The 57671-nt window shown below is 48.1% G+C and carries 61 protein-coding genes, 1 rRNA gene, 1 other RNA gene, 1 riboswitch and 1 other annotated feature (1 of these 65 running past the window's edge); of the genes, 61 read left to right on the forward strand and 2 right to left on the reverse strand.

What is annotated here, in order from left to right:
- Positions 1–94: ribosomal RNA gene (rrf, locus tag J2S00_RS16740) — 5S ribosomal RNA — on the forward strand; the annotation flags it as partial.
- 47 nt (positions 95–141) lie between these two features.
- Here rrf and J2S00_RS16745 read toward each other — a convergent pair.
- On the reverse strand, positions 142–1218 hold the full coding sequence (locus tag J2S00_RS16745; RefSeq protein ID WP_307342480.1) for a YaaC family protein: 1077 nt from the start codon (positions 1216–1218) through the stop codon (positions 142–144).
- 194 nt (positions 1219–1412) lie between these two features.
- On the opposite strand from J2S00_RS16745, the gene guaB reads away from it, so the two are divergent.
- From guaB to rsmI, 29 genes are all read left to right on the forward strand, one after another.
- Positions 1413–2873 (forward strand): IMP dehydrogenase, encoded by a 1461-nt coding sequence (gene guaB, locus J2S00_RS16750; protein ID WP_307342483.1) that lies wholly within the window; start codon positions 1413–1415, stop codon positions 2871–2873.
- Between the two features lie 221 nt (positions 2874–3094).
- The gene (locus J2S00_RS16755) at positions 3095–4444 is read left to right on the forward strand and encodes a D-alanyl-D-alanine carboxypeptidase family protein (protein ID WP_307342486.1); all 1350 of its coding nucleotides are present in this window, start codon (positions 3095–3097) and stop codon (positions 4442–4444) included.
- Between the two features lie 13 nt (positions 4445–4457).
- The gene (locus J2S00_RS16760; RefSeq protein WP_307342489.1) at positions 4458–4607 is read left to right on the forward strand and encodes a DUF2621 family protein; all 150 of its coding nucleotides are present in this window, start codon (positions 4458–4460) and stop codon (positions 4605–4607) included.
- 106 nt (positions 4608–4713) lie between these two features.
- Entirely contained in the window at positions 4714–5598 is an 885-nt protein-coding gene (gene pdxS, locus J2S00_RS16765) for a pyridoxal 5'-phosphate synthase lyase subunit PdxS (RefSeq protein WP_307342492.1), read from the forward strand.
- An 18-nt stretch (positions 5599–5616) separates the two neighbouring features.
- A complete protein-coding gene (gene pdxT, locus J2S00_RS16770; RefSeq protein WP_307342495.1) occupies positions 5617–6213 on the forward strand; it encodes a pyridoxal 5'-phosphate synthase glutaminase subunit PdxT in 597 nt (198 codons plus the stop codon).
- Between the two features lie 68 nt (positions 6214–6281).
- Complete coding sequence (gene serS, locus J2S00_RS16775; protein WP_307342498.1) at positions 6282–7556, forward strand: serine--tRNA ligase; 1275 nt, start codon at positions 6282–6284, stop codon at positions 7554–7556.
- A 285-nt stretch (positions 7557–7841) separates the two neighbouring features.
- Positions 7842–8804 (forward strand): ABC transporter ATP-binding protein, encoded by a 963-nt coding sequence (locus tag J2S00_RS16780; protein ID WP_307342500.1) that lies wholly within the window; start codon positions 7842–7844, stop codon positions 8802–8804.
- Between the two features lie 14 nt (positions 8805–8818).
- Positions 8819–9835 (forward strand): ABC transporter ATP-binding protein, encoded by a 1017-nt coding sequence (locus J2S00_RS16785; RefSeq protein ID WP_307342503.1) that lies wholly within the window; start codon positions 8819–8821, stop codon positions 9833–9835.
- A gap of 171 nt (positions 9836–10006) precedes the next feature.
- Positions 10007–11653 (forward strand): peptide-binding protein, encoded by a 1647-nt coding sequence (locus J2S00_RS16790; protein WP_307342506.1) that lies wholly within the window; start codon positions 10007–10009, stop codon positions 11651–11653.
- Positions 11654–11736: 83 nt separating this feature from the next.
- Entirely contained in the window at positions 11737–12684 is a 948-nt protein-coding gene (locus tag J2S00_RS16795; RefSeq protein ID WP_307342509.1) for an ABC transporter permease, read from the forward strand.
- A 15-nt stretch (positions 12685–12699) separates the two neighbouring features.
- Complete coding sequence (opp4C, locus tag J2S00_RS16800) at positions 12700–13623, forward strand: oligopeptide ABC transporter permease (RefSeq protein WP_307342512.1); 924 nt, start codon at positions 12700–12702, stop codon at positions 13621–13623.
- A 49-nt stretch (positions 13624–13672) separates the two neighbouring features.
- Positions 13673–14206 (forward strand): tRNA adenosine(34) deaminase TadA, encoded by a 534-nt coding sequence (tadA, locus tag J2S00_RS16805; RefSeq protein WP_307342514.1) that lies wholly within the window; start codon positions 13673–13675, stop codon positions 14204–14206.
- A gap of 82 nt (positions 14207–14288) precedes the next feature.
- Positions 14289–14553, forward strand: an RNA gene (gene ffs, locus J2S00_RS16810) — signal recognition particle sRNA large type.
- Positions 14554–14694: 141 nt separating this feature from the next.
- Positions 14695–14780: riboswitch (cyclic di-GMP riboswitch) on the forward strand.
- Positions 14781–14951: 171 nt separating this feature from the next.
- Positions 14952–16100 carry an ATP-binding protein gene (locus J2S00_RS16815; protein WP_307342516.1) on the forward strand — a complete coding sequence of 383 codons (1149 nt, stop codon included), beginning with the start codon at positions 14952–14954 and terminating at the stop codon, positions 16098–16100.
- Positions 16101–16213: 113 nt separating this feature from the next.
- Complete coding sequence (gene dnaX / locus J2S00_RS16820) at positions 16214–17953, forward strand: DNA polymerase III subunit gamma/tau (RefSeq protein WP_307342518.1); 1740 nt, start codon at positions 16214–16216, stop codon at positions 17951–17953.
- Positions 17954–17974: 21 nt separating this feature from the next.
- The gene (locus tag J2S00_RS16825; protein ID WP_307342521.1) at positions 17975–18286 is read left to right on the forward strand and encodes a YbaB/EbfC family nucleoid-associated protein; all 312 of its coding nucleotides are present in this window, start codon (positions 17975–17977) and stop codon (positions 18284–18286) included.
- 33 nt (positions 18287–18319) lie between these two features.
- Positions 18320–18916: a recombination mediator RecR gene (recR, locus tag J2S00_RS16830; RefSeq protein ID WP_307342524.1), complete on the forward strand. Its 597-nt coding sequence runs from the start codon at positions 18320–18322 to the stop codon at positions 18914–18916.
- A gap of 72 nt (positions 18917–18988) precedes the next feature.
- Positions 18989–19210, forward strand: a complete 222-nt coding sequence (locus tag J2S00_RS16835; protein WP_307342527.1) for a hypothetical protein — start codon at positions 18989–18991, stop codon at positions 19208–19210.
- A 15-nt stretch (positions 19211–19225) separates the two neighbouring features.
- Complete coding sequence (locus tag J2S00_RS16840) at positions 19226–19492, forward strand: pro-sigmaK processing inhibitor BofA family protein (protein WP_307342529.1); 267 nt, start codon at positions 19226–19228, stop codon at positions 19490–19492.
- 71 nt (positions 19493–19563) lie between these two features.
- Positions 19564–20712 carry a DUF2515 family protein gene (locus J2S00_RS16845; protein ID WP_307342531.1) on the forward strand — a complete coding sequence of 383 codons (1149 nt, stop codon included), beginning with the start codon at positions 19564–19566 and terminating at the stop codon, positions 20710–20712.
- 73 nt (positions 20713–20785) lie between these two features.
- Complete coding sequence (locus J2S00_RS16850; RefSeq protein ID WP_307342534.1) at positions 20786–20962, forward strand: sigma factor G inhibitor Gin; 177 nt, start codon at positions 20786–20788, stop codon at positions 20960–20962.
- A gap of 104 nt (positions 20963–21066) precedes the next feature.
- Positions 21067–22524 (forward strand): aminotransferase class I/II-fold pyridoxal phosphate-dependent enzyme, encoded by a 1458-nt coding sequence (locus J2S00_RS16855; protein WP_307342537.1) that lies wholly within the window; start codon positions 21067–21069, stop codon positions 22522–22524.
- Positions 22525–22593: 69 nt separating this feature from the next.
- Positions 22594–23250 carry a dTMP kinase gene (gene tmk / locus J2S00_RS16860; RefSeq protein ID WP_307342540.1) on the forward strand — a complete coding sequence of 219 codons (657 nt, stop codon included), beginning with the start codon at positions 22594–22596 and terminating at the stop codon, positions 23248–23250.
- Positions 23251–23314: 64 nt separating this feature from the next.
- The gene (gene darA / locus J2S00_RS16865; RefSeq protein WP_307342543.1) at positions 23315–23644 is read left to right on the forward strand and encodes a cyclic di-AMP receptor DarA; all 330 of its coding nucleotides are present in this window, start codon (positions 23315–23317) and stop codon (positions 23642–23644) included.
- Positions 23645–23671: 27 nt separating this feature from the next.
- On the forward strand, positions 23672–24646 hold the full coding sequence (holB, locus tag J2S00_RS16870) for a DNA polymerase III subunit delta' (protein WP_307342546.1): 975 nt from the start codon (positions 23672–23674) through the stop codon (positions 24644–24646).
- 2 nt (positions 24647–24648) lie between these two features.
- Positions 24649–25497 carry a PSP1 domain-containing protein gene (locus J2S00_RS16875; RefSeq protein ID WP_307342549.1) on the forward strand — a complete coding sequence of 283 codons (849 nt, stop codon included), beginning with the start codon at positions 24649–24651 and terminating at the stop codon, positions 25495–25497.
- Between the two features lie 34 nt (positions 25498–25531).
- Positions 25532–25912 carry a DNA replication initiation control protein YabA gene (gene yabA / locus J2S00_RS16880; protein ID WP_307342553.1) on the forward strand — a complete coding sequence of 127 codons (381 nt, stop codon included), beginning with the start codon at positions 25532–25534 and terminating at the stop codon, positions 25910–25912.
- Positions 25913–26006: 94 nt separating this feature from the next.
- On the forward strand, positions 26007–26756 hold the full coding sequence (locus J2S00_RS16885; RefSeq protein WP_307342556.1) for a tRNA1(Val) (adenine(37)-N6)-methyltransferase: 750 nt from the start codon (positions 26007–26009) through the stop codon (positions 26754–26756).
- A 16-nt stretch (positions 26757–26772) separates the two neighbouring features.
- Positions 26773–27681: a 16S rRNA (cytidine(1402)-2'-O)-methyltransferase gene (rsmI, locus tag J2S00_RS16890; RefSeq protein WP_307342690.1), complete on the forward strand. Its 909-nt coding sequence runs from the start codon at positions 26773–26775 to the stop codon at positions 27679–27681.
- A gap of 62 nt (positions 27682–27743) precedes the next feature.
- Here the strand turns inward: rsmI and abrB are convergent, their stop codons facing one another.
- A complete protein-coding gene (abrB, locus tag J2S00_RS16895; protein WP_307342558.1) occupies positions 27744–28037 on the reverse strand; it encodes a transition state genes transcriptional regulator AbrB in 294 nt (97 codons plus the stop codon).
- A gap of 286 nt (positions 28038–28323) precedes the next feature.
- Positions 28324–28572: a binding site (T-box leader), on the forward strand.
- A 98-nt stretch (positions 28573–28670) separates the two neighbouring features.
- Between abrB and metG the strand changes: the two genes are divergently transcribed.
- From metG to tilS, 31 genes are all read left to right on the forward strand, one after another.
- The gene (gene metG / locus J2S00_RS16900) at positions 28671–30665 is read left to right on the forward strand and encodes a methionine--tRNA ligase (protein ID WP_307342561.1); all 1995 of its coding nucleotides are present in this window, start codon (positions 28671–28673) and stop codon (positions 30663–30665) included.
- Positions 30666–30737: 72 nt separating this feature from the next.
- On the forward strand, positions 30738–31535 hold the full coding sequence (locus tag J2S00_RS16905) for a TatD family hydrolase (protein WP_307342564.1): 798 nt from the start codon (positions 30738–30740) through the stop codon (positions 31533–31535).
- A complete protein-coding gene (gene rnmV / locus J2S00_RS16910) occupies positions 31532–32089 on the forward strand; it encodes a ribonuclease M5 (protein WP_307342567.1) in 558 nt (185 codons plus the stop codon). Before J2S00_RS16905 ends, rnmV begins: the two co-directional genes overlap by 4 nt.
- Before the next feature lie 29 nt (positions 32090–32118).
- Positions 32119–32958 (forward strand): 16S rRNA (adenine(1518)-N(6)/adenine(1519)-N(6))-dimethyltransferase RsmA, encoded by an 840-nt coding sequence (gene rsmA / locus J2S00_RS16915; RefSeq protein WP_307342693.1) that lies wholly within the window; start codon positions 32119–32121, stop codon positions 32956–32958.
- A gap of 69 nt (positions 32959–33027) precedes the next feature.
- Positions 33028–33852, forward strand: a complete 825-nt coding sequence (gene yabG / locus J2S00_RS16920) for a sporulation peptidase YabG (RefSeq protein WP_307342570.1) — start codon at positions 33028–33030, stop codon at positions 33850–33852.
- Between the two features lie 140 nt (positions 33853–33992).
- Positions 33993–34271 (forward strand): biofilm formation stimulator Veg, encoded by a 279-nt coding sequence (gene veg, locus J2S00_RS16925; protein WP_307342573.1) that lies wholly within the window; start codon positions 33993–33995, stop codon positions 34269–34271.
- Positions 34272–34402: 131 nt separating this feature from the next.
- On the forward strand, positions 34403–34588 hold the full coding sequence (locus J2S00_RS16930) for a small, acid-soluble spore protein, alpha/beta type (protein WP_307342577.1): 186 nt from the start codon (positions 34403–34405) through the stop codon (positions 34586–34588).
- Between the two features lie 175 nt (positions 34589–34763).
- Positions 34764–35621, forward strand: coding sequence for a 4-(cytidine 5'-diphospho)-2-C-methyl-D-erythritol kinase (ispE, locus tag J2S00_RS16935; RefSeq protein ID WP_307342580.1), 858 nt, complete (start codon positions 34764–34766; stop codon positions 35619–35621).
- A 100-nt stretch (positions 35622–35721) separates the two neighbouring features.
- On the forward strand, positions 35722–36549 hold the full coding sequence (gene purR / locus J2S00_RS16940) for a pur operon repressor (RefSeq protein ID WP_307342582.1): 828 nt from the start codon (positions 35722–35724) through the stop codon (positions 36547–36549).
- A gap of 26 nt (positions 36550–36575) precedes the next feature.
- Entirely contained in the window at positions 36576–36956 is a 381-nt protein-coding gene (locus J2S00_RS16945) for a RidA family protein (RefSeq protein WP_307342696.1), read from the forward strand.
- A gap of 174 nt (positions 36957–37130) precedes the next feature.
- Positions 37131–37415, forward strand: coding sequence for a septation regulator SpoVG (gene spoVG / locus J2S00_RS16950; RefSeq protein ID WP_307342585.1), 285 nt, complete (start codon positions 37131–37133; stop codon positions 37413–37415).
- A 214-nt stretch (positions 37416–37629) separates the two neighbouring features.
- The gene (gene glmU / locus J2S00_RS16955) at positions 37630–39021 is read left to right on the forward strand and encodes a bifunctional UDP-N-acetylglucosamine diphosphorylase/glucosamine-1-phosphate N-acetyltransferase GlmU (protein WP_307342587.1); all 1392 of its coding nucleotides are present in this window, start codon (positions 37630–37632) and stop codon (positions 39019–39021) included.
- A gap of 51 nt (positions 39022–39072) precedes the next feature.
- Positions 39073–40023 carry a ribose-phosphate diphosphokinase gene (locus J2S00_RS16960; RefSeq protein WP_307342591.1) on the forward strand — a complete coding sequence of 317 codons (951 nt, stop codon included), beginning with the start codon at positions 39073–39075 and terminating at the stop codon, positions 40021–40023.
- Between the two features lie 103 nt (positions 40024–40126).
- On the forward strand, positions 40127–40765 hold the full coding sequence (locus tag J2S00_RS16965) for a 50S ribosomal protein L25/general stress protein Ctc (RefSeq protein ID WP_307342594.1): 639 nt from the start codon (positions 40127–40129) through the stop codon (positions 40763–40765).
- 72 nt (positions 40766–40837) lie between these two features.
- Complete coding sequence (gene pth, locus J2S00_RS16970) at positions 40838–41407, forward strand: aminoacyl-tRNA hydrolase (RefSeq protein ID WP_307342597.1); 570 nt, start codon at positions 40838–40840, stop codon at positions 41405–41407.
- Between the two features lie 88 nt (positions 41408–41495).
- Positions 41496–41723, forward strand: a complete 228-nt coding sequence (locus tag J2S00_RS16975; protein WP_307342600.1) for an anti-sigma-F factor Fin family protein — start codon at positions 41496–41498, stop codon at positions 41721–41723.
- 49 nt (positions 41724–41772) lie between these two features.
- Positions 41773–45351: a transcription-repair coupling factor gene (gene mfd, locus J2S00_RS16980; protein WP_307342603.1), complete on the forward strand. Its 3579-nt coding sequence runs from the start codon at positions 41773–41775 to the stop codon at positions 45349–45351.
- Entirely contained in the window at positions 45302–46288 is a 987-nt protein-coding gene (locus tag J2S00_RS16985; protein ID WP_307342605.1) for a peptidylprolyl isomerase, read from the forward strand. Before mfd ends, J2S00_RS16985 begins: the two co-directional genes overlap by 50 nt.
- Before the next feature lie 176 nt (positions 46289–46464).
- Positions 46465–47007 carry a stage V sporulation protein T gene (gene spoVT, locus J2S00_RS16990; RefSeq protein ID WP_307342699.1) on the forward strand — a complete coding sequence of 181 codons (543 nt, stop codon included), beginning with the start codon at positions 46465–46467 and terminating at the stop codon, positions 47005–47007.
- Positions 47008–47113: 106 nt separating this feature from the next.
- Positions 47114–48862: a putative polysaccharide biosynthesis protein gene (locus tag J2S00_RS16995; RefSeq protein WP_307342608.1), complete on the forward strand. Its 1749-nt coding sequence runs from the start codon at positions 47114–47116 to the stop codon at positions 48860–48862.
- A gap of 22 nt (positions 48863–48884) precedes the next feature.
- Positions 48885–49970, forward strand: a complete 1086-nt coding sequence (locus J2S00_RS17000) for a MazG family protein (RefSeq protein ID WP_307342611.1) — start codon at positions 48885–48887, stop codon at positions 49968–49970.
- 100 nt (positions 49971–50070) lie between these two features.
- Positions 50071–50343, forward strand: coding sequence for an HU family DNA-binding protein (locus J2S00_RS17005; RefSeq protein WP_307342614.1), 273 nt, complete (start codon positions 50071–50073; stop codon positions 50341–50343).
- Between the two features lie 12 nt (positions 50344–50355).
- Entirely contained in the window at positions 50356–50634 is a 279-nt protein-coding gene (locus J2S00_RS17010; RefSeq protein ID WP_307342617.1) for an RNA-binding S4 domain-containing protein, read from the forward strand.
- Positions 50635–50741: 107 nt separating this feature from the next.
- Complete coding sequence (yabP, locus tag J2S00_RS17015) at positions 50742–51044, forward strand: sporulation protein YabP (protein ID WP_307342620.1); 303 nt, start codon at positions 50742–50744, stop codon at positions 51042–51044.
- Positions 51041–51658: a spore cortex biosynthesis protein YabQ gene (gene yabQ, locus J2S00_RS17020; RefSeq protein WP_307342623.1), complete on the forward strand. Its 618-nt coding sequence runs from the start codon at positions 51041–51043 to the stop codon at positions 51656–51658. The genes yabP and yabQ overlap by 4 nt, the downstream gene beginning before the upstream one ends.
- A 25-nt stretch (positions 51659–51683) precedes the next feature.
- Positions 51684–52067: a septum formation initiator family protein gene (locus tag J2S00_RS17025; RefSeq protein WP_307342626.1), complete on the forward strand. Its 384-nt coding sequence runs from the start codon at positions 51684–51686 to the stop codon at positions 52065–52067.
- Positions 52068–52170: 103 nt separating this feature from the next.
- Positions 52171–52554: a S1 domain-containing RNA-binding protein gene (locus J2S00_RS17030; protein ID WP_307342629.1), complete on the forward strand. Its 384-nt coding sequence runs from the start codon at positions 52171–52173 to the stop codon at positions 52552–52554.
- 266 nt (positions 52555–52820) lie between these two features.
- Positions 52821–55307, forward strand: a complete 2487-nt coding sequence (spoIIE, locus tag J2S00_RS17035) for a stage II sporulation protein E (RefSeq protein ID WP_370875895.1) — start codon at positions 52821–52823, stop codon at positions 55305–55307.
- A gap of 91 nt (positions 55308–55398) precedes the next feature.
- The gene (locus J2S00_RS17040) at positions 55399–56136 is read left to right on the forward strand and encodes a vWA domain-containing protein (RefSeq protein WP_307342634.1); all 738 of its coding nucleotides are present in this window, start codon (positions 55399–55401) and stop codon (positions 56134–56136) included.
- Entirely contained in the window at positions 56099–57103 is a 1005-nt protein-coding gene (gene prkT, locus J2S00_RS17045) for a serine/threonine protein kinase PrkT (RefSeq protein WP_307342637.1), read from the forward strand. Before J2S00_RS17040 ends, prkT begins: the two co-directional genes overlap by 38 nt.
- Before the next feature lie 53 nt (positions 57104–57156).
- Positions 57157–57671 carry the start of a tRNA lysidine(34) synthetase TilS gene (gene tilS / locus J2S00_RS17050; RefSeq protein ID WP_307342640.1) on the forward strand. 928 nt of this gene lie beyond the right edge of the window, so only the first 515 of its 1443 coding nucleotides appear in the window; it begins with the start codon at positions 57157–57159; its stop codon lies beyond the right edge, outside the window.

The raw sequence follows: 57671 nt of genomic DNA on the forward strand, positions 1-57671 counted from the left end.
CACACCCGTTCCCATGCCGAACACGGAAGTTAAGCCCTCCAGCGCCGATGGTACTTGGGGCGAGAGCCCCCGGGAGAGTAGGACGTTGCCAGGCTATTCAAAAAGACGATTTTGAAGACAGCCCAGTATAGGCTGTCTTTTTTAATACATAAGATGAGATTCAGGTTGAAACAACAGACATTCACCAAATAAATAATTCAGCACAAGATTGGGGTATTTACGAAAAACAAGTGTTAAAAATTCATCAATCAAATACAGCTCTGAAGAACTGAAGGAGAACAGGAGGTCACCCCATGCTTCTGTATCATAACGGCACAGCATGCTTAAGATATACATGATCATATGGTAAATGATTAATTCATGGTTGAACGATTTGACAGCTCCAAGGTACAAATAAAACTGACCTTGATAATCAGAGCATAAACGGGGATGTATCCCTGCTTTGGCCTGCAAATCTTCCCAGTGTACCATTGTCCTGCCATCTCCTTTTTCCTGTGATACAAACAAGTACAGTACGACACAATCATTTTCTTGAGCAATACGTACAATTTTACTATCCTCTCCCAGCACTTGGTGCAAGTGGGATACATCGATATTGATTGAGCGGAGAATTCTCTGTTTTATTTTTATTGGACATATATTTTCTTTAAACAGAGTTGCCCTGTCAGGCATTTCAACAGGAATAAATGTCTGTCTTTGAAACAGAAGGCAATAACTGTTTTGGAGTTCAGGACATTGACTAAGTAAAGTTTTCACTTTATATTTTTCATTAATAACCAACGGTTGCTTTAACACAGTTTTAGCGAAGCAGGGTAACAGACCGTCTTTTTGCACTTTAACCTCATCATCGCTAAACAGGTAATTCATCTTTTTCTTTTTACGAGTCGTCAGGCCATGTTGAAGAACACTTGTTGTTTTTGGATAATCCGGATCATGCAGTAGAATAAGGGTTTTTTTAAAGCTGGTCATGCCATAAAAAAGCAATAGGGGTTTCACCATGATCGAGCTTTTTTCCGCCTCATTAAAATAAGTGACTCCCTGCTTGATGAAATAGATCAATTTGTGCGTATTGGCATATGCTAAACGTTCCGCTTCTTTTTCATCAGTCAGCTGTTTATAACTTTGAAAGAGGTATTGTTTGGCCTGGATTTCGTTTCCAAAGAACAGAAAAAGTTGCTTCATTTTTGTCCAGGGACAATCGCTCATCATCACCTTCATCTGCTCCACTCCTCATCGGCCGGCTGCATGGTAGACTGAATTTATGGCATATCCATAGCTTGTGACAATGAAGGACATCTTAAAATTGGTAAGTCCGTTTCGCTTGACTGACTCCCAAGCTTTTGTTAAACTGACATCAATTTTTAAAGGACAGGTTTTTTAAGCAGGGGAAAAATGAAGAAAGGACGATCAGCATGTGGGAAGACAAATTTGCCAAAGAAGGCCTAACCTTTGACGATGTCTTGCTGTTACCGGCTAAATCTGAGGTGTTGCCCAGGGACGTCAGTGTTAAAACAAAATTAAGTGAGAAGTTAACCCTTAATATTCCCATTCTCAGTGCGGCCATGGACACGGTGACCGAGGCGGAAATGGCCATTGCCATGGCCCGGCAGGGTGGTTTGGGTATTATTCACAAAAATTTATCCATTGAAGAGCAAGCAGAACATGTGGATCGTGTCAAACGCTCCGAGAGCGGAGTGATTACCAAGCCGTTTTACCTTACACCTGATCATCAGGTCTATGATGCAGAGCACTTAATGAGCAAATACCGCATCTCTGGTGTTCCCATTGTAGATGAACACACGCGTCTGGTCGGTATCATTACCAACCGTGACTTGCGTTTTGTGCGGGATTATTCCATCAAGATCGGTGAAGTGATGACCAAGGAAAATCTGGTCACTGCTCCGGTAGGCACCACGCTCGAAGAAGCAGAAAAAATACTGCAGCAGCATAAGATCGAAAAACTGCCCTTGGTGGATGACAATTATGTGCTCAAAGGATTAATTACCATCAAGGATATTGAGAAGGCGATACAGTTCCCCAATGCAGCCAAGGACAGCAAGGGTCGTCTTGTTGTCGGAGCGGCGGTTGGCGTATCCGCAGAGACGGACAAGCGTGCTGCGGCCCTGGTGGAGGCGGGAGTTGACGTCCTTGTTGTTGACACAGCCCATGGCCATTCTGCCGGTGTATTGGAGACGGTTCGACGTTTGCGCCACAACTACCCTGAGTTGGATATTATGGCCGGTAATGTGGCCACAGCAGAAGCGACGCGGGATTTGATTGAAGCAGGTGCCAATATTGTTAAAGTGGGTATCGGACCGGGATCAATCTGTACAACACGGGTGATTGCCGGCATTGGAGTGCCGCAGATTACCGCGGTTTACGATTGTGCCAGAGCTGCCCAGGAATACAATGTACCGATTATTGCTGATGGCGGTATTAAATACTCTGGAGATATCACCAAAGCGATCGCGGCCGGGGCCTCTGCTGTGATGTTGGGCAGTTTATTGGCTGGAGTATCGGAAACACCAGGTGAATTTGAAATTTTCCAAGGGCGCCGGTTTAAGGTCTACCGGGGAATGGGCTCCTTAGGGGCGATGCAAGCGGGGAGCAAGGACCGCTACTTCCAGGAAAACGAGCAAAAGCTGGTGCCGGAGGGAATTGAAGGCCGTGTCCCGTATAAAGGGCCGCTGGCCGACACGCTTCATCAGCTGGTGGGCGGTCTGAGAGCAGGTATGGGTTATTGCGGCACACCAACAATTGAAGATCTGATCAAAAACGGCCGTTTTATCCGCATCACGACGGCCAGTTTAAGAGAATCACATCCCCACGACGTACAAATTACGAAAGAGGCACCAAATTACTCTTTATCCTAGTGTATCGACCTGTATCTTATAGGGAGTCCTGCAAAATATCGAAAACACAAACAAAGAAAAACCGGTCATAAGTTAAAGTTTACTGACGAAAAAGATAGGAGCAATGTGTCTGACTTAAGACATATTTTTCCTATCTTTTTCTATGTTCTTTTTGCTTGTTTGCCGTTATGATAGAATGTAGTTGTTATATATTAGGGTTGAATAGGGGTGTATGGCATAAGATGGCGCAGTTGAAAAAAGCAATAATCATTGGTCTTATTCTTAGTTTATTGGGCACCTTGGCCATAGGCGGCGTACCGGCTGATGCCCAGGGACATTTTGATGTGAATGCCGAATCAGCGATCCTGGTGGATGCCAAGACCGGGGCGATTTTATTTGAGAAAAATGCAGATGTCGCCCTGCCGCCAGCCAGCATGAGTAAAATGATGACCGAATACCTTGTCTTGGAAGCGCTGAGCGAAGGACAGTTTAGCTGGGATACGGTTGTGACAGCCAGTGACTATGCTCACTATTTGGGTGCCTTGGATGGCACGTCGCGTGTCTGGCTGGCCTTGGGTGAAGAGCGAAGCGTGGAAGAATTGTACACAGCGATGGCGGTCTATTCAGCCAACGATGCCACGGTTGCGCTGGCTGAGCTGGTGGCGGGCAGTGAGGAACGTTTTGTGCAAATGATGAATGAAAAAGCAGCTGAGCTGGGTATGACAAATTCTACTTTTGTCAACTCAACAGGGTTACCTAACCGCCTGCTGGGGCAGTATATGCATACGGGTCAACCTGAAGACGAGAATGCCATGTCGGCTCGTGACACGGCCATTTTAGCCCAAGCGTTGGTCAGAGATTATCCTGAAGTCTTGCGTTTTTCCTCCATTCCGGTCGTCGAGCCAGGGGAAGAAGAGGGACATTTTCCTGTTCGCTTGCTGAACTTCAATTGGATGCTGGAAGGTCACCCTCAACTAGATGCCAAACCCCATGCCTATCAAGGGTTGGATGGCCTCAAAACAGGGTATACGGAGCTTGCCGGTTACTGCTTTACGGGAACAGCGGAGCGGGAAGGCATACGCCTGATCAGTGTGGTGATGCGGACCGAGTCGATGAGCTCCCGTTTCCAAGAAACACGGAAACTCTTGGATTACGGGTTTAACAACTTTAACTATCACACCTTTGCTGAAGAAGGAGACACCATTGAAGAATTTGAAGTACTTCCCGTGGCCAAAGGTAAGCAAAAGGAGGTGCCAGTCGCTTTAGGCGCCTCCCTGGAGATGCTGATTCATGAGGATGATCAGGAGGCCTACAACATTGATGTGGTTCTCCACCCGGATGTCATCAATGATGAAGGGGTGCTTGAAGCGCCTTTAGCTGAAGGGGATATTGTGGGTTATGCCCGGCTGGTATATACAGGATCAAACAACTATGGTCTGTTGCAAGGGGAAGACACACTTGAAGCCCCCCTTGTGGCTATGGAAGACGTGGACAAAGCAGGATGGATACGTATGATGATGCGGGGAATCGGGGGCTTTTTCTCCGGCGTTTGGACAAGTGTGGTTGACGGGGTCAAAAACTGGTTTTCCTGAGGTGGTGAGTACGATGGAACAAGAAAGCTTACCGCTGGCTTGGCAATATCTGGTGGTTATTATTCCTACCATCGTGGTGATCATGATTCTGATCGGCGGCTTCTTTATGTTCCGCAAATTCTTGTCCAAATGGCCCAAAAAAGACCACCATCACAAGCGGTAGTTTGTACTTTTAAACAGGGTATTGTACAATATAATATTAGATTTATAATGCATAATAAAGTGTCCAAACAAGTACAAATGAACTGGGACAGACAGGGGGAAACAAGATGCAAGAGTTAGGTACAGACCGAGTCAAACGGGGTATGGCGGAAATGCAAAAAGGTGGCGTCATCATGGACGTCGTCAATGCCGAACAGGCCAAAATCGCTGAAGAAGCAGGAGCCGTAGCCGTCATGGCCTTGGAACGCGTTCCGGCAGATATCCGGGCAGCGGGCGGTGTGGCCCGCATGGCTGATCCTACGGTGATTGAGGAAGTGATGAATGCTGTCAGCATTCCAGTGATGGCTAAAGCCCGCATCGGCCATTATGTGGAAGCGAAAGTATTGGAAGCTCTGGGTGTGGACTACATTGATGAAAGTGAAGTCTTAACCCCTGCTGACGAAGAATTCCATATTGACAAACGTCAATTTACCGTACCTTTTGTCTGCGGTGCCCGTGACCTTGGTGAAGCACTGCGCCGCATTGGTGAGGGGGCTTCCATGATTCGGACTAAAGGCGAGCCGGGCACAGGCAATATTGTGGAAGCGGTTCGTCATATGCGCAAGATGCAGGCTCAAATTCGCAAAGTGAAAGGCATGTCTAAAGATGAATTGATGACAGAGGCCAAACAACTGGGAGCTCCTTACGATCTAGTGCTTTATGTTCATGAGCATGGCCGCCTGCCTGTCGTCAACTTTGCCGCCGGTGGTGTAGCGACACCGGCTGACGCCGCGCTGATGATGCACTTAGGCTCTGATGGCGTCTTTGTCGGCTCTGGTATCTTCAAATCGGAGAACCCTGAAAAATATGCCAAAGCGATCGTTGAGGCCACAACCCACTATGAGGACTATGAACTGATTGGCCATCTGTCCAAAAACCTGGGCACGGCCATGACCGGCATCGATATTGCCACTTTGGAAGCCAAAGACCGCATGCAAGAGCGCGGTTGGTAAGAGATGAGGGATAGCAGCATGAAGGTGGGCGTTTTAGCGTTACAGGGTGCCGTCCGGGAACATATGAACATACTTGAAAAGTGCGGGGCAGAGCCTGTAGCGGTTAAAAAGGTGGAGCAACTTGATGATATCTTTGGCCTGATTATTCCCGGAGGGGAAAGCACCACCATTGGCAAATTGATTCGTCATTACGGCTTCCATGAACCTTTAATGGATAAGGGACAAAATGGTTTTCCTTTATTTGGCACCTGCGCAGGTCTGATTGTATTGGCCAAAACGATTGAAGGGTCGGAACAGCCACATTTGCCTTTGATGGATATCCATGTTCAGCGCAATGCCTTTGGCCGGCAGCGTGAAAGTTTTGAGACAGATCTTCAAATTGACGGGGTAGGGGATACCTTTCGGGCTGTCTTTATCCGTGCACCTTTGATTGTAGAGGCCGGGGAAGGTGTCCAAGTGTTGGCCCGGCACAATGGCCAAATTGTGGCTGCCCGTCAAAACAATCTGTTGGCCGCTTCTTTCCATCCTGAATTAACGGAGGATACCCGTTTTCATCACTATTTTTTGCAAATGGTTAAGGCCTATCAGCACAAACAGCCGGTTGAACTGACATAAAATCAGCAGGGCGGCGGTACGGGCAGTGCCTGCACCTCCGTCCTTTTGTACATAAGGAGTGAATGATAGTGTTAGATGTAAAACGGCTGCGAACCGATTTTGAAGCGATTAAAGCACGCTTGCAAACCAAAGGGGAAGATTTGAGCGAACTGGAGCGTTTTCCCCAAGTGGATGAAAAACGGCGGCAACTGATTCAAGAGGTAGAAGAGCTGAAAAGCAAGCGTAATACTGTCTCACAGGAAATCGGACGTTTGAAAATGGAGAAGAAAGAAGCCAACCATCTGATTCAGGAGATGCAGGAAGTTAATCAGCGCATTAGACAATTGGACGATGAACTTCGTCAGGTGGAGCAGGAATTGGAAGCCATTTTACTGTGCCTGCCCAATCTTCCCCATGAAAGTGTGCCGGTGGGCAGCTCGGAAGAAGAGAATCAGCTGGTACGTACGTGGGGAACAAAACCGGAATGGGACTTTGAACCCAAACCCCACTGGGAAATTGCGGAGAACCTGGGCATTGTGGATACTGAAGCAGCGGGAAAAGTGGCAGGTTCACGCTTTGTGTTTCTGAAAAGGCAGGGTGCCCGGCTGGAGCGGGCGCTGATCAACTTTATGCTTGATGTACATATTGAACAGCACGGTTACGAAGAAATGTGGCCGCCGTATATGGTGCACAGAAACAGCATGACAGGGACCGGACAATTGCCCAAGTTTGAGGAAGATGCCTTTAAGGTGGCTGATACCGACTTTTTCCTGATCCCTACAGCAGAGGTTCCTGTGACCAATTACCACCGGGATCAGATTTTAACAGCAGAAGACATTCCCAAAGCCTATGCAGCGTATAGTGCCTGTTTCCGTTCTGAAGCTGGGTCCGCCGGGCGGGACACCCGGGGCTTGATTCGCCTGCACCAGTTTAACAAAGTGGAGTTGGTCCGTTTTGTTAAGCCGGAAGATTCTTATGCTGAGCTGGAAAAGTTGACTGCCCATGCTGAAAAGGTATTGCAGCTTTTAGGCCTTCCCTATCGTGTCATGGAGATGTGCACGGGAGATCTTGGTTTTACTGCAGCCAAAAAATATGATCTGGAGGTCTGGCTGCCTGCAGCTGATACTTACCGTGAAATCTCGTCCTGCAGTAATTTTGAAGATTTCCAGGCCAGACGGGCCAACATCCGCTTCCGGCGGGAGCCCAAAGCCAAACCTGAATTTGTGCATACATTAAACGGCTCTGGGCTGGCTATAGGACGTACTGTGGCTGCCATCCTGGAAAATTACCAGGAACGGGATGGCCGCGTGCGGATTCCTGCTGCTTTAAGACCCTATATGGGCAATAGGACTCATCTGGAATAAGCTGACTAAAAAGCACATAAAATGACTCTACCCTTTATAAAAAAACACCAAAAGGTGGAGAATGGGCTCCCCTTTTGGTGTTTTTTGTCACTATTTGGCCTCACAGCGTCATTGACACCACCAATGTATCTAGGTAAAATACATGTGAACTACTGACAATATAGTAAATTTACAGAGAACAAGCTGATTTAACCCGATTATTAATTCTTTGTTATGTATATACAGGATGAACAGTTGAATAAATATATACAGCACGAGGCGGTAAGAAGGTGGTGGATGCACAACATGTCAGCATTATTGGAAGTAAGAAATCTTAAAACTTATTTCTACAATAGGAAGAAAGAATTACCAATCATTGATGGCATTGATTTTGACGTGAACAGAGGAGAAACGGTGGCCCTGGTCGGAGAGTCTGGTTCAGGCAAAAGCATGACAGCGTTTTCAATCATGAGGCTGTTGCCTTCCCCAGGTGGGAAAATCGTCGAGGGCCAAATTCTGTTTGAGGGGCAAGATCTTGTCCAGCTGAGTGAAGAAGATATGTTTAAAGTGCGAGGTAATGATATTGCCATGATATTTCAGGAGCCCATGACCTCCTTGAATCCCGTGCTGACAATTGGTGAACAAATTACCGAAGTACTGCGCTACCACAAAAAAATGGAGAAGAAAGCAGCCAGGGAGCGAGCTGTGGAACTTCTAAAATTGGTCGGTTTTGGACGGGCTGAGCAAATCCTGGGTGATTATCCGCACCGTTTGTCTGGCGGCATGAGGCAGCGGGTGATGATTGCCATGGCCATGAGCTGTGATCCTAAATTACTCATTGCCGATGAGCCGACAACGGCCTTGGATGTGACGATTCAAGCACAAATATTAGAATTAATGAAAAAAGTGTCAGAAGAATTCGACTCATCGATTATTTTGATTACCCATGATTTAGGGGTTGTGGCCGAATTGGCCGAGCGGGTCATTGTCATGTATGCAGGCCAAATCCAGGAAGAAGCCCCGGTTAAAGCGTTGTTTAACAACCCTCTACATCCCTATACATTTGGTTTGCTGGCTTCAATGCCATCCATTGAAGGTGGGTCAAAACGCTTGTACTCCATTCCAGGCAACGTCCCCTCCCCGGAAAATTTTCCCACAGGTTGCCGCTTTGCTCCTCGCTGTGCCAAAGCGATAGAAGCCTGCTATAAGACGCAGCCTGAGCTGAGAGAGATAGAACCAGGGCATAAAGTACGCTGTCATTTGTGCTAGGAAGGAGTGCACCGATGACGACACAAACACAAAGCCACGAGCCGCAAACAGCGCCAGAGTCAAAGCGATTATTGGAAGTACGCCATCTTAAAAAGCACTTCCCGGTCAAAGCCGGGGTCTTGCAGCGTACGGTCGGTTATATCAAAGCTGTTGATGATGTCAGTTTTCACATTGACCAGGGTGAAACGCTGGGCTTGGTGGGCGAATCCGGGTGTGGGAAATCTACCACGGGGCGAACGATTATCCGCTTGTATGAGCCGACCAGTGGCCAGATTATTTTTGGCGGACAGGATATTTCCCATCTAAGTGAGCGTCAGTTGCGTTCCATCCGGCAGGACATTCAAATGGTGTACCAAGATCCGTTTTCCTCTCTTAATCCGCGCAAAACGATCGGTACCATTTTGGAAGAGCCTTTCTCCGTTCACCGCTTGTACAGCAAAAAAGAGCGACAGGAGCGGGTGGAGGCGCTTTTGGAAAAAGTAGGTTTGAACCCCAGCTGGCGCAACCGTTATCCCCATGAATTTTCAGGAGGCCAACGGCAGCGCATCGGGATAGCCCGCGCCTTGACACTTCAACCCAAACTGATTATTGCCGATGAGCCTGTCTCCGCTTTAGATGTGTCCATTCAAGCCCAGGTGCTTAATTTGTTTGAAGATTTGCAGGATGAATTTAAACTGACCTACTTGTTTATTTCCCATGATTTAGGGGTCGTGAAACATATTTGTGATCGTGTCGGAGTGATGTATTTGGGTAAATTGATGGAGATTGCCGATAAAAACAGCTTATATGACGAGCCGCTGCATCCCTATACCCAAGCCTTATTGTCAGCTGTTCCACGGCCCAATCCAAACATTAAGAAAAGAGAGCGCATTATTTTGAAGGGGGATGTACCCAGTCCGGTTAATCCGCCTGCAGGCTGTGTGTTTCATACCCGCTGTCCAATGGCGACGGATCATTGTAAAACCAATGTCCCAGAGATGCATGAAGTTAAACCGGGGCATTTTGTGGCTTGTCATCTGTATCATGAATAGGCAACGCAATCATCGCTAGCCAGCACTTACTGAGTGAGATTCATTCTCATGCTTGGCTTTGCTAAAGGGGGGATGCCGTTTTCGCCAGACAGGTTCATTTGGGAATAACTTAATATTTGTGAATTCATCAGGTGGACAATTCATCGAGACTTCAAGAAGGGGGAAGTACGTGTGAAACTGAACAAACGCTTTATCATTCTGCTTGGTTTAATGCTCATTTTCTCCATGGCACTTGTGGCCTGCAGGGGGGAGGAAGGGACGGCTCCTAAGGACGATACGACTGGGGAAGCTAAAGAGGAAGCACAGGGAGAGGCGGCTGATGAACCTCAGTACGGCGGTGACCTGATCTACGGCCAAATCGGTAACCCGCAAGTGTTAAACCCAATGTATTCTCAGGATGCTGCCAGTGGTAACATTGAGGACTTGATCTTTGCTGGTTTGATGCGTACTAACGAAGAACTTGAAATGGTCCCCCATCTCGGTGAACCTGTAGAGGTGTCCGAAGACGGGCTGGAACATGTCTATCGTTTTTATAAAGGTGTTAAATGGCATGATGGTGAAGAAGTGACAGCGGATGACGTTGTCTTTACGTTCAGTATTCCTTTGCATGAAGATTATGACGGCCCGCGCAAATCTTATTTTGAGAATCTGGAATCCGTAGAGAAAATTGATGACTACACTGTAAAGTTTATCCTTAAAAGACCGGATGCGGCTTGGCCCGTTAATGCAGGATGGCCCTTGTTACCTGAACATATTCTTGGTGATGTGTCTGTCGCAGAGCTTGGCGAGCATACATTTAACCGCGATCCCATCGGTGCCGGTCCGTTTAAATTTGATGAGTGGGTTGAAGGGCAATATGTCCGTTTGGTGGCCCATGAAGACTACTTTGAAGGACGTCCGTACTTAGATAGCATTACTGTCAAAATCACTGGCGATACCAACGCCCAAGTACTGCAACTACAAACAGGAGATATTGATATGGGAGTATTCCCGTCAGAAGAATTTGCCACCGTTGAAACCTTTGATCATGTCAAGATTAGCCAAGTCTTACGTTATGCCTATAACTTCTTTGGCTTTAACTTCCGAAATGAGTTTTTCCAAGATCACAAAGTACGTCAAGCCTTTGCCTATGCCATTGATCGGCAAGCGATTATTGATGTTACTTTGGAGGGATACGGTGAAGTGGCTCATGGCCCTGTCAGTCCCTTAAGCTGGGCCTGGACGGATGACCTCACTGTCTATGAATATGATCCTGGAAAAGCTAAAACATTGTTAGCCGAGGCTGGCTGGGAGCCAGGTCCTGACGGTATCCTTGTAAAGGATGGCCAGAAATTTGAGATTGAAATTTTGTATAACGAGGAGAGTAATGCCCGTCGCACCACAGCGGTGATTATTCAGGATCAATTAGCTGAAATCGGTATCAAAGCGACTCCAAAATCACTGGAGTGGGGGGCTTTCGTGGATACCATCAATCCGCCTAGGCATGAATTTGACACGATTATCCTGAGCTGGAACTTGGGTACTGACCCCAACCCCTACCATATCTTCCACTCCGGGCAAATTGATGAAGGCTTAAACTATGGCAGTTACGTAAACGAAGAATTGGATCAGCTCATGGAAGCAGTTAATCTAGAAATGGATGAAGCCAAGCGCACAGAAAAACTGCACGAAATCTTTAAAATCTTGTCTGAAGACTTGCCTTATGTCTTCCTAAATTATCCCATGGAAAATGTGGCGTATCCGATCAACTTGCATGGCTTTATCCACCATCCTAGTGTACCGTTCTACAAAGCAGACGATTGGTGGCTTGAACAGTAATCTTAGTGAAACAAAAGAGAGTGGGGGGTTTTCACTCCCCACTCTTTTCCCCAAGACAAGCTGGACAGTAAAGGGTGCTAGAGATGACATCATATATCTTACGCCGTTTAGTCATGACCATTCCCATTTTAATTGGCATCTCCATTCTTAGTTTTGCCATTATGTACTTGGCACCTGGGGACCCGGCCAGCATGCTGATTGATCCAAACATTAAACCAGAAGACCTGGAACGTATGTCTGAGCGGCTGGGATTAAATGATCCTCCTCATGTCCAATATATGAAATGGGTGGGTCATATTTTGCAGGGAGATCTAGGCACATCCTTTATTCAGCGTCGGCCGGTGAATGATATCATCATGGAGCGTTTGCCTAATACCCTGGTGTTGATGATTGCCTCCTCGTTGTTTGCCATTGTGTTGGCTATTCCCTTTGGGGTGTTATCGGCGACCCGGCAATACAGTGTACTGGATTACTCGGTAACCACTTTTTCTTTTATCGGTGTGGCAACACCTAACTTCTGGCTTGGGCTGATGTTGCTCATGATATTTTCCGTTCAATTGGGGTGGTTTCCGTCTGGAGGCATTCATACCATTAACGTACCATTCAGTATCTGGGACCGGATTCACCATTTGATTCTGCCCATGATTGTGCTGGGCAGCTATGATATGGCCAGTTTGATGCGCTACACCCGTTCCAGTATGCTGGACGTCATCCGTCAGGATTACATCCGTACGGCACGGGCCAAGGGATTTAGGGAAAGAACTGTTATTTACAAACACGGCTTGCGCAATGCCATGATTCCGGTGATTACGATTTTTGGTTTAATGTTGCCGACCTTTATCGGTGGTTCTGTCGTTGTGGAAACATTATTCAGTTGGCCAGGAATTGGTCAGTTGTTTATTAATTCAGTCGTTCAGCGTGACTACCCGGTCATTATGGCCTTAACCATGTTTAGTGCCGTTTTGGTTGTCATCGGCAATCTGCTGGCCGATATCTTCTATGCCATTGTTGACCCGCGCATAGAGTACTAGGAGGTGCAGTAAAAGATGTCCCAAATTCATCAACATCTGCCTGCTCCTGCTACAGCAGAAGACCCAAAAGCGGTCACAATAGGAGAGCGGCGTTCGCTATGGTTAATCATTATTTCCAGGTTTTTTCAGAATAAGTTGGCTGTGGCGGGGTTGGTATGTCTGATCCTCATTATTTTGGCGGTCAGTTTTGCGCCATATCTGACACCGTATGAGCCTCATAAGCAAGACTTAACCAACCGTTTGCAACCACCAAGTGCCGAACATTGGCTGGGTACAGACCATGTGGGACGTGATATTTTTACCCGAATCCTGTACGGCGGCCGGGTTTCCCTGATGGTCGGCTTCTCGGCCATGGCCATTATGATTACCATCGGCACCCTGGTCGGAGCTATCGCCGGATATTATGGGGGACGCATTGATGCCATCTTGATGCGCACTGTTGATGTTTTTATTTCATTTCCAAGCATTTTTCTTTTGATTACCTTGGTTGCCTTTCTTCAACCAGGCCTGAGCACTATTATCTTTGTGCTGGCTATCTTCGGTTGGATGGGAACAGCCCGCTTGGTGCGCGGAGAATTTCTAACTTTGAAAAAGCGTGAATTTGTCCTGGCGGCACGGACGACAGGCATGTCCAATGTGCGTATCATTTTTAGTCAAATTTTACCCAATGCCATGGGGCCGATTATTGTAGCTGCTACATTAGGAGTAGGTAGCATTATTATGACTGAATCAACACTAAGTTTCCTGGGATTAGGTGTTCAACCGCCTACACCAAGCTGGGGTAATATGTTGACCGATGCCCAAAGCGTGACCATTTTCCGCACAGCCTGGTGGTATCCAACTTTTCCGGGACTCATGATTTTAATTACGGTACTGGCCTTTAACTTTGTGGGGGAGGGTTTACGTGATGCCCTTGACCCGCGTGTGATTGAAAAATAGAATGAAAAGGACACATGTACAAGCCAGTCTTTAAAGGACGTGAGTAAGATTGCCGGGTCAAGAAGATCATGAAAAGTGGATGGAGCAAGCCATTCAACTGGCTAAGCGAGCGGAATCCCTGGGGGAGGTGCCCATTGGTGCTGTGATTGTCAAAGACGGTACCGTGATAGGCACAGGCTATAACCGGCGGGAGATTGACAAGAGCCCCTTAGCGCATGCCGAGATCATCGCCATCCAAGAGGCTTGTGAGCAGCTAGGGGGTTGGCGGTTAACAGGTTGTGATTTATACGTCACTTTAGAACCCTGTCCCATGTGTGCCGGGGCCATTGTTCAAGCGCGCATCAAGCGAGTGGTGTATGGTACGGAAGATCCAAAAGCGGGTTATGCAGGGACCCTGTACAACACACTGCAAGATGAACGCCTGAACCATCAGGTGGAGGTTATTGCCGGAGTCAGGAAAGAGGAATGTCAACATGTATTGAAAGACTTCTTCCGCCGTTTGCGGACAGCAAGGAAAGTTGCCAAACGCTTGCTCACTGATGCAGGTGATGGGCAACAATTGGGCCTGGAAGGAAAGGATTAACACTTGTGTAATGAGCTAGCTTTCGTTATAATGTTAGTTACAGTTGCCATGCAACTGTGTCCAAACATGTTTATAAAGTTTGCTGTGCTAGACGGGGAGGTAGCGGTGCCCTGTAACCCGCAATCCGCTATAGCGGGGTCGATGCCTATCTGAGGTTTGCACTATGTGAGGTCTGGCTCATGTACGCGGTGTTGACGAAAGGGTCCTATGCAACGGAAGCCCATGAACCCCGTCAGGTCCGGAAGGAAGCAGCGGTAAGTGGGTATCTCCGTGTGTTGTAGGGTAGCCTTTTCCGAGCTGGCGGCATGAGTACGCTTGGGTAGTGCTTATCGAGGATAGGTGCACAGCAGTTAACAAACACCTGCAAATAAGGTGTTTTTTCTTTTTTTAGAGGTAGCGTTTGGCCAAAATGAGGTTAATCGCTTTTTTATCAAGCTAAAGTTTTGTATAATCAAAAAACAAAGGAATACTGTGAATAAACAGTTAGATTGAGTGAAGGGCAAAGCTACGGAAACGTAGTGACGCAAAGCTACAGGGGCTAAGGTTATACCAACTAAGCCAGCCAGCTGCCGTTTAGGGAACATATCCTTTAAACGGATATGTTTTTTGTTTAGCCTAGCCCTTAGCGCCATGTCGAATTTTATGGTATCAGGGAGGATTTTAACCAATTAAACAAGAAGTAAATAGATTGATAATATACATATAATGGTTGACATCGGCCTGTCTAGGTTTTGCCCGTTATGCTATGTTAAATATTACTTATATTTCAGGGCTGGCCAACGGTGAGACCATCGTAAAGGTAGGGGTTCAGATGACGTCAAGCTCACATGGATTACCTTCTATTCTTCACGCCCTTTTTTCCGAACAGATCTTTAACAATGCTCACATTGGACTCATACTACTTAATGAACAGGGCCATATTGTCTCTATCACCAAAGCCGCCGCTAAAATAATGGGAGATGATCCCGAAGTTTTTATTGGTCAAAACATTTTCCATCTTTTTAAAAATATACCTGAAGGCCGGCAATTAATCTCCAAACGGGTCTTTGAGGGCGTGACGATTCGGAATCAGGCCATGACATGGCATAATGGCCAGTGTTACTATGAAATTCTGGTGGACAGTTTTCCGCTCATTGATGAGGCCGGCCACCAACAAGGTGCGTACATATTTATCAAAGATGTGACAAATTTGCGCTCTTTAGAAAATCAAATCCATCGCAACGAACGGCTGGCCATGATCGGACAAATGGCAGCAGGCACAGCCCATGAAATTCGCAATCCCTTAACCAGTATCCGCGGTTTTTTACAAATATTAAACAAGACTTTGAAGGAACGCAACATGATGCGGGAAGTTGAATATACCAACATCATGTTGGATGAAATTGACCGGATCAATCATCTGGTGGGCGAGTTTTTGTTACTGAGCAAATCACGGGAGACCCGCTACGAAAAAATCGATCTGGCCCTGCTGATGAAACAGTTTTTACCTATTATTCAAAATGAGGCTTTATTACACGGTATAGAAGTTCAAACCAAAGATTTTGACAATCTTCCGCCCATTGTGGGTGATAAGGAGCTGTTAAAACAAGTATTTCTCAATATTTGTAAAAATGCCATTGAAGCAATGGGCAACCAGGGGCGGTTGACTCTCTCCCATCACTTCTTACCAGAAGAACAAATGATCAGTATCAATATTAAGGATACAGGTCCAGGTATACCACCTTATGTGATTGATAAAATTTTTGAGCCGTTCTTTACGACCAAGGAGGAAGGGACGGGTTTAGGCCTTTCTGTTTGTCAGCGGATTATCCATGATATGGGGGGCAAAATACGGGTTTCATCCAAGGGCTATGGCACCACGTTTCATATTTGTATTCCGTATTTGGATGTCTGAAAGGGAGATAGGGTTTCTTTCTACGGACGGAGAGCCCTTTTTTTGCATTTCTGTCCACGGTATAATAATAAGATAGTATAAAGAACAAGAGGTTTGAAACGGAGAGGTTCATCATGACGTACCAAGCGTTGTACCGAGTCTGGCGGCCCCAAACATTTGACGATGTGGTCGGACAAGCCCATATTATCCAAACGCTTAAAAACGCGCTTTCAAATCAGACGTATACGCACGCTTACCTGTTTACAGGTCCCCGAGGGACTGGGAAAACAAGTACAGCCAAGATTATGGCTAAAGCGGTCAACTGTGAACAGGCCCCTACGGATAATCCTTGTAATCAGTGTGCCGCTTGTCGCGGTATTACCCAGGGAACGGTCGTCGATGTGGTTGAAATCGATGCTGCATCCAACAATGGAGTGGATGAGATCAGGGACCTGCGAGATAAGGTGAAATATGCCCCTACTGAAGTCCGGTTAAAAGTGTATATCATAGATGAAGTGCATATGTTAAGCCAAGGGGCTTTTAACGCTTTGCTGAAAACCCTTGAAGAACCTCCTGCTCATGTCATGTTTATTTTGGCCACCACTGAACCGCATAAGATTCCGCTCACGATCATGTCCCGCTGTCAGCGTTTTGACTTTAAGCGCATCTCCCAGAAAGAAATGTTGGAACGTCTGCACATCATTTGTGCCGAAGAAGGCTTCCAGGTAGAGCAGGAAGCACTGGAGCTCTTAACCCAGGTGGCAGAAGGAGGTATGCGCGATTGCTTAAGCTTGCTTGATCAGGCTGTTTCTTTTGCTGATGGCGAGGTGACGGTCGCCGATGTGGAGACCATTACCGGCTCAGTGGCTCAGGAAGCTTTAATGGACTTGGCTGATTGCCTCATGCGACAGGAAACGGAGGAGGCGATCAAACGCTTGGGTCTCTTGCTTGATGAGGGGAAAGAACCGACCCGTATTGTAGAGGATTTGATCTATTTTTATCGTGACGTACTCTTGTACCGGCAGGCACCCGGGCTGGCTGAGGGTTTTCAGCGTTTACGGCTGACGGAACGGTTGAAGGAACAGATCCAAGCCTATCGGGATGAACACCTTTTTCAAGCTATTGAACGGCTCAGTCGGGCCCAGCAGGACATGAAATGGACACACCATCCGCGGATATTCTTGGAAGTGGCCTTGATCCAGTTGACCCATCACCTGGATGAATCTCTGCCGGAGCCAGCTGCTGGTGCCCACTCCCCTAGAGCGAGCGAAGAAATTGAGCAACTCAAGATGAGAGTGGATACCCTGGAGAAGGCCCTGAAGCGTTTGGGTCAGCAGGGGGGAGTGACGGCTGTAGGAAGACAAGAGGAGAGTGTGTCCAGGGCGGGCAGCAGAAGCCCCTCCTCGAGCGGTTCGTCTTTGCCCCTGGCCAAGCTGAAAGAGGTACTGAAAACAGCCAGCAAACCCATGCTGAAACAGTTGCTGGAGAAGTGGCCGGCCATTTTGGAAGAGGTTAAGCAGAAGCAAATTATGGTCCATGCCTGGCTGCGGGATGGTGAACCGGTGGCCTCTGGCCCTAGCTTTTTCTTACTAGCCTTCAAGAGTTCCATTCACCGGGAGACAACGGAAAAAGAAAGTCACCGCCAGCTGATTGAACAGGTTGTTCAGCAGTACTTGCAAACAGAGGCGCAAATGGTCACAATCATGTATAATGAATGGGAAGATCTTAAGCAGCAATTTATAGCAGAACATAAGGAGAAGAAGGCAGAAGGCCGGGAGGAAGAGAAACAAGATCCGTTTTACAGAGAAGCGGTCCGTCTGGTGGGTGAAGAACTGGTTGAAGTGGTTGATGGCCACCCCGGTAAGAATGAATAATCACAGAGGAGGTTTATGTCTATGAGAAATATGCAAAACATGATGAAGCAAATGCAAAAAATGCAGAAACAGATGCAAAAGGTACAGGAGGAATTAAAAGAAAAAACCGTTGAAGGAACCGCTGGCGGCGGCATGGTGACTATTACCTTAAATGGGCATAAGGAGCTGGTTGATGTCAGCATTCAACCTGAGGCGGTTGATCCGGACGATGTGGAAATGTTGGAGGACCTAATTCTGGCTGCCATGAATGATGCTATGAAGAAAGTGGATGAACTTGTGCAAAAAGATATGGGCAAGTTGACCGGCGGCTTGAATATCCCAGGCTTGTTTTAAACATTGGACAGACAGCATGAAGGGGGAACCTATGTGCATTACCCGGAACCCATTGCCAAATTGATTGAAGGGTTTATGAAATTGCCAGGCATCGGCCCTAAAACGGCCAGCCGTCTGGCTTTTTTTGTGTTAAGCATGAAAGAAGATGATGTGCTTGATTTGGCCAAAGCACTGGTCAATGCCAAGCGGGGGTTAACCTACTGTTCCATATGCCATAATATTACCGATCACAATCCCTGCCGGATGTGTCAGGATAAAGCGAGGGACCGTTCAGTGATCTGCGTGGTGCAGGATCCCAAGGATGTGATCGCCATGGAACGGACTAAGGAATATGATGGATTATACCATGTACTGCACGGGGCCATTTCTCCCATCGATGGTGTTGGGCCGGAAGATTTGACGATTCCGGATTTAATTAAACGCCTTGAAGATGAACAGATTGAAGAAATTATTTTAGCCACCAACCCGACAATCGAAGGGGAAGCGACAGCCATGTATATTTCCCGGTTGGTCAAGCCCATCGGACTTAGAGTGACACGGATTGCCCATGGTTTGCCTGTTGGGGGTGATTTGGAATACGCCGATGAGGTGACCCTGTCCAAAGCGCTGGAAGGCCGCCGGGAATTGTAGGGACATATCCCGGTAAGAAACAGTGCTGAACAGCCTCCCTTCTGCATAGGCTTGTATTAAGGGGGGATGTACATGCCTATGTTTCGGCGTCCGGTGCTGCGTAATGAGCAATACCGCTTAATGACGGCCATTGAGAAAGCGAGGGAAAGGATGACCCAACTTCACAAACGGCGTCTCTTAATGCCGGATGGGTCCACGGGTCAGGTTCCAATTTTGCTGGCCGAACTGCGCTACCGTTATCTGCTCTATCAAGCTCGGAAAAAGGGCTGGTCCAATATGTGGTACTTGGACTAAGAGGAGGGTAAAGGAATGGATGCCATCGGAATCAGTATGATCCTTGTCGTTTTTTTGGCCGTCATGTCCATCATGTTCCGTATGCGCGGCAGGGTGTGGCATTGGCTGGGCAGGGGGCTGGTGCAGTTGGTTATAGGTGTTTTTTTACTATTCGTCTTTAATCTGTTTGGCAGTTATGTTGATGTGTATGTACCTTATAACCTGATTACCATGGGCATTGCTGCCGTCCTGGGCATACCCGGTGTCTTGGCTCTGTTTGGAATCCAGTTGTTCATTATGTAAAGGGACTGATGTATATTTTGCCTTCCGGAAGGCAGTCTAATATGAAAACAGCGGAACAAGAGGGATGAGTGATGAGAACGTGGTGGTATGGCTGGAGAGAAGAAATCAAACACTGGATCCCTTTTCCACACCGGACGAGGGAAAGAGAGCTGGAACAAAGACTGGAGCTGCTCTTGTCAGCTCCGCCTGCCCTCCCTCGTCTGAACCCTGAAGAACAGTCAATGATTGGCTGGATAACTGAGCAAGTACAGCGGTCTAACCGGAACAATGTGACCCGTACACAGGCTTACCTTAACCTATATGAGGAGCACCCTGAACTGCATTGGGCTTACTTGGCTCATATGGTTTCCCGCAATGGGGGCTGGAAGATGACAGATTTAAAAGGAGATTTTTTTGCTCCTTTATTTTCCCTTAGAGAGGCCCGGAACTTTTTCCTGTTTTTGGAGCGCAGCAACTGGCTAATATTTCAGGATGCCTATCCTCAATTGCTGGTCTATCATGTAAGCAAGAAAACGAATACCCCTTTGTTTCATTTGTTGCCTCATTTCAGCGTCTCGGTCTTTATGCAGGCAATGTGGCCCTGGTTTTGGGAAAACAGGAACAGCCAACTCTTAACCCATGCCCTGATCGTTAACGAGCAACACTATATTGAGCCGCGCATTGTCACTCATCCCTATTTCCGGGAAAAGGTCTTTCAGTCCATCAAATACCAGGCCCAGGCTTTGTTTCACCTGAATCACATTCTATTTCCGTACACAAGAGAAGACGAGCACCCGGGCCTGGCAGGCACCATTGTGCAAGACTTTCTGGATGTACATGACCGCATTGCAGTAGGCCAACATTTATACGCCATCCTGTTCCAAACTCCTGGTATCCATGCTCACATTTGGGCTTGGGTTTCTCAAACACCTCACACAGGATCACGGGCCGATTATTGGCCTCATCTGTTTACACCCCAGCGTCCACAAAACAAGCTGACCGGGGAGAAACAGAAAGAAGCACAAGTGCATGCTCATGCCTCTTTCGTTTACAGCCCTCACTTAGTTCAAGCTTGGCCGGATTATAAGGAGCATCCTGCGCCGGGTGATGAGGATTGGTGTACAAGCACAGAGGCACTGCACCCTCTGTTTCGGGAAGTAAGTCCCGAGCCGTATGACATTGCTGATGAATATGTGTTTATGCTCAACAAACTGGAATTATTGAATAATTGGTTAAATTAGGTATACTGTCCGTTCCCTTTTCCCATACTGATAACATAGAGTAAAGTAGATGAGAGGAGAGGGGAACAGTAAGATGAACAAGCACATATGTGTCATTTGTGCCAATCCCAAAACAGAAGGCATCACAATCTGGCATCATTTTATTTGTCGCCAATGTGAGGCAGAGATTGTGTCCTGTGATGTGACTGATGAAAAATATCCGTTCTTTATCCGCCAGATGCGCAAGATTTGGATGAAAGAACATGCCTGAGCGTTAAGCTAAAAACAGGGACGTTAGCAGGTCTCTGTTTTTTAATGTGGAATAAAGTACAGAGATGATAACCACAACCATCAAGCTTAAAAGGAGAGCCCAGTATGACCAAGCTTAACCAAGCAGTATTGTTTCAGGCCTTGATGGAAAAAGTGAAAAAAGATGAGGCAAGATATCATGTTCCCGGACATAAGGGCGGACATGTTTTTCCTGCGGAAGGACGAGATGTTTACAATGCTGTTTTAAACATCGATTTAACAGAGTTGGAAGGGCTGGACAACCTGCATGATCCCCACGGAGTGATCAAACAGGCCCAAGAAATGGCCGCCCGCCAGTTTGGGTCTGATCTCACTTATTTCCTGGTGGGTGGCAGCACTGTGGGCAATCTGGCCATGATTTTAGGCTGTATTGATAAGGGAGATGTGGTGTTGGTTCAACGTAACAGCCATCAGTCTGTTTTCCACGGACTGAGTCTGGCCGAAGCCCAGTGTGTTCCCCTGCAGCCTGAAGTGTGTTCCCGTTTTCAGGTGGCACAAGGGATCAACCCCGACCATTTTGAGCATGTTTTACGCCGCTATCCCCAAGCGAAAGCCTGTATATTAACCTATCCCACCTATTATGGCTGGGCTGGAGCTGGCCAGTTTGAAACAATTGTGCGCATTGCCCGTCAACATGGGTTAATGATATTGGTGGATGAAGCCCATGGGGCCCATTTTGGGCAACATAAGGGTGTTCCTCCGTCTGCCTTAGCGCTTGGGGCAGATATCAGTGTCCAATCCACCCATAAGATGTTAGGCTCCATGACAATGACCTCCATGTTACATATCCGCCGCGGGCGCGTACCGGTTGAAGATGTGGAAGATTACTTGCATCGACTGCAATCCTCAAGCCCCTCTTACCCCCTGATGGCTTCCCTCGATCTGGCTCGTATGTTTTTAAGCCGGATGACCCATAGCGATTGGGAAAAAGCACTGGCCGCTGTGCAGCACTTGCGTGAGGAGATTGGCGCATCGGGCAGTTATAAGGTCAGTGAGGGATCTCCCAAGGAGCGGGACCCGTTTAAGCTGGTTTTACAACCCACGTTTTCCATGAACGGTTACGAGCTCCAACAAGCCCTCCGGCAGCATGGGATAGAGGTTGAACTGGCCGATCCTTGTAACGTTTGTTTAACGATGTCTTTGGTTCCCAATCCCGAGTGGGATGACCGCCTGCTTAAAGCGTTATCCGCTATTTCTGCCGCCTATGGTCACCGGGAAGGTCATGCAGGCACGGACAGTGGCAAAGCAAACATGTGGCCCCAGGTTCAACCTGTTCCGGTGGCCATGAAAGTATACCGGGCCAAGGAAAAGGAACAGGTGCCTTTGTCACAGGCGATCGGACGGCAGGCGGCAGAGATGATTACCCCTTATCCTCCCGGAATTCCGCTCTTAATTCCTGGGGAAACCATTAGCCAAGGGCATATCTCCGCCATTTCCGAACTGCAGCAGGCAGGGGTTTATTTCCCGGGCAAACAAGGGGCGGGGAGGCTGCAAGTTTCAGTGGTTAAAAAGAGTGCAATTTAAGACTATACAATCGCTCAGTTTCTGATTATGATAGTATCAAACCCTTTAATGGAGAAAGGAACATGATCTGTGGCAGGCTTATTTATCACCTTTGAAGGACCGGATGGTGCAGGAAAAACAACACAGTTAAAACTGCTGGCTGAAGCATTAAAAGCAAGCGGCTACGATTGTATAGTGACCCGGGAACCGGGAGGGACAGTGATCAGTGACCGCATTCGTGCTATTATCCTAGATCCAGAGCATCAATCCATGCACGCCCCCACGGAAGTGCTGCTGTATGCCGCTTCACGGGCCCAACATGTACTGGAGAAAATTAACCCTGCACTGGAACAAGGCAAAATCGTGCTCTGTGACCGCTTTGTGGATGCCAGCATTGCCTATCAGGGGTATGGTCTGGAGATTGGAGAAGCGCAAGTGAGAGCCATTAACCAATTTGCCACACAGGGTTTGCTGCCTCATAAAACCTTCCTGTTAGATATTTCTGCTGAAGAAGGACGCCGCCGGCTCGTTGAACGGAAGCAAGCTGAGTTTAAACAGGGACTGGACCGGATTGAACAAAAAGATTTGGCTTATCATGAACGTGTCCGCCAGGGATTTCTCCAGCTGGCCGAACAAGAAGCGCGCATCAGTCTCATCGATGCCAGTCAGCCGGTCGAGGTGATCCATCAGCAGATATTACGGGAGGTCAGGGCATTGCTCCATGTCAAGGAGGAAAATGATCGTTAGAACGAAAGGTTTCTGACTTCATGGATATCCAGGTATGGCCGAGATTGTAAGGAGGTTGAGCACAATGAAATTGATCATTGCCGTTGTTCAGGACAAGGACTCTAATCGCTTGTCCCATGCGCTGGTTAAAGCCGACTTTCGCGCCACCAAGCTAGCCAGCACGGGAGGGTTTCTCAAGGCGGGGAACACCACGTTTTTAATCGGAGTGGAAGATGAAAAAGTAAGTGGGGTTCTGGAGATCATTAAAAGTAATTGTAAAGCCCGGGAACAGCTGGTCGCCCCTGTTTCACCGATGGGAGGCAATGCGGACTCCTATGTGCCCTACCCTGTGGAGATACAGGTGGGGGGTGCCACTGTTTTTGTTGTCCCCGTTGAACAATTTGAGCAGTTTTAAGTTGAACAGTTGTAAGGTGTGATCAGAGTGGAGACAATCATTGACCTGCAACCTAGAATTCGCCGTTTTATTGAAACAGTGCTTGCTAAAAACCGCTTGGCCCATGCCTATTTGTTTATCGGCCAAAAAGGGTCGGGCAAACGGCAGCTGGCGACAAAGTTTGCCCAGCGCCTGCTGTGTAGTGAAAGAGATCATCCCCCGTGCGGCCGCTGTTCAGCTTGCCTGCGTATCGCCCATCACAACCACCCGGATGTACGCTGGATTCAACCTGAAGGTCAATCCATCAAAATTGACCAAGTGCGTGAGATGCAAAAAACATTTACCTACCGACGGGCGGAGACAGAGTGGCGGGTACTGATTATAGACCGTGCTGATACCCTGACCCCTCAGGCGGCCAACAGTTTGCTCAAGTTTATGGAAGAACCCCAGCCGGGTACCATCATCTTACTCTTGGCAGAAGACCGGGAATTGATACTGCCCACCATTCGTTCACGCTGTCAAGAACTTATTTTCCAACCCCCTACACCGGAGCAGCTAAAACAGGTGCTGACCCAGCAAGTTGGAGAAGCACAGGCCACGCTAGTTTCCCATTTAACAGCAGATTTGGAAGAAGCTACATCCCTTTGCCAATTAGAGTGGTTTGCAGAGTTAAAACGAGTAGTGCTACAATTAATAGAAGATTGTGTGCGGGGACGGCCCCGTGCCATGTACCATATTCAAGACACCTGGCTTAAAGTGGCCAAAGAAAAAGAACAAACGGATATAGGCCTTGATTTGATGTTGTTTTGGTATCGCGATTTATTATATATAAAGCTGGATATGGAAGAAAAAATCGTCTATATCGATCAGCGCGAGCGCTTGCGCGAACAAGGACTAAGCCTATCCCGAGTGAAGATAGCGACGGCCATGGAACACATTTTGGAAGCCAAACGCCGGCTTAAGGCCCATGTGCATCCACAGTTGCTATTGGAACAGTTAGTGCTTCGTCTTCAGGAGGGGTAAAGATGTACAAGGTGGTAGGGGTTCGCTTTAAAAAGGCTGGAAAAATATACTATTTTGATCCGGGAGATCTTGACATTAAGAAGGATCAATTTGTCATTGTGGAAACGTCCCGCGGGATTGAGTACGGCAAAGTGGTCACTTCCATTAAAGAAGTGGGAGAAGAAGACGTTGTTTTACCCTTGAAAAAGGTGATCCGCGTGGCAACAGCCGAGGATAAGCTGCAAGTGGATAAAAATAAAGCGGCCGCTGAAGAAGCATATGATATTTGTTTAGAGAAGATCGCCGAGCATGGGTTGGAGATGAAGCTGGTCGATGTGGAATATACATTTGACCGCAACAAGGTGATCTTTTATTTTACAGCAGATGGGCGGGTCGACTTCCGCGAACTGGTGAAAGATTTGGCGGCCATCTTCAGAACACGCATTGAATTGAGGCAAATCGGGGTCAGGGACGAAGCCAAAATGCTTGGCGGCATAGGCCCTTGCGGACGCATTTTATGCTGCTCCTCTTTTCTGGGGGATTTTGAACCCGTCTCCATTAAAATGGCCAAAGAACAAAATTTGTCTCTTAATCCTGCTAAAATATCCGGATTGTGCGGACGGTTGATGTGCTGTTTGAAATATGAGAACGACCAGTATGAGTCGGCCATTAAAGAACTTCCGGATATTGGGGAGGAAGCGTTCACCCCCCTTGGAGCTGGCCGTGTTGTAGGTTTAAATATCCTGGAAAAACTCATTCAGGTCGAACTAAAGGAAACGGAGCGCGTGGTTGAATTTGCCCTAGATGAGCTCATTGACCATCAGTCTCAACAGAAGGCGCTCCCTTCCCAGGCAGAAGGTGCGCCAAGCTAGGCCCAGTATAGTATGATCTGAGCAGGAAGGGCTGATGGGGGTGGAGGATGTGGATCAGCATAAACAGAAGTTGTTTGAGCATGTCTCTCAACTTGAACAACAGTTGGGCAAGATGGTAGAGGAGCTGGAAGCAGTCAAGGCTCATATTGCCCACCTTGTCGAAGAGAATCATGGTCTGATCGTGGAAAACGAGAAGCTTCGCCAGCGGTTGGAGCATAAGCTGGCTGAGGAGGCTCATACTTCCTACCCGGAACAAGACAAACAGGGAACGAAAAAGAGAAAGCCGGTTGGGGAGGGGTACGATAATTTGGCCAGGTTATACCAGGAAGGATTTCATATTTGCAATTTGCAATTTGGCACCCTGCGTAAAGAAGGGGATGATTGCATGTTTTGTTTATCCTTCCTCAAGAAGTAGGAGAGTCTGAGGAGCAGACTCTTTTTTTGAGAGCATGTGCAACCCATAATCTGGGAAACAATGAGCCCGAGACAGTGAAAAGGAACGAGGCCTAATGGTTCATTTAGCAGACGACGAGCGCTTGGATTTCTTACCACTGAATCATTTAAAAATCATCCAAAGCCAAACTGTATTTTCGTTTTCTATGGATGCCGTTTTGTTGGCCCAATTTGCCTATCTGCCGCTCAAAAAAGGAAAAGTGATGGATCTGTGTACAGGAAACGGAGCTGTGGCTCTGATGTTAAGCACGCGGACCCAAGCGGCCATTGAAGGTATTGAAATTCAGGAACGCCTGTATGATATGGCCGTGCGCAGTGTCCGCTTAAACCACAAAGAGAAGCAAATCACCATCCATCACCAGGATTTAAGAGAGGCACAGGCCCGCTTTGAGCTGGGCAGCTACGATGTGGTCACCTGCAATCCCCCTTATCTTCCTGCCCACACCGGTCAGACAAACGTCAACGAACATTACGCCATCGCCAGACATGAACTATACTGTACCCTGGAAGATATTTTGTCTGTATCGGCCGCTTTGTTAAAGCCCAAAGGGCGCTTGGCCCTTGTGCACCGTCCCAGCCGCTTGGCGGATATCTTAACTTTACTGCGGCGCTACCGTTTGGAGCCGAAACGCATGTGCCTGGTGCATCCCAAGGCGGACAAACCGGCCAACATGGTATTGGTGGAAGGGATGAAAGACGGGCAGCCCGACTTGCGCTTGCTTCCACCTTTAATCGCTTATACGGCTGACAATGAATATACTCCCCAAATGAAAAGGATCTATTTTGGTGAGGAGACATTGCTTTGAAAGGACGTATGCCATGATGTGGTCCCAACTCAGCTACGAAGACCAGGACAAGGGAGTATTATATCTGGTACCGACTCCCATCGGTAACTTGGAAGACATCACCTTGCGGGCTTTGGAAACCCTGAAAACCGTAGATTACATTGCTTGTGAAGATACGCGCCGGACGCGTAAGCTGCTCCAGCATTTTCAGATTGAGCAGACACTGACCCCTTATCATGAACATAACAAACATCACAAAGCCCCCCGCCTCCTAGAAGATTTAAAGCAAGGCAAACGCATTGCCCTGGTTACTGACGCCGGGATGCCGGCTATTTCAGACCCCGGACAGGATCTTGTGCAACAAGCCGTGGAGGAACAGATCCCGGTGGTCAGCCTGCCTGGCGCCACTGCCGGTCTTACTGGCCTGGTCGCCTCAGGTTTGTCCACCCGCCGTTTTTTGTTCTACGGTTTTTTGGACCGTAAGTCCAAAGTGCGCCGGGAACAGTTAACCGCGCTTTCTGCTCTGCCCTACACACTCATCTTCTATGAAGCTCCCCATCGGCTGCAAGAGACTTTGGGAGATATGGTGGAAATGTTGGGTGACCGCCAAGCTGTGTTGGTCCGGGAGCTCTCCAAACGCTTCGAAGAATATGTCCGGGGAACTCTCGGCGAACTGTGCCACTGGGCACAAGAGAAAGAGGTGCGGGGAGAATTCACGCTCATCGTAGACAAGGCGAAGGAGGAACAGCTGCAAGCTATTGATGTCCAAGAAGCTGCCCCATGGTGGGAAAACAAAACCGTCACGGAGCATGTAGAGCACTATATTGACCAAGGATTTACTCCTAAGGCGGCTATTAAGCAAACAGCCAAAGAACGGGATCTTCCCAAGCGGGAGGTTTATCAGCTTTATCATGGTTTGGGGCCGTCTCTTGAAAGAGGGGAATAAAAAGCAAAAAAACCATGTTGACGTGTGATGCCACGCTAACATGGTTTTTTAGTATCTGCCGCTTATTTTGTTTCCTGTTTTTTCAGATATTCTTCAAATACGGGCAACAGCTGGCGTACTGCCTCAGGACTTAGAACCATTTTGCCATCATTGAGCACCAGGTTGTCTTCACTGATTTGTCCGGTAACCATACAGGCCATGCGAGGTTCATACTTTCTAAGGATAATTTTTTCCCCATCTACATAAATTTCAAGGGCATCTTTTTCGGCGATGCCTAATGTGCGGCGAAGTTCAATCGGAATCACTACCCTCCCCAGCTCGTCCACTTTGCGGACAATGCCTGTGCTTTTTAACATACTCTAATCCCCTCTCCTCATTTTAGAAATTTTTAAAAAAAACCATAAGCAATGTCAACTATCCTGAATGTCTTAGCCACATAATACCAATATTAGAGGAACAAGTCAATCACTTTTTTTACAAAAAAAGAGGTTTTTCAACAAAAAATACGATTATTCGACAATTATTCCGGTGATGTAAGCGCTTTATGTTTGCCTGCTTGACAAAAATGAGCATGTTAGGTATATTCTAGGCAAAACAAGGAAACGACATAGCAGACTGGTATTATTTTGCAAGTGAATCATGTTGGTCTCAATGAACAGATGAGTACATGCCAGCCATTTATCACAGAGAGCCGGGGGAGCTGAAAACCGGTATAAATGGGGCATGGAAGATGGTCTGGGAGAGCTAATATCCGAGGGTTGAGTGTTGTGGATGAAGTCCTGAGGGTGTTACGTTGCCCCGCGTTAAGGGGACAGTCCTAGACTGGCTGAGCCTGCTTTTGCGAGAAAGCAGGGAAAAAGGGTGGTACCGCGGGTGACTCCCGTCCCTTTGGGGATGGGGGTTTTTTATTTGTCGATAGTTGGACTCCATTAATTGCTGGTTGGACGAGCAGGTTTTAAAGTACGAGCTGGAACAAGGAGGTCTTTACTGTGAGTAAGCAAAACAAGACTTTTTATTTGACAACCCCTATTTATTATCCATCTGACAAGTTGCATATCGGCCATGCCTATACCACGGTGGCAGCCGATGCCTTAGCCCGGTACAAGCGGCTGAGGGGATATGATGTCATGTATCTGACCGGGACTGATGAGCACGGGCAAAAGATTGAGCGCAAAGCACGGGAGAAAGGTGTTTCGCCCCAAGCCTTTGTTGACGAGATTGTGGCAGGGATTAAGGATTTGTGGCAACAGCTGGACATTTCTTATGACGATTTTATCCGTACAACCGAAGAGCGGCACAAGCGTGTCGTACAGAAGATTTTTCAGCGCCTCGTGGATCAGGGAGATATTTATTTGGATGAGTATGAGGGACTGTATTGTACGCCCTGCGAGTCCTTCTGGACCGAACGGCAAGCGGAGGACGGACACTGTCCGGACTGCGGCCGGCCGGTGGAGCTGGTACGGGAGAAAAGCTACTTCTTCCGCATGAGTAAGTATGCGGACCGGCTGTTGAAGTATTACGAGGAAAATCCAGATTTTATCCAACCGGTTTCACGGAAGAACGAGATGATTAACAATTTTATCAAGCCGGGGTTGGAGGATTTGTGTGTCTCTCGTACTACTTTTGAGTGGGGCATTAAAGTCCCCAACGATCCTGAACATGTCATTTATGTGTGGATTGATGCATTAACCAACTATATTACGGCTCTTGGTTACGGGGCAGAGGATGAGGCACTTGGGCGCAAATTTGACAAATACTGGCCGGCCGATGTACACATTGTGGGCAAAGAGATTGTCCGCTTCCATACCATCTACTGGCCGATCATGCTGATGGCTTTGGATCTGCCGTTGCCTAAAAAGGTGTTTGGACATGGCTGGCTGCTGATGAAAGATGGCAAAATGTCCAAGTCAAAAGGCAATGTGGTCGATCCCGTTTCGCTGATTAAACGTTATGGTGTGGATCCATTGCGCTATTATTTGCTGCGGGAAGTGCCCTTCGGTTCAGACGGGGTGTTTACACCGGAAAGTTTTGTGGAGCGGATGAATCATGATCTGGCCAATGACTTGGGTAATCTGTTAAACCGTACCGTGGCCATGATTAACAAGTACTTTGACGGTGCCATTCCAGCTTATGTTGCAGGAGCAACGCCCTATGATCAGTCGTTGGCAGAGAAGGCTAAGGAAACAGTGGCCAAAGTGGAAGAAGCGATGGACAATATGGAATTTTCCGTAGCTCTGTCGGCCATTTGGCAACTGATTGGCCGCACCAACAAGTATATCGATGAAACAGAGCCGTGGGTGTTAGCCAAGGATGAAACCAAAAAAGGGCAGCTTGGCTCTGTTCTGTATCATTTGGCTGAAGCGCTGCGTCACATCTCTATTTTGATCCAGCCGTTTATGACGCGCACACCAGCCATGATTTGGAAGCAATTGGGTATCCAAGAGGGAGAGTTGACCACTTGGGATAGCCTGAATCAGTTCGGCTTGTTACCCTCAGGGATCAAAGTCCAGCCGGACAAGCCAATTTTCCCCCGCGTGGATGTCAAAGAAGAGGTTCATTATATCTTAAAAGAAATGGGAGCCTTAACGCAGGATGAACAGGCAAGAAGCGCCTCGGATAACGAACAGGACAAACAAGGGCGTCAACAGGAAGAAAAGACCCCGCAAATCACCATTGACGAATTTGCTAAAGTGGAGTTGCGCGTGGCGGAAGTGATTCAAGCCGAAAAAATTAAGAAAGCAGATAAACTGCTTAAACTGCAGTTGGATCTGGGGACAGAACAGCGACAGGTGGTTTCCGGCATCGCCCAGCATTACCAGCCGGAGGAGCTGATCGGCAAAAAAGTGGTGTGCGTCACCAATTTAAAACCGGTGACCTTACGTGGTGAGCGATCTGAAGGCATGATTCTGGCAGGAGAGGAAGGCGGCCAGCTGCAGTTGGTGACCATTGATCAAGACCTCCCCAACGGTGCCAAAGTGAAATAGACAGATATGAGAGGGTGTCTGCCACCCTCTTTTTCCTCTCTAGACCGAAGAAAGGCTCAAAGGAGGTTTAACATGCTTTTTGATACACATGCACACATTAATGATGCCCGGTTTGATCAGGACCGGAGTGAAGTGATTGAACGGGCTCGAAGAGAGGGTGTCTCTCTGATCGTCAATGTGGGTTACAACCATCAAACCATGACAGACACCATTCGTCTGGCTGAGACCTATGATTTTATTTATGCCGCTGTGGGCTGGCATCCCCATGATGCCAAAGACTGCGATGATGACGCTTTCAAGCGCATTGAACAATTGGCCAGTACCCATCCCAAAGTGGTCGCAGTCGGGGAAATGGGGTTGGATTACTACTGGGACAATTCACCCCGGGATGTCCAGGCCGAGGTATTCCGCCAACAGATTGACCTGGCCAAGCGGGTTAACAAACCGATCATTATCCATAACCGGGAAGCTGATGCAGACGTATTGGCCATTCTCAAAGAGGAGGGAGCTGCGGAAGTAGGCGGCATCATGCATTGTTTTGGCGGTGATAAGGAGCTGGCCCGCCAATGTTTGGAGCTTAATTTTTATATTTCATTTGGCGGCCCGCTTACTTTTAAAAATGCTGAATTACCCAAAGAAGTGGCGCAGTATGTCCCTCTGGACCGCTTGCTGATTGAAACAGACTGTCCTTACCTGGCGCCCCACCCCTTGCGCGGCAAACGCAATGAACCGGGCTATGTCCGCTATGTGGCTGAAAAGCTGGCCGAGCTGAGGGGGCTCAGTGTGGAGGAGATCAGCCGCGTCACCCTGGAGAATGGCAAACGCCTGTTTAGACTGAATGAGAACAAAAGAAATGAGTGTACGGAATGAGAATCAAAGAAGTGATTGTGGTAGAAGGACGCAATGATACGATAAAAATTCAGCAGGCCGTGGAGGCAGACACGATTGAGACCGGCGGCTCTGCCCTTAATGCAGAGGTGCTGGAACGCATCAGGCTGGCGCAAGAGCGGCGTGGCGTGATTATTTTGACCGACCCGGACTATCCGGGGGAAGCGATCCGCCAACAAATCTCCCAGGCTGTTCCCGGTTGCCGGCATGCGTTTATCCCCAGGGAGCAAGCCCTGGCCACCAGCGGCAAGTGCGGGGTGGAACATGCGCAAGTGGAGGTGATCCGCCAAGCCTTGAAGGAGGCTCGGAGAGTCAAGGAACGGGCAGAGAGCGAAGTCTCTTGGGAACAGCTGGTCTCCTCCGGTCTGGTGGGCGGAAACAGGGCAAAGGTAATGAGGGGAAAAATGGGTCAACAGTTAGGAATCGGCTATGGCAATGCCAAACAATTTTATAAGCGGCTGCATATGTTTGCCATCACCAGGGCTGAATTTGAGGCGGCTTTACAACAGGTACTGAAGGAGGTGCCCCCGGCTTGAAAGAGATTGCCAGTCCAGGAAGAACCAAAATGCTGCTGGAGAAGTACGGTTTTTCCTTTAAAAAAAGCTTGGGTCAAAACTTTTTGATTGACACGAACGTTCTCCGTACAGCGGTGAAAGCGGCTGAAGTGGATGAAACAACGGGTGTGATCGAGGTCGGTCCGGGGATCGGTGCTTTGACCGAGCAACTGGCCAAGCAGGCTGGCCGTATAGTGGCCTTTGAAATTGACCAGCGTCTCCTCCCCATTCTCCAGGAGTCTTTGCAACCTTATGATAATGTGCGTATTATCCACCAGGATGTATTGAAAGTTAACCTGAAGGAGGTTGTGGAGACCTACTTTGAAGGAATGGGCAAGATTAAGGTGGTGGCCAATCTGCCTTATTATGTTACGACGCCGATTTTGTTTCATTTTATTGAAAGCGGGCTCAGGTTTGAGCATATGGTGCTCATGGTACAGAGAGAAGTGGCTGACCGTCTTACCGCTAAGGCTGGGAGCAAAGATTACGGCTCCCTGACCGTGTGTGTACAATATTATGCTGAGCCACAGTTGATTAAGGTGGTGCCTAAAACCGTTTTTGTACCCAAGCCCAAAGTGGATTCAGCACTGGTTAAACTGACCTTAAGAACGGAACCGCCTGTGCAAGTTGCTGATGAAACCTTGTTTTTTAAAACCGTCAGAGCATGCTTTCATCAGCGGCGCAAAACGTTGCTCAACAATTTATTGCATCAGTTGATCGATAAGAAGCGCAAAACAGAGCTGTTAAAGGTGTTGGATGAATTGGGGATCGCTCCCACACGCCGGGGGGAAACATTGACCATTGATGAGTTTGCCCGCCTGGCCAACCGCTTGCAGACGCTGGTTGACTGAACAAAAAAACGGAGCGGTATAGGCACCCTCTTCTCCCCTGGGCATAAGATAGAGCAGGGAGGGGTAGGGATGACATTTCAAGTTGGTGATATTGTTGCGCGCAAATCATATGGAGCTGATGTTCACTTTCGGATCGTCTCCATTGATCATACAGGCACCATCGCTGAACTAAAAGGCATTGATATGCGTTTGTGGGCCGACGCCCCCCTGGACGATTTGGTTCACGTGGATGAAGAAGTTCGGGGTCGGGTCAGGGAACGGGAAGTAGAACAAACGTCCAGTTCCGTGAAAGAATTAAAAGAGAACAGAGAGATGGGGGATAGCCTGTTTAAGCTCCCTGGCCGTGTCCTGCACATTGACGGAGATGCGAATTATTTAAAAAAATGTCTTTCTTTATACCGGGCACTGGACATCCCCGTTTACGGCGTGCATATGGCTGAAGAGGAAATTCCGGATCGTATTTATACCCTTTTGACGTATGTCAAACCGGATGTACTGGTGATTACGGGGCACGATGCCTACCTGCGTTCACGGGGGGACAAACATGAGTTGAAGGCCTACCGCCATTCCCAGTATTTTAAACAAGCGGTTCAAGTGGCCAGGCAATTTGAGCGCAACCGGGATAATCTGATTATTTTCTCCGGTGCATGCCAATCCCATTTTGAAGCACTGATTGAGGCGGGAGCCAATTATGCGTCTTCTCCCGACCGGGTCAATATTCATTGCCTGGATCCCGTTTACATTGTGGAAAAGGCATGCTATACTCCGATCGACCGCATTATTGATTTAAGACATGTGTTACAGTATTCGGTGACCGGAAGCTCCGGGCTGGGTGGTATTGATACGCGGGGGACGTTTCGGCAGGGGTTGCCCAAAATTGCCTATGAAACCTGAATTGTCCGAGATCGGTCACTTAAACAGGTTATTTGAAATAAAATTGTTGTTGACAAAGGAATTGTCCAGTTGCTATAATTAACAATTTATTTGACTAAACAAGACCACCGTGGTATAATAATATCCGTGAGGTGGTCAATGTGGCAAAAAATGCGTTAATCGACATTAAACGCAATCTTGACCAATACATTGGTCGACGCATTACCCTGAAGGCCAACGGCGGACGGAGAAAGACCATTCAGCGCTCAGGGGTGCTTGAAGAGACATATCCATCCGTCTTCATCGTAAAACTGGACGAAGATCAACATGCCTTTAAACGTGTTTCTTATAGTTACGCCGACATTCTGACAGAAACAGTGGAGCTCACCGTCTGTGCAGATAATGACAAGCAGATTAAAATTACTTACAACCAGCAGTAGACCAGGTCTACTGTCTTTTTTTGCTTTGAAATTGGGCTGCCTTATATTTGCTATTAAGCTGTCCTTATAATTACCGACAGGCAGGTGATACTAAACACGATCGTTTCTATCGCACCCGGGAGGGATGATCTGTGCCGAGACGCCGTGGCGTGATGTCTGAGCAGTTGAAGGAAGAGATAGCCAAAGAGCTGGGCTTTTACGATGTCGTCCAAAGGGAAGGTTGGGGCGGCATCCGTGCCCGTGACGCCGGAAACATGGTCAAACGGGCCATTGAGATAGCTGAACAACAGCTGGTTCAAAGCAGACAGTCCAAATAATCTGCATCAGGCATAGGCAAGCAGAAGGAAAGCGACCCAAACTGGATCTTGACCATCAAGATAGAAACGATCAGGCCGGGGCTAGGCTCCCCGGCTTTTGACTGTGCAAAAACGTGAACTTCGTGATAAAATGGTTTAACGGTGACGCTGAGAAAGGATATTGGAGCGATTATGGATGACAGTGTTGATGAAAGCACCGGCAAAAATTAACCTGACCTTAGATGTTTTATATAAACGGACAGACGGTTATCACGAAGTGGAAATGGTGATGACAACCATTGATCTGGCCGATCGTCTGGAACTTAAACCCAGGGACGACGGGAATATTGTGGTGGAAACCTCAGCCAGTTTTGTGCCGGCTGATGAACGCAATCTGGCTTATCAGGCAGCTAAGCTGATGCAAGAGCGCTTTGGCGTGGCCCAGGGTGTTTCCATTGCGATCGAAAAACATATTCCAGTAGCGGCCGGTTTGGCGGGGGGCTCAAGTGATGCAGCCGCCACGATAAAAGGGTTGAATCAATTGTGGCAATTGGGCTTAAGTACGGAAGAAATGGCCGCTTTGGGGGCTGAAATTGGCTCTGATGTCTCCTTTTGTGTCTATGGGGGAACGGCTTTGGCCACAGGACGTGGGGAACAGATTACACCTCTGCCCGGGCCGCCGCCGTTTTGGGTCGTGTTGGCCAAGCCGCCCATTGGCGTGTCAACGGCTCATGTCTATCAGCATTTAGATTTGTCCCGCGTCAGTGAGCGTCCCCGGGCCAAGCAGATGATCCAGGCTCTCTCGGAACAAAATTTCCTCTTGCTGGTCCAAAGTTTGGGCAATGTGTTGGAAACGGTGACGTTGCAAAAATATCCAGTGGTCAAGCATCTCAAACAGAAGATGGTTGAGTTTGGAGCAGATGGCGTGCTCATGTCAGGCAGCGGCCCCACCGTTTTCGCTCTGACGCAAAAAGAATCCCGGGCTCAGCGCATATACAACGGGTTGAAGGGATTTTGCCACGATGTCTACATGGTTCGTTCAACAGGTGCGTAAAGACACACCCTGTTATTGGCCGGCGAAGCCGCTGAACTTGTTAAAGCCGTATAAAAGTGGTATATTAGCCTCAAATATTCGGGTTTTGGGAGGCATTCCGGTGAAAAAACTGAAACGAAGCGCCAGATTGGCTGATATGATGCAGTATTTAATCAGACGGCCCCATCAGCTCATCCCCTTGACCCTGTTTAAAGAGCGGTACCAAGCAGCCAAATCTTCTATTAGCGAGGACTTGCAGATCATTAAGGAAACAATGGACATGAGTGGATTAGGTGAGTTGCTGACGGTGCCTGGTGCGGCTGGAGGGGTGAAATATATCCCTGCTGTAGATTTAGGGCGTATCAAGAGCTGGGTGGAAGAACTAAGAGCAGGGCTGGAAGATCCCGACCGTTTGCTACCCGGGGGTTATCTGTATATGAGTGACTATCTGAGCCAACCCCAAGTGGTCAACCGGATCGGCCAAATTTTTAGCTCACAGTTTCGGGATAGCAGTGTAGATTATGTGATCACCGTCGAAACGAAGGGCATTCCGCTGGCTTATGCCACCAGCCAGTATCTTAATGTCCCCTTTGTGATTGTGCGCCGGGACCACCGGGTGACAGAGGGTTCAGTGGTCAGCATTAATTATGTCTCCGGTTCAACCAAGCGCATCCAAACCATGTCCCTTGCCCGCCGCAGTATGAAACCAAACAGCAAAGTCTTGATTGTGGATGACTTTATGAAAGCGGGCGGCACAATTAGGGGGATGATGGATCTGCTGAAGGAGTTTGAAGCGGAAGTGGCAGGAGCTTGTGTGTTTGTGGAATCTTTGGCCACAACGGAGAAGCTGGTGGAAAATGTTTACTCATTATTACGTTTAGGTGACGTGGATATTAAGGAGAGAACCATTGCCATGCAATTAGGCAGTATTTTTGATCATGAATTATAACAGGGAGGTTGTGCAAGATGAGCGAATTGAAAAAAGTTGAAACACAGGAGGCACCGCGAGCAATCGGACCTTATTCCCAAGCTATTCAGGTTGGTTCGCTGGTGTTTACCTCAGGCCAAATTCCGCTCACGCCAGACGGGAAGCTTGTGGAAGGTGATGTACAGGCCCAAACGAGACAAGTGCTGGCCAATTTGGAAGCGGTGTTGAAGGCAGCCGGCGCCACCTTGAATGACGTGATTAAAACAACGGTGTTTATTAAGGATATGGACGAGTTTGCCCAAGTCAATGAAGTGTACGGCCAGGTTTTCGGAAATCATCAGCCGGCCCGTTCCTGTGTGGAAGTAGCCAGACTGCCTAAAGATGTTAAAGTTGAAATTGAGTGTGTGGCCCGCATTCCGGAGAAGTAGATAGGCGTGCCCCAAACAGGAGTTTCCCAAAGCGGAAACAGATTGGGTCTGGGAGCATATCATTACCTCAAAAAAATTTAAAAAATTTAAAGGAAATGAGCAGGAATTTTGCCACCTGTGTTGAAATGATAAAGCATAAATCATGATCATTTTGGCAAAAGGTGGTGTTTTCTCGTGGAAGTGACTGATGTCAGACTGCGGCGGGTACACACCGAGGGACGGATGAGGGCGATTGCCTCCATTACCATCGATAACGAATTTGTCGTTCATGATATCCGGGTCATCGATGGTAACAACGGCATGTTTGTGGCTATGCCTTCCAAACGCACACCAGACGGTGAATTCCGTGACATCGCCCATCCCATTTCTTCTGCAACCCGTGAAAAAATACAAAAAGCGGTCCTGGCCGAATATGAGGCCCAAGGAGAAAGAGAAGAATTAGAAGCTGGTGCTTCCTAAAAGCAGGTGCTAGATCAAGTTGCCCTTGTAGCCACCTGGCCAATGATGTTGGCTCAGGGTGGCTTTCCCTGTTTTGTAGGCATGAAGATCTGACGGTCAAGTTAGGTCTTCTTTTTTTATGGCATGTTTACATATTTTGATTCCTTGAAAAAGAGATGGGATTAAGCTATAGTCAATATCAGAAATGATCCGATTCTGTATGTGGAGGTATATGATGGACCAGACCAATGCTGTGATTTTAGCTGCGGGAAAAGGAACCAGGATGAAGTCAAAATGGCCCAAGGTGCTTCATCCTGTTTGCGGCAAACCCATGGTGCAACACGTGATTGATGCTGTGCATCAAACCGCTGCGAAAGCGAACATTTATGTCGTGGTGGGCCATGGAGCAGAACATGTCCGGCAGGAGCTGGGTGAAGCGTATACATATGTGATGCAAGAGGAACAGTTGGGCACCGGTCATGCCGTGCTGATGGCTGAACCTCACTTGAGGGAAGTGCACGGGCAGACATTGGTGTTATGCGGGGACACGCCGCTGATCACCACTCAAACCTTGCAAGCCTTTTTAGAAGCGCATGAACAGGCCCAAGCCGCAGTCAGCATCCTGACGACTATTGTGGATGATCCTGCGGGATACGGGCGCATTATTCGTGATGAACAGGGACATGTCACAAAGATTGTGGAGCACAAGGATGCCACACCTGCCGAACAGCAGGTGAAAGAAATCAACACGGGCATCTATTGTTTTGACAATCAAAAATTAATGTATGCCTTATCCCGTATAACGAATGATAATGCACAGGGTGAATATTATCTGACAGACTGCATTGAGGTGCTGGAGAAGGAAGGGGAAAAAGTTGCCGCTTACATCACCCGGGATACAGAAGAGATTATGGGTGTCAACGACCGCGTAGCCTTGGCTCAGGCAGAAAAGGTCATGCGGCGGAGGATTAATGAACGGCATATGTGCCAGGGCGTGACCCTGATTGATCCTGAGCAGACTTATATTGGTCCCGATGTGGTCATTGGTCAGGATACAGTGATCTATCCGGGTACTGTGCTTACTGGACGAACAGTGATCGATGAGGATTGCCAGATTGGCCCCTATACAGAACTGGCCAATGTAGAGGTAGGGAAGGCTGCCACCATCGCTCACTCCAAGGCGGTGGACAGCCGGATCGGTGAAAAAACCCAAGTGGGGCCGTTTGCGTATATCCGGCCTGGAACCACGATAGGTAACGGGTGCCGGGTCGGCAATTTTGTAGAGGTTAAAAATTCAGTTGTAAAAGATGGGGCGAAAATTCCCCATTTAAGTTATGTGGGTGATGCGGATATCGGGGAAAGGGTCAATATGGGCTGCGGTTCTATCACCGTTAATTATGACGGCAGTCAGAAACACCGCACGGTGGTGGAGAATGACAGTTTCGTAGGGTGTAATGTCAACCTGGTTGCCCCGGTTACCATCGGAGAAGGGGCTTATATTGCTGCAGGCTCAACCATTACCCATTCAGTCCCGGGCCACAGCTTGGCTATTGCCCGAGAGAGGCAAACAGTGAAAGAGGATTATGCCCGCAAACTGAAGCAAGGCAAGCAACGTCAAGATGGTTAAAGACCTGCTGATAGCAGACAAAAAATGGATGTTGGAGGTTTAAGCAGAACAATGCCACATTATCGTGATCCTAAATTGAAAGTATTTACCTGTAATGCCAATCCCTGTTTGGCTGAAGCGATTTGCGAACATATTGGCGTGCCTTTGGGCAAGGCCAACGTGACCCGTTTCAGCGATGGTGAGATTCAAGTTCACATCAATGAAAGTGTACGTGGCGCAGATGTGTTTGTCATTCAGTCCACCAGTGCCCCTGTCAATGAACATTTGATGGAGCTGTTGGTGATGGTGGATGCACTTAAACGTGCCTCGGCCAAAAGCATCAACGTCGTCATCCCCTACTATGGATATGCACGCCAAGACCGCAAGGCCCGGGCCAGAGACCCCATTACGGCCAAGCTGGTAGCCAATTTGATTGAAACCGCTGGTGCATCACGGGTGATCACCATGGATCTTCACGCCACCCAAATTCAGGGATTCTTTGATATCCCCGTTGACCACTTGTTAGGTGTACCCATTTTGGCGGATTATTTTTTGACCAAAAACCTGGAAGACATTGTTGTCGTCTCTCCGGACCATGGCGGTGTGACCCGGGCCAGAAAGTTGGCTGAACGTCTGAAGGCGCCGATTGCCATCATTGACAAGCGCCGTCCCAAACCCAATGTCGCCGAAATTATGAACATTGTCGGGGCCGTGGAGGACAAAGTGTGTATTTTGATAGACGATATTATTGATACGGCCGGCACCATTACCCTGGCTGCCAATGCTTTGGCGGAAAATGGCGCCAAGGAAGTGTATGCCTGCTGCACGCATCCGGTCCTTTCAGGCCCGGCCATTGAACGCATCCAACATTCCAAAATCAAGGAGCTGGTGGTGACGGATACCATCCCTCTTCCCGAGGAAAAGCAAATTGAAAAAACCCATGTGCTCTCCGTGGCACCGCTCATGGGCGAAGCAATTATCCGGGTGCATGAAGAGCTGTCAGTCAGCAAACTGTTTAACTGATACAGGCCTATTAGGGGCGTAGGCCCCATCAAATGCAGGACAAAGGTTTGGCATCCTTTCAGAACGGGAATAGTAAGTATGAGTTTAATGTTATGAGGGGAAGGTGAGCCAAACCATGTTAACCTTGCGTGTTGATGAAAGACAGGACTTGCGCAAGTCTGTCCGCAGAAAATTGAGACAGTCTGGGAAGATTCCAGGGGTGGTATACGGCAAAACAATCGGGAGCAAGCCGATTCAGGTGCCGGAAACTGAGCTGGTTCAACTCCTGAAAAAACATGGTAAAAATGCTGTGATCAGACTCGAGCTTGACGGAGCAAAACCAACAGTGATGATGGGGGAGCTTCAAGTAGATCCTCTCAAAGATGATCTGTTGCACGTTGATTTCTTTGAGATTAAAATGGATGAGGAAATGACGGTTAGTGTCCCGGTGGAGATTGTTGGTGAGTCTGCCGCTGAAAAGAAGGGCGGCGTCCTGCAAAAGCAATACCAAGAGATTGAAGTGAAGTGCTTGCCCCAAAATGTTCCTGAATCCATACAGGTGGATGCGGGCGGTTTGGATATTGGTGACAGTATAACTGTGGGAGATCTTCAGTTGGACGAGGGCGTGGCAGTGGTACTCGAGCCTGATACGGTGCTTGTCTCCGTCGCGGCGCCCACACCTGAGCAAGGGCCGGTGGATAAAAACACAGACAATGAAGAACCCCCGGAATTGGTTGAGCGCCAAGAGGATGCGGAAGAATAAAACGTTATACACAGAAGGGAACAAGGCGTAACCATCAAGGTTGCGCCTTAGATACGTAGAGGAGGTTTTGGTGTGAAGTTGGTAGTAGGCTTAGGCAATCCGGGTCCCAAATATGAACAGACACGGCACAATATCGGTTTTTTGACTGTGGACCGTTTGGCTGAAAGGCTGGGCGTTGCCATCACCAGGGAGAAGTGGCGCGGCCTGGCGGCGGAAACTTCGGTGAGAGGCCAAACAATACTGCTGTTCAAGCCTTTGACTTATATGAACCGCTCCGGTGAAGCTGTCGCGGAAGTGGTCCGCTTTTTTCAATGCGAGGCTGACGAGGTGCTGGTGATTTATGACGATTTGGACTTGCCCTTTGGGACCATGAAGTTAAGAATGAAAGGCGGTCATGGGGGACATAACGGCGTCCGTTCTGTGATTGACCATTTAAGCAGTCAAACCTTCAAGCGCATCCGCATGGGCATCGGACGGCCTGAGGATGGGGATGTTGTTAATTATGTGCTTAGTCCCTTTCATCCACAGGAACGGGAGCACCTGTCCGAATTTATTGACAGAGGAGCAAGTGCAGCGAGAGATTATTTGGAGACAGGGGATTTTTCCCGGGTGATGAATGTATATAATCAAAAACAGCGCTGAATTTCTGGCAATTGTAGCACTGAAGCAGGAATGTTTCGTCCGCTGTGGAGGCATACTAGAATTAACATTGTTTTGTAGGGGGATGACGATGTCTGTCCATTATGTATGCCGCCACTGCGGGATAAAAATAGGTGAAATTAAAGCCAATGTGTCTGAGGTGCAGCTGGGATTTCATACCTTAAGCCCTGAGGAAAAACAGGAGATCTTGCTTTATCAGGAGAATGGTGATATAGTAGCCCAAGTAACATGTGAATATTGCCAGGAGGCCATTGAACGAAATCCGGAATGGCTTCTGTTGCATAAAATACATCATTGAAACGGCTTTCCGGCTTCTGTTTTTTTAGAGGAACGGAGAGGAGGCAAACATGAAAGAGCTGATTCAGACTTTTAGCCAGGGAACTGATTTCCAACATGTGCTGACCGCCCTCCAAAATGGGATTAAAGAACAACTGGTTACCGGGTTGAATGGGTCTTCAAGAACCCTGTTTATGAGTGCCCTGTTCCGGGAAAATCATGAAGCGCAATTAGTGGTCACACACAATTTGCATCAAGCCCAAAAAATCTATGAAGATTTAATAGAGTGGCTGGATGCAGACTCTGTTTATCTGTATCCTGTCAATGAACTGATCTCCTCCGAAATTGCCACGGCCAGTCCAGAATTTAAACGGCAGCGGATTGAAGTGTTAAATAAGCTGGCCTTGGGAGAGAAGGTCGTCGTCATTGTCCCCTTAGCCGGTTTGAAGCGCTTGCTTCCTCCCCCGTCTGTGTGGAAGAAAGCGCAGCTTTCTATTGCCTGGGGAGAGGAGATTAACTTAGAAGAGCTGCAGGAAAAGCTATTGGTCATGGGGTATAAGAGAGTGGAAATGGTAGAGTCAGAGGGGGAGTACAGCATCCGCGGCGGCATTATTGATATTTATCCGCCTGCCTTGGCTCCTGTCCGCATTGAGTTGTTTGATACGGAAGTAGACTCTATCCGTACCTTTGATATCGACACCCAGCGTTCCACAGAAAACATCCAAAGTGTCACCATCGGCCCCAGTGTGGAGTGGATCTTATTCGAAGAGCATTATCAGTTCGGGGCCCAAAAAGTAGAAGAAGCTTTAAAAGATCAACTGGCCAAAGTGAGAGATGAAGAAGTTAAAACCAAACTGTCCGAGCACATAGGCTGGGAAATTGAGCAATTGCGCCAAAAAACCCCGTTCCAAGGGATCTATAAATATATGTCTTGTTTTTACGGCCAGCGTACAACCTTGGTTGATTATTTTAGACCAGGGTCTGTTGTCATTTTAGACGAACCGACCCGTTTGGTGGAGGCAGAGACCAATTTCCAGCGGGAAGAAACGGAATGGAAAACGTTGATGATGCATACCGGGGAATTTTTGCCTGAGCTGTCCATCTCTATTTCCTTTGATCAATGGAAGGAAAAGGTTAGAAAACCTCTTATTTACTTGTCGCTCTTCTTACGTCAAATTCCCCAGGCCAGCCCGCAAAATATTGTACATTTTACGTCGAAGCCGATGCAGCATTTTCACAGCCAGTTTCCTGTTTTGGAAGCAGAGATTAACCGCTGGCAAAAGAACAGACATACCATTGTTTTTCTGGCCGGGGATCATGAACGGGCTGAACGCATGGTGCGCATTCTGGATGACTTCAAGATTGAAGCCAGAAAGTTAAAACAGGACGCGCCTCTTGTGGAGGGGATTCCTGTCGTGATGGTCGGGCGGATTCAGTCCGGTTTTGAACTGCCCACCCACCGGCTGGCAGTGGTGACCGAAGGTGAGCTGTTTACCCAGCAGAAAAAGAAAAAGTCCCGTACCCAGACCCAAGTTTCCAATGCGGAGCGGATCAAAAGTTATACGGATCTGAATGAAGGGGATTATGTGGTTCATATCAACCACGGGATCGGCCGTTATGTGGGTTTAAAGACATTGGAAATTAATGGTGCTCACAAGGATTATCTGCACATTCAATATGCCGGAGATGACAAATTATACGTTCCGGTTGAAAATATTGACCAGGTCCAAAAATATCTGGGCAGTGAAGATAAGGCCCCCAAACTGTATAAATTAGGCGGCAATGAGTGGAAGCGCGTCAAAAGCCGTGTGCGCTCCTCTGTACAAGATATTGCCGAGCATTTGCTTAAATTGTATGCCAAACGGGAAGCCACGCCCGGTTATGCTTTCAGCCCTGACACGGAGATACACCGTGAATTTGATGCCATGTTCCCGTACGAGGAGACACCTGATCAAAAGCGGGCCATTGAAGAAATCAAACAGGACATGGAAAAGCCTCGTCCCATGGATCGTCTCTTGTGCGGTGACGTAGGCTATGGCAAAACGGAAGTGGCCATTCGTGCTGCCTTTAAAGCAGTGATGGACGGCAAACAGGTGGCCGTTCTGGTGCCCACCACCATTTTGGCCCAGCAACATTATGAAACCTTTAAGGAGCGGTTTCATGATTTTCCAGTTGAAATTGATGTGTTGAGCCGTTTCCGCAGCCGTAAACAGCAAAACGAAACAGTAAAAAAAATTAAGAGTGGTGTCGTGGACATCATCATCGGCACCCACCGTTTGCTTTCTAAAGATGTGCAATTTAAAGATTTGGGCTTGTTGATCGTGGACGAAGAGCAACGCTTTGGAGTGACTCATAAGGAGAAAATTAAACAACTGAAAGCCAACGTGGATGTGCTCACCTTGACCGCCACTCCCATCCCCCGGACATTGCACATGTCCATGCTGGGGGTGCGTGATCTGTCTGTGATTGAAACTCCTCCGGAAAACCGTTTCCCCGTACAGACGTATGTGGTTGAGTATCAGGGCGCACTGGTACGCGAGGCCATTGAGCGGGAACTGGCCCGGGGTGGCCAGGTCTATTTCGTCTACAACCAAGTGCAGGGGATCGAACGCAAGGCGGAAGAGATACGGGTCCTGGTACCCGATGCCAGGGTAGCAGTGGCTCACGGCCAAATGAAGGAAACAGAGCTGGAAGCTATTATGCTCGATTTCTTGGATGGGGAATACGATGTCCTGGTCAGCACCACCATTATTGAGACAGGGGTTGACATTCCCAATGTCAACACGCTGATCATCTATGATGCCGATAAGATGGGGCTGTCCCAGCTGTATCAGTTGCGCGGGCGTGTTGGCCGTTCCAATCGCACTGCTTACGCTTACTTTACCTATCAGCGAGGCAAAGTGTTGTCCGAAGTGGCTGAAAAACGCTTGGAAGCGATCAAGGAGTTTACGGAGCTCGGCTCCGGATTTAAGATCGCCATGCGCGATTTGGCCATCCGGGGAGCGGGCAACTTGCTGGGCGCTGAACAACATGGCTTTATCAATTCCGTCGGCTTTGATCTCTATTCTCAAATGTTAAAAGAAGCGATCGAGGAACTGAAAGGAGAGCGTCCCCAGGAAGAACCGGTTGAATTGGAGATGGACATACACATCGATGCCTATATTCCCGAAGATTATGTCATAGACGGTAAGCAGAAAATTGAAATGTACAAAAGGGTGGCAGCAGTCAATACATTACAAGATGTGCAAGAGGTGGAAGAGGAATTTATGGACCGTTTTGGCGCTCCGCCTCCCCCTGCCCGCCGCTTAATTAAGCTGTCCAAACTGAAAGCCTATGCCAAACGATATAAATTTGATACGGTTGTGTTAAAGGATCAGGTGCTGAAGATGCTGTTTCATCCCTCCCAAAATGATAAAATAGATGGGGGCCAATTGTTTAAACTGGCCAGTCAATATGGACGCAAAGTGGGGCTCATTTCCGATGTACAGATCGGGATCACGGTGAAAGTGAAGGGCATGAGCGAAGACGAATGGCTGGATTTAACACTGGACCTGTTGGCCCAAATGGCTGAAGCCCATGTGATTAAAGGAGAGGAAAATAATGTTCACAGCAACCAACTTGAACCAAGAGGGGAAAAGCAGGCACTATAAGCGCCTTCGGCGCTTTGGCTTGCTGTGTCTTGTTTTGCTGTTAACGGTGACCGCCTGCGGTAACCGGGAAGAGACAGAAGAAACAAATAACGAATCCGCTGATCAGGCCCAGCTGACCATTGAATTTCCGGAAGTGGACCGTGAAGGTTTAACTGAGGATCATGTGGTAGCCACCTATGATCAAGGAGAAATTCGCGGTGACGAATTGGCTCACTATCTGGCCATTCAAGCGTTTATGCAGCCGCATGCGGACATTAATGACCCGGAAATAAGGAAAACTTTTGTCCAGTTTATGGTAGCTGAGCGGCTGATTATGGCTGAAATGGCGGAAGCCGATCTGGACTGGGCGGAAAAGGAAGCTGAACAGCTGTGGCAAGATGTGCAGCTGGCTTATGATCAGGAAACATTAGAGCGAGCCTATGAGACGTTAGACATCAGTGAAGATGATGTGAAACAATACCTGCGCCGTTATGCGGTGATGCAGCAATATTTCAGGGAGAAATTAACTGAAGAGGAACGGACCAAGGCCAGTGTGCGCCACATTTTGATCTCTACAATGCATGATTTGAGTGAAGAGGAAGCCAGACAAAAAGCGTATGATCTGTACACGGAACTGGAGCAGGGTGCTGACTTTGCCGAGCTGGCCCGGGAGCATTCCCAAGATCCGGGCAGCAAAGAGAACGGCGGTCTGTATGAAGATGCACCTGTCGTGCTGTGGGTGCCTGAGTTCCGACAAGCGACACTGGAGCAGGAGATTGGTGAAATCGGCAAACCGGTCCAAACGGATTACGGTTTTCACATTATTAAAGTGGAAGCGCGTTATGTGGCTGAACTGGATGACATGGAACCTGCCGAGATCAGCCAATTGACCGGGCAAAAGTTTGTCCATTATCTTGAACAGGAATTGCCGCAACATATTCAGGACATTAATTTATAAGACGAACCAAAGGGGGCTGATGCTCCCTTTTAATCTCTTGCTTAAAAACCTTCGTTTTCTTGTCCATCGATGCATATGTTTTGCCAGCCAACAAATAATATGGAAAAGCGTTTATTCCAGTAATATCTTGCACAGTCAATTGATACAACATCATGGAAAGTGAGGGCATCAAGATTATGAAAGCAACTGGGATTGTTCGTCGAATTGATGATTTAGGCAGAGTGGTGATTCCGAAGGAAATCCGCCGCACGTTGCGCATTAGGGAAGGCGATCCATTGGAGATTTTTGTGGATCGCGACGGGGAAGTGATTTTAAAGAAATATTCTCCCATTGGCGAGCTGGGTGACTTTGCCCAGGAATATGCCGATTCGTTATACGAAAGTTTGGGGCATATCGCCTTGATTTCTGACCGGGATTCCATTATTGCTGTTTCTGGGGCATCGAAAAAAACCTATATGGAAAAAGGGATCGGTGACATCGTTGAAACCAGCATGAATGAGCGCAAAACAATCGTTGAAAACACCAAGGGAACCCATGAAATCTGCAAAGATATGCGCGAAGAGTATGCAGCATTTTGTATCGCACCCATTATCGCCGGCGGGGACCCGATTGGTTCGGTGATCCTGATCAGTCAGAAAGATGGCGTTGCCATGGGTGATGTGGAAATCAAGCTTGCTGAGACGGCAGCCGGATTTTTGGCCAAGCAGATGGAGCAATAGGATGCAGGAGGCTGTTGACCCAGGTCAACAGCCTTTTTTTCTCTTGTCTGTGCGAATGATGTTTATGATATAATGTGATCAGTTTGACATGAGAGGGGACCCCCAGATGAACGGGCCTAATCCGACCAAGCAGCTGATGAAGGGAACAGCGATTCTGGCTGCGGCTGCTTTTTTGTCCAAACTGCTTGGTGTTGTCTATAAAATACCTTATCAAAATATCACCGGTGACATTGGATTTTATGTCTATGAACAGGTTTATCCCATTTACATGATCTTGCTGACACTTTCCACAGCAGGTGTGCCCATCGCCATTTCCAAACTGGTGGCTGAACGTTTGGCCGTCGGTGATATTCCAGGCGCCAGAAAAGTGTTTAAAGTATCGGCGGTCACCTTACTGATCACGGGCCTTTTTTTCTTCATCCTGCTTTACACCGTTGGCGCACCGGTTTTGGCCTTGTTAATGAATGATCCTGATTTGGTTTTGCCTATCCGAAGCGTCTCCTTTGCCTTGCTGGTTGTGCCTGTCATGGCCTCCATCCGCGGTTATTTTCAGGGGCATCAAAACATGATGCCTACGGCGGTGTCCCAAGTGGTGGAGCAGGTCATCAGGGTAACCACCATCTTGGTACTCAGCTACTGGTTCATTTATCACAATTATAATGAGTACTATGCCGGAGCGGGAGCCGTTTTCGGCGCGTTTACCGGGTCGGTGGCGGCCTTAATTGTCATGCTGTTGTACTGGCGCAAGAATGCCAAAACCCAGCGGCGGCTGGCCCAGGCAGAAGCAGTCCAGGATGGAGAGAGAGAGACGGAAGCTCCCCCTGTCACTGCCCAACCAGGCCAAGAGATTCCTGAACAGGCGGAAACCTCTTATGCCAAGCTGTCCTTCAAGCAAATTTTAAGGCGCGTTGCGGCCTATGCTTTGCCGATCAGCTTGGGGGCACTCGTCTTGCCATTATTTCAGCTGGTGGACAACTTTACCATTCCCAATATGCTCATTTGGACAGGATGGATTAGAGATGACGCTTTTGGTTTAAGAGGGGTCTATGCCCGGGGATGGCCCTTGGTGCAGTTTGCCGCTTTTTTTGCCACGGCGCTTGCTTTGGCCCTCGTGCCCTCCATCTCTGAGGCCAAAGCCAAGCGTCAACATCAGCAGATCAGCAGGCGGACAGAGTTTGCATTGAAGCTTACTTTTGTGGTTGGCTTGGCTTCAGCATGCGGACTGGCAATTTTGGCTAAGCCCATTAACATTATGTTTTATACGAACACAGAAGGGACGCTAACCATTGCCATTCTGGCCTTTGTGGTGATCTTCTCCACATTGGGCATTACCAGTGGAGCCATTTTGCAAGGCATGGGTTATGTGACCCTCCCTGCCCGTCACCTATTGATCGGCGTGGGGGTTAAGTTCATTTTTAACCTCATTCTGCTGCCGTTTTTTGATATTAAAGGTGCTGCCTTCGCTTCTGTTGTGGGATATATGGTGGCCGCACTGCTCAACTTGTGGGCCATTTTTCACATCATTCCTGTCCGTTTGTTTAAAAAGCAGATCTTGTTACCGCCGGTTTATGCCGTCAGCGTCATGGGGGTGTGTGTCAGCTTGACAATGGTGGGACTAGAGTATGGCTTACCAGCTGCCTTACTCCATGAACGTCTTGTGTATGCTGTGGTCACCTTCAGTGCGGTGCTGGTGGGCGTGATCATTTACGGTGTCTCGTTGTTGCGCTTTGAAGCCATTACTCGCAGTGAACTGGCACTTATTCCCAAGATCAATCGTTTTATCCCTGTTTTGGAAACCTTAAAGATTTTAAAAAAAGAAGACCAGAACAAGACAGGAAAAGAAGCAAGTTCATAAAGCATAGGAAGGAGGTGTGTGGATGGCGACCATTCATATTCTGGGATTGGGAGCTGGAACCAAGGCCCAATTGCCGCTTGGGGTGTATGAAACGCTTAAGCAGGCCCAGCCTCTCTTTGTGCGGACAAAGGACCATCCTGTGATGGCTGAGCTGGAAAGAGAGGGCCTGACTTACCGCTCCTTTGATGAGGTGTATGAACGGCATCCCCATTTTCAAGTGGTGTATGAGGAGATTGTCAATTGCCTGCTCGAAGAAGCTAAGCGGCAAGGGACGATTTATTATGCTGTCCCCGGCCATCCTCTTGTCGCTGAACAAACAGTGCACATGCTGCTCAACCAAGGGAGTGAGAAAGGGGTCACGGTCCATATCGGCGGAGGCCAAAGCTTTTTGGATCCTTTGTTTGCCCGCTTACAGATTGATCCAAATGACGGGTGCGTCCTTCTGGATGGGACCTGCTTGACCCTGTCTCAGCTTAATCCCCGTTTGCACCACATAATTACCCAGGTCTATGATCGTTTTGTGGCCTCTGAGGTGAAGTTGACCCTGATGGAGCTCTATCCCGATGATTACAGTATTACTGTGGCCACAGCTGTGGGTGTCATAGGGCAAGAGCAGTTGCTGGAGATTCCTCTGTATGAACTGGACCGGGTGCTTGACATCAATAATATGACGGCCGTCTATGTGCCGCCTGCTACAGATGAGCAGGTGTTAAACCGGTTGTATGATCAAGCGCGGGATATTTTCCGTACCTTGCGCGGGCCAGACGGCTGTCCATGGGACAAAAAGCAAACCCATGAGTCTCTGAAAAAGTATGTGCTTGAAGAAGCCCAGGAAGTATGCGAGGCTATCGATGCGGGGGACGTGGATCAGCTAAAGGAAGAACTGGGAGATTTGCTACTGCAAGTTTTCCTGCATGCCCAAATTGCAGAAGAAGAGGGTTTGTTTAACATGGAAGATGTACTCCAGTCCTTAAATGAGAAGATGATTCGCCGCCACCCCCATGTTTTTGGAGATTTACGCCTGCAAGATGCGGAAGATGTGAAGCAGCAGTGGGAAAAAATTAAGGCGGAAGAGTATAGACAGAAACAAAATCGTCAAAAAAGATAGTGACAACGGAGTATTTTTAAATTTTTTTGTGTAGGAAAGCAGGAAAATCGACATGAAGCACGAATAAGTCATGGTGAGATTAAAAGGGAGGTAGACCAAAATGAACAAAAACCAACTCGTGGCTAACATTGCTGAAAAAAGTGGATTAACCAAAAAAGATGTTGAGCTGGTTGTTAATAATCTTTTAGATGAGATTACAAGCGCTTTGGCTTCCGGTGAAAAAGTACAGTTTGTCGGTTTTGGAACCTTTGAAACCCGCAAGCGTTCCAGCCGTACCGGACGCAATCCGCAAACCGGTGAAACGATCAACATTCCTGAGACGGTTGTTCCTGCTTTTAAAGCTGGAAACAAACTGAAAGAAGCCGTTAAGTAAAGCAGGTTTAACATGAGACTGGATAAGTTCTTGAAAGTCTCACGACTCATCAAGCGGCGCACGCTAGCCAAAGAGTTGTGTGATCAAGGACGAATCAAGGTCAACGGCCGGACGGCCAAAGCTGGAACACAGGTGGCCGCCGGTGACGAACTCTATATTCGCTTTGGACAAAAAGCGGTCACTGTAACCATTAACCAGCTCAAAGAGTCTCCCCGTAAAGAGGAGGCCCAGGAGTTGTACACTATTGTGTCTGAAGAAAGGATTGACGACCAGAGAAGACGACCTGACTGACTAGCAGGTCGTCTTTTTGTGTTCTATTTTTGAGACATGCACCATATCTTGTACTAGACCGTCATTAAGAGTAAGCCAGTAATATGTAAACAAAGGAGGGACAGCAGATGCTGGAAGGGAGCCACCACTACGGCAAAAATGAAAGCAAACTTCATGAAGTGAAGATGATCAACCGCAAACAACTGGAGCTAACAGGTGTTATTAATGTGGAAAGCTTTGACAGTGAAGAGTTTTTGCTCGAAACAGAAGCCGGTTTTTTAGCCATTCGCGGGCAAAACCTGCATATGAAAAGCTTGAATGTGGAGCGCGGGTTGGTCTCTATTGAGGGGCTGGTGTTTGAAATGGTGTATGTGGATCAAGGACACGGTGGGGAGAAAGCTAAAGGGCTCTTTAGCAAGTTATTCAAGTGAGCCTGGACACTCAACTGTTGACGATGCTCCATATGGTGGGAGCAGGTCTCTTTTTGGGGGCCAGTTTTGACACCTATTTTCGCCTGAGAGGGCCAGCCCGGCGTTCTATTGTGTACATGGTCCAGGATGTGCTGTTCTGGCTGTTGAACGGCATGGTGGTCTTTTTGTGGCTGAAGGGGATTAATCACGGAGAGGTTCGCCTGTATATCTTTATGGCTATCGCCCTGGGCTATGCTATGTACCGCAGTATGTTGCAAACATACTACTTGCGCGTGTTAAATACGGTGATTAACGTGGCCATCACCACCTACCGTTGGACGGTGAAACTGCTGACAGTTTTGATCGTACTGCCCATTCGGTTTATCTTCAAGGTATTGCTTGCGGTATTGGTTTTCAGCGGAAGCCTCTTCATTGGGATCGGACAATCGATTTACCGTTTTTTGCGTTGGGGAGGGTTGTTCCTGTTTGGCTGTGGTCAAAAAATAAGGGGGTTATGGAAGATACGTGAGCCAAACGAGGCGGCAGCGGATGCCACTGAGAAAAAAGAAAAAAGGTCTGTGATAAAAAAAGGATTTCTCTTCCGGATGGCGAATAAATGGTTGAGGAGAAAATAAAGTCTATAAACAGGGATGTGTCTGTATGCGATCACAATCACCATGGAAACCTTATTCGTCCCACCGGGATGTGGTCCTCCCTGCCTCGCGGACGGAGCCTGCGCCAAACCATACACAACAGCCCCGGCCTGCCAAGGCTAAACGGTGGCGGATGAAAGTTGTGGGCCTGTTGTTGGTGGTGTTTTTGATCTGGGCCTCTGTGAAGTGGTGGGAGCAGCAGCAGATGTTGCAAGAGATGGAAGCGGAATTGAATATGTTGCAAGTTAAAGTGAATGAAGCAGAAGAGCGGCAAGTGGAGCTAGAGACAGAGATTAACCGCTTGCACGACCCGGAATATATTGCCGAAATTGCCCGCCGCGATTATTTTTTGTCCCGTCAAGGGGAAACCATTTTTAAAATCAGCGACTAATTGAGGACGAACAGGTACCCTTGTTTGACACCTTTTTTTAGATTCGGGTATAATATACTATATAAATTTTTTGTTTAATCGCTTAAGGAGGATTATTTACTACATGTCAGCAGTTGAAGTAGGCAGCAAGCTTGAAGGAAAAGTGACCGGGATTACCAACTTTGGGGCTTTTGTGGAGCTGCCAGATGGTGTCACGGGTCTTGTACACATCAGTGAAATTGCCGACCAATATGTCAAAGATGTCAATGATTTTCTAAAGGTTAACGACATTGTCAAAGTTAAGGTGATCAATGTCGAAGAAAACGGAAAGATTGGGCTGTCCATTAAACAAGCCCAAGATCAGAAGCCCAAATCCAGAGCATCATCCCGGCGCAGAGATAACTTTGAAGACAAAATTTCCAAATTTTTAAGAGAAAGTGAAGACCGCCTGATGTCTCTAAAGCGCCAGATGGATACTAAACGAGGTGGTCGGGGCTCAAGGCGATGAGAGAAGCAAAGTACTGATCCTGTGATCATATACGTTTAAATAAATGCTGAAGGGCTGTTTCCCATTTGACGGGGGCAGCCCTTTTATCATGATTGCAAGCTGTGGTGTTCATTCTTGTTCATCCGACAGCCCCCTGGCTTTTTAGCTGTTTCACCGGAAATATGTCGAGCGTTTTTTTAAGCCGGCCTCCCCATTTTGACAAAATTTAGACTTGAAAGGGGTTATAATGGGTACCACTCCGATATGAAACAGGTGGTGGATAAATGATGCGCAAACTGGAACCAAGTTTTTCCCATTTCTTGACACAGGCCACAGCAGAAAAGAAGGGAGGGTTGGAGCGGCTGCGAATGCTCGCGCTCAAACTAAAGCAAGGTTTGTATAAACACTGGGGATTGGCCATCTTTGTCGCAGGCTTCTTGTTAGGACGGGCTTTGATTATCGGTGAGCTTGCTCCGTTTGTCATTCCATTTATTGCTGTGGTCTATCATTTACGCCGGGACAAGCTCTTGTTGGCCTCACTCAGTACCCTCTTGGGCGCGCTTAGCCATGAACTGGCTTCTCCGTTTAAAGTGCTGATGGCCATTCTATTCTTTGTGGGGCTGCAAAAAGTGCTGGAACGCTGGCACAAAGGTGCGTTAAGTTACACACCAATCGCTGTCTTTATCGCAGTTTTATTGGTTAATCTCGGTTTTGCTTATGTGCAGGAGTGGACAGGCTATGTCGTCTTGATGGCTGCTGTGGAAGCTTTGCTCAGTTTGGTTTTAACCCTCATTTTTGTGCAGAGTATTCCGTTAATCACCCACCGGAAGAGGAAAACGCCGTTAAGAAACGAAGAGCTGGTTTGTCTGGTTATTTTGCTGGCCTCACTGATGACTGGAACGGTAGGTTGGGTAGTGATGGACCTTTCCCTGGAACACGTCTTGTCCCGGTATGCCATTTTAGTTTTTGCCCTGGCTGCGGGTGGGGCAATCGGAGCGACTGTGGGTGTGGTAACCGGGATTATCCTTAGCCTGGCTAACGTAGAGGCCATGCTGGAAATGAGCTTGTTGGCCTTTAGCGGTTTGTTGGGCGGTCTGTTAAAAGAGGGCAAGAAAATTGGTGTGGCCCTGGGTCTTTTAATCGGCACATTACTGATGGGCTTGTATATAGGGGAGACAGGGTTATGGGCCACATTTTATGAATCGGTTGTGGCCATTATGCTCTTTTTCTTGACACCTAAATCTGTGTTTGCCACGATATCTAAATATATTCCGGGAACACCTGAACACGCTTCCATGCAACAAGATTACATGAAGCGTCTGCGGGACGTGACAGCCAAGAAAGTCGAGCAGTTTTCTGATTTGTTTCAGCAGCTGGCTAAAAGCTTTTCTGCCCAACCTATGGAGCAGGATGAGGAGAAGCTCCGTCATGTGGATCTGTTGTTAAGTCAAGTAACGGAAAATACGTGCCAGGTGTGTTTTAAGAAAGAGCAGTGTTGGAAAACCAAGTTTCAGGACACCTATCAGCTGATGGGCAAGTTAGTTGACCAGATAGAAGATCATGGGGAGCCTTCACCATCCTTGGGCAAAGAGTGGAGCCACCATTGTGTCAAAGCACATAAAGTGACAGAATTGGTGGAAGCTGAGGTGGAGAAATATAAAACCTATCTGAAATACAAGAAACTGTGTCAGGAGTCCAGGCGGCTGGTGGCTGACCAATTGTCTGGAGTGTCCACTGTGATGAGCAACTTTGCCCGGGAAATCAAACGGGAAGGAGAGGGTCATCATGTGCAGGAACAGGTGGTATTGGATGCCTTAGAGGAAGTGGGGTTGTCCATTCGTTATGTAGATATTATTTCACTGGATGAAGGCAATGTGGACATTGAGCTGAGCCTGCCCTTGGCTTACGGGCGGGAAGAATGTGAAAAAATTGTGGTTCCCCTTCTTTCCGGTCTTGTGGGCGAACCGATTATGGTGGATAAAGAAGAGAGTGTATTTGAAGCGGGGGGCTATTGCAAGGTGCGCCTTATCTCAGCCAAACGTTTCAAGTTGTCAACGGGGGTTGCCAGTGCAGCCAAGGGAGGCGGTCTTTTGTCCGGTGACAGTTTCAATACGATGGCCATTGGTCCGGGGAAGTATGCGCTGGCCATTGCTGACGGGATGGGCAATGGGGAGCGTGCCCATGAGGAGAGTAAAGAAACCCTGACCCTCCTGCAACATATCTTACAGTCGGGCATCGAAGAAACGGTAGCTATTAAATCGATTAATTCCATCCTTTCCTTGCGTTCTCCGGAAGAAGTGTTTTCAACCCTTGATCTGGCTGTTGTGGATCTGCACACGGCACACACCAAGTTTATTAAGATCGGCTCTACACCAAGCTTTATCAAGCGCGGAAACCAGTGTTTCACCATTGCCGCCCATAATTTGCCCATAGGGATCTTACAAGAAATAGACGTGGATGTGGTCAGTGAACAGTTAAAGGCAGGGGATTTGCTGGTGATGGTGACGGACGGGATTTATGATGCACCACGCCATATTGAAAATAAAGAGCGGTGGATGAGACGCTTGATTGCTGAGATCGAGACAACAGATCCGCAGGAAGTGGCAGATCTATTGCTGGAAAAAGTGATCCGGTTCTCCCAAGGTCAAATCTTGGATGACATGACGGTTGTTGTGGCCAAAGTGGAGCGCAATATACCAGAATGGTCTACCATTTCGCTGGCCCACATCCCCAAATTGAGAAAGACAAAAGGAGAGCTGCTAGCTTCAACATAATATATGAGACAGTGAGTTTAATAGAGCACAGGTATGGAACAGCCCCTCCTTGGTCAATGCTGGTAATAATAGCAAAAGGAGGGGTTTTAGTATGAGCGAAGGAACATTAAAACAAATCTTGTTAATCACGGATGGTTGTTCAAATGAAGGTAAAGACCCTGTGGCCGTGGCCGCCATGGCCAGGGAACAGCAGATAACAGTGAATGTGATTGGCATTCTTGATGACGGGCAATTGGGTGAGCAGGGCATTAGGGAGGTACAGGAGATTGCCGCAGCAGCTGGAGGCATCCATCAGGTAGTATACAGCCGCGAGCTGCCTAAAACGGTGCAGATGGTGACCCGTCAGGCGATGACACAAACAATCCAGCAGGTTGTTAATAAGGAATTGCAACAGATTTTGGGACGGGAACAAAGTGTGGAAGCCCTCCCGCCAGATAAGAGAGGACAAGTGGTGGAAGTAGTGGAACATCTGGGTGAAACGCTGGCTTTGGATGTGCTTATATTAGTCGATACCAGCGCTTCCATGAAAAACAAAATCCCAGCTGTTAAACAAGCGTTGCGGGATTTGAAACTATCATTGCAATCCAGGACAGGAGAAAACCGTTTTTCGTTGTGGACCTACCCCTATGCCGGTGGTTACGCCTATAAACATATGGACTTTTCCACTGAACTGGACGCTTTGGACAGGGCTTTTGGCCAATTGACAGCCCAAGGAACCACGCCGACCGGGCCGGCTTTGGAGGAAGTGCTGTACTATTTTACTGGCCTCACCTTGTCCAAGAGGCGGGATGATGATGATGAAGGGATGTTACGCCGCTATGTTTTCTGATCCTGAGCGGATTGCAGGGAAGTGGAATGGGCGGGTGTATAGGGTAAAAAAGGAATTGGGCAGGGGCGCCAACGGTGTTGTTTATTTGGTGAATCACCAGGGGCAATCCTTGGCATTGAAAGTGGGCCGTGACACGTTTTCTCTTACATCAGAAGTGAATGTTTTGAAGCATTTTCAAAAAGCCCAAGGACAAGTCCTTGGGCCTTCCCTTTATGATGTGGACGACTGGGCCAGCAGGGAAGGGCTCCGGCCGTTCTATGTGATGAATGTGATTGAAGGGGATCCTCTGCTTTGTTTTATTAAAGACCGGGGAGAGGAATGGTTGCCAGTTTTGGTTGTACAGCTCTTGGGGTTTCTGGATCAGTTACATCAACAAGGGTGGGTGTTCGGAGACTTGAAACCGGAACATTTGTTGGTCACAGGACATCCACCCCGTTTGGCTTGGTTTGATGCCGGCGGTGTCACCCGTATCGGACGGGCCATAAAGGAGTATACGGAATTGTATGACCGCGGATCGTGGGGCATGGGTGACCGCAAAGCAGAACCGGGATACGATTTGTTTAGTGTAGCACTGATTGTGATGCACTGTGTCAGGGGCAAGCCTTTAGTTCCAGGCCCGCACCCTGTACACACCCTGGAGCAAGCTTTACAAGAGACAGAGCATCTGCTTCCTTATCAGGGGATTGTCCGGCGGGCATTGTCAGGTCGGTACAGCTCAGCCAGAGAGATGAGGCAGGATTGGCTGATGGCCTGGCGGAAACTGCACCAGGGGCGACTAAAGACTAAACAAAAGGGCAGAGCGGGGCGCAAGAGGAGCACCCTGGCTGGGGCCAGTTCAGCAGTGAAGCAGCAGAGAGGTAAAAAACGTTCATTTCTGAAACGATTGGGCAAAGTGATCTCTTTTCTGTGTGTCTCATCTTTTCTGATCTTTTTGTTTGCTCTATACTTATTCTATCAGGCGTTATAGAAATCGAGGATATGTGAGGTACAATGGAGTTAAAGCAGATCGACCAGAGGGTATTGACAACAATTAAGGAATATCAACTATTAGTGCAGGGCGATCGGATCTTGGTTGCTGTCTCCGGAGGTCCTGATTCTATGATGCTGCTGCACTGGTTATGGCGCTTTAAGACAAAGTGGGGTCTTGAATTGATCGCGGTCCACCTCAACCATCAGCTCCGCGGCAGAGATGCTGACCTCGATCAAGCCTATGTGGAAAAGATGTGTGCCACATGGGGCATTCCTTGTGTCGCTGAAAAGCGGGATGTAGCCCGTTACGCCCAGGAAAACAGCCTGAGCAAGCAGGTTGCCGCCCGGGAATGCCGCTACGCTCTATTTGAGCAAGTGGCCCGTTTACAGAAGTGTAACAAGGTGGCTGTTGCCCACCATGCTGATGATCAAGTTGAAACGGTGCTGATGCGCCTCATCCGGGGAACAGGACCCGCTGGTCTGTCCGGTATGCGCCCCAAACGTGCTCTGGCAGAGTTTCATTCCCTGACCGGATGTGAGCTGATTCGGCCCTTACTCGCTTTGTC

The organism is Caldalkalibacillus uzonensis (genome assembly GCF_030814135.1).
Taxonomy (GTDB): Bacteria; Bacillota; Bacilli; order Caldalkalibacillales; family Caldalkalibacillaceae; genus Caldalkalibacillus; species Caldalkalibacillus uzonensis.

What these genes read in the sequence shown, in the direction of transcription:
- J2S00_RS16745 (WP_307342480.1), bottom strand. Translation starts at nt 1,218, where the DNA reads ATGAAGGTGATGATGAGCGATTGTCCCTGGACAAAAATGAAGCAACTT.
- guaB (WP_307342483.1), top strand. Translation starts at nt 1,413, where the DNA reads ATGTGGGAAGACAAATTTGCCAAAGAAGGCCTAACCTTTGACGATGTC.
- J2S00_RS16755 (WP_307342486.1), top strand. Translation starts at nt 3,095, where the DNA reads ATGGCGCAGTTGAAAAAAGCAATAATCATTGGTCTTATTCTTAGTTTA.
- J2S00_RS16760 (WP_307342489.1), top strand. Translation starts at nt 4,458, where the DNA reads ATGGAACAAGAAAGCTTACCGCTGGCTTGGCAATATCTGGTGGTTATT.
- pdxS (WP_307342492.1), top strand. Translation starts at nt 4,714, where the DNA reads ATGCAAGAGTTAGGTACAGACCGAGTCAAACGGGGTATGGCGGAAATG.
- pdxT (WP_307342495.1), top strand. Translation starts at nt 5,617, where the DNA reads ATGAAGGTGGGCGTTTTAGCGTTACAGGGTGCCGTCCGGGAACATATG.
- J2S00_RS16780 (WP_307342500.1), top strand. Translation starts at nt 7,842, where the DNA reads ATGTCAGCATTATTGGAAGTAAGAAATCTTAAAACTTATTTCTACAAT.
- J2S00_RS16785 (WP_307342503.1), top strand. Translation starts at nt 8,819, where the DNA reads ATGACGACACAAACACAAAGCCACGAGCCGCAAACAGCGCCAGAGTCA.
- J2S00_RS16795 (WP_307342509.1), top strand. Translation starts at nt 11,737, where the DNA reads ATGACATCATATATCTTACGCCGTTTAGTCATGACCATTCCCATTTTA.
- opp4C (WP_307342512.1), top strand. Translation starts at nt 12,700, where the DNA reads ATGTCCCAAATTCATCAACATCTGCCTGCTCCTGCTACAGCAGAAGAC.
- J2S00_RS16815 (WP_307342516.1), top strand. Translation starts at nt 14,952, where the DNA reads ATGTTAAATATTACTTATATTTCAGGGCTGGCCAACGGTGAGACCATC.
- dnaX (WP_307342518.1), top strand. Translation starts at nt 16,214, where the DNA reads ATGACGTACCAAGCGTTGTACCGAGTCTGGCGGCCCCAAACATTTGAC.
- J2S00_RS16825 (WP_307342521.1), top strand. Translation starts at nt 17,975, where the DNA reads ATGAGAAATATGCAAAACATGATGAAGCAAATGCAAAAAATGCAGAAA.
- J2S00_RS16835 (WP_307342527.1), top strand. Translation starts at nt 18,989, where the DNA reads ATGCCTATGTTTCGGCGTCCGGTGCTGCGTAATGAGCAATACCGCTTA.
- J2S00_RS16840 (WP_307342529.1), top strand. Translation starts at nt 19,226, where the DNA reads ATGGATGCCATCGGAATCAGTATGATCCTTGTCGTTTTTTTGGCCGTC.
- J2S00_RS16845 (WP_307342531.1), top strand. Translation starts at nt 19,564, where the DNA reads ATGAGAACGTGGTGGTATGGCTGGAGAGAAGAAATCAAACACTGGATC.
- J2S00_RS16850 (WP_307342534.1), top strand. Translation starts at nt 20,786, where the DNA reads ATGAACAAGCACATATGTGTCATTTGTGCCAATCCCAAAACAGAAGGC.
- J2S00_RS16855 (WP_307342537.1), top strand. Translation starts at nt 21,067, where the DNA reads ATGACCAAGCTTAACCAAGCAGTATTGTTTCAGGCCTTGATGGAAAAA.
- darA (WP_307342543.1), top strand. Translation starts at nt 23,315, where the DNA reads ATGAAATTGATCATTGCCGTTGTTCAGGACAAGGACTCTAATCGCTTG.
- J2S00_RS16875 (WP_307342549.1), top strand. Translation starts at nt 24,649, where the DNA reads ATGTACAAGGTGGTAGGGGTTCGCTTTAAAAAGGCTGGAAAAATATAC.
- yabA (WP_307342553.1), top strand. Translation starts at nt 25,532, where the DNA reads ATGGGGGTGGAGGATGTGGATCAGCATAAACAGAAGTTGTTTGAGCAT.
- J2S00_RS16885 (WP_307342556.1), top strand. Translation starts at nt 26,007, where the DNA reads ATGGTTCATTTAGCAGACGACGAGCGCTTGGATTTCTTACCACTGAAT.
- rsmI (WP_307342690.1), top strand. Translation starts at nt 26,773, where the DNA reads ATGTGGTCCCAACTCAGCTACGAAGACCAGGACAAGGGAGTATTATAT.
- abrB (WP_307342558.1), bottom strand. Translation starts at nt 28,037, where the DNA reads ATGTTAAAAAGCACAGGCATTGTCCGCAAAGTGGACGAGCTGGGGAGG.
- J2S00_RS16905 (WP_307342564.1), top strand. Translation starts at nt 30,738, where the DNA reads ATGCTTTTTGATACACATGCACACATTAATGATGCCCGGTTTGATCAG.
- rnmV (WP_307342567.1), top strand. Translation starts at nt 31,532, where the DNA reads ATGAGAATCAAAGAAGTGATTGTGGTAGAAGGACGCAATGATACGATA.
- rsmA (WP_307342693.1), top strand. Translation starts at nt 32,119, where the DNA reads ATGCTGCTGGAGAAGTACGGTTTTTCCTTTAAAAAAAGCTTGGGTCAA.
- yabG (WP_307342570.1), top strand. Translation starts at nt 33,028, where the DNA reads ATGACATTTCAAGTTGGTGATATTGTTGCGCGCAAATCATATGGAGCT.
- ispE (WP_307342580.1), top strand. Translation starts at nt 34,764, where the DNA reads ATGACAGTGTTGATGAAAGCACCGGCAAAAATTAACCTGACCTTAGAT.
- glmU (WP_307342587.1), top strand. Translation starts at nt 37,630, where the DNA reads ATGGACCAGACCAATGCTGTGATTTTAGCTGCGGGAAAAGGAACCAGG.
- J2S00_RS16960 (WP_307342591.1), top strand. Translation starts at nt 39,073, where the DNA reads ATGCCACATTATCGTGATCCTAAATTGAAAGTATTTACCTGTAATGCC.
- J2S00_RS16975 (WP_307342600.1), top strand. Translation starts at nt 41,496, where the DNA reads ATGTCTGTCCATTATGTATGCCGCCACTGCGGGATAAAAATAGGTGAA.
- mfd (WP_307342603.1), top strand. Translation starts at nt 41,773, where the DNA reads ATGAAAGAGCTGATTCAGACTTTTAGCCAGGGAACTGATTTCCAACAT.
- J2S00_RS16985 (WP_307342605.1), top strand. Translation starts at nt 45,302, where the DNA reads ATGTTCACAGCAACCAACTTGAACCAAGAGGGGAAAAGCAGGCACTAT.
- spoVT (WP_307342699.1), top strand. Translation starts at nt 46,465, where the DNA reads ATGAAAGCAACTGGGATTGTTCGTCGAATTGATGATTTAGGCAGAGTG.
- J2S00_RS16995 (WP_307342608.1), top strand. Translation starts at nt 47,114, where the DNA reads ATGAACGGGCCTAATCCGACCAAGCAGCTGATGAAGGGAACAGCGATT.
- J2S00_RS17000 (WP_307342611.1), top strand. Translation starts at nt 48,885, where the DNA reads ATGGCGACCATTCATATTCTGGGATTGGGAGCTGGAACCAAGGCCCAA.
- J2S00_RS17005 (WP_307342614.1), top strand. Translation starts at nt 50,071, where the DNA reads ATGAACAAAAACCAACTCGTGGCTAACATTGCTGAAAAAAGTGGATTA.
- J2S00_RS17010 (WP_307342617.1), top strand. Translation starts at nt 50,356, where the DNA reads ATGAGACTGGATAAGTTCTTGAAAGTCTCACGACTCATCAAGCGGCGC.
- yabP (WP_307342620.1), top strand. Translation starts at nt 50,742, where the DNA reads ATGCTGGAAGGGAGCCACCACTACGGCAAAAATGAAAGCAAACTTCAT.
- J2S00_RS17025 (WP_307342626.1), top strand. Translation starts at nt 51,684, where the DNA reads ATGCGATCACAATCACCATGGAAACCTTATTCGTCCCACCGGGATGTG.
- J2S00_RS17030 (WP_307342629.1), top strand. Translation starts at nt 52,171, where the DNA reads ATGTCAGCAGTTGAAGTAGGCAGCAAGCTTGAAGGAAAAGTGACCGGG.
- spoIIE (WP_370875895.1), top strand. Translation starts at nt 52,821, where the DNA reads ATGCGCAAACTGGAACCAAGTTTTTCCCATTTCTTGACACAGGCCACA.
- J2S00_RS17040 (WP_307342634.1), top strand. Translation starts at nt 55,399, where the DNA reads ATGAGCGAAGGAACATTAAAACAAATCTTGTTAATCACGGATGGTTGT.
- prkT (WP_307342637.1), top strand. Translation starts at nt 56,099, where the DNA reads ATGATGATGAAGGGATGTTACGCCGCTATGTTTTCTGATCCTGAGCGG.